Annotated in this window: 56 protein-coding genes and 3 tRNA genes; 33 read left to right on the top strand and 26 right to left on the bottom strand. The window is 40.5% G+C overall.

Features of this window, described 5'->3' with window-relative positions:
• Positions 1-19: 19 nt before the first annotated feature.
• Together D7322_RS03535 and pyrE are read right to left on the bottom strand one after the other, a co-directional pair.
• Positions 20-418 carry an SRPBCC family protein gene (locus D7322_RS03535; RefSeq protein WP_121121385.1) on the bottom strand — a complete coding sequence of 133 codons (399 nt, stop codon included), beginning with the start codon at positions 416-418 and terminating at the stop codon, positions 20-22.
• 19 nt (positions 419-437) lie between these two features.
• Positions 438-1,088: an orotate phosphoribosyltransferase gene (gene pyrE / locus D7322_RS03530; protein WP_121121383.1), complete on the bottom strand. Its 651-nt coding sequence runs from the start codon at positions 1,086-1,088 to the stop codon at positions 438-440.
• Between the two features lie 22 nt (positions 1,089-1,110).
• Between pyrE and D7322_RS03525 the strand changes: the two genes are divergently transcribed.
• The 4 genes from D7322_RS03525 (at position 1,111) to gloA2 (ending at position 4,039) form a co-directional block, all read left to right on the top strand.
• A complete protein-coding gene (locus D7322_RS03525) occupies positions 1,111-1,698 on the top strand; it encodes an NUDIX domain-containing protein (protein ID WP_245971241.1) in 588 nt (195 codons plus the stop codon).
• A 57-nt stretch (positions 1,699-1,755) separates the two neighbouring features.
• Entirely contained in the window at positions 1,756-2,472 is a 717-nt protein-coding gene (locus tag D7322_RS03520; RefSeq protein ID WP_121121379.1) for a 3-ketoacyl-ACP reductase, read from the top strand.
• Between the two features lie 116 nt (positions 2,473-2,588).
• Positions 2,589-3,650: an NADH:flavin oxidoreductase/NADH oxidase gene (locus D7322_RS03515; protein ID WP_121121377.1), complete on the top strand. Its 1,062-nt coding sequence runs from the start codon at positions 2,589-2,591 to the stop codon at positions 3,648-3,650.
• The gene (gene gloA2, locus D7322_RS03510) at positions 3,647-4,039 is read left to right on the top strand and encodes an SMU1112c/YaeR family gloxylase I-like metalloprotein (protein ID WP_121121376.1); all 393 of its coding nucleotides are present in this window, start codon (positions 3,647-3,649) and stop codon (positions 4,037-4,039) included. The genes D7322_RS03515 and gloA2 overlap by 4 nt, the downstream gene beginning before the upstream one ends.
• 146 nt (positions 4,040-4,185) lie before the next feature.
• On the opposite strand, the gene infB is transcribed toward gloA2, so the two are convergent.
• The 4 genes from infB to D7322_RS03490 all read right to left on the bottom strand — a co-directional run bounded on the left by infB (position 4,186) and on the right by D7322_RS03490 (position 10,063).
• A complete protein-coding gene (gene infB, locus D7322_RS03505; protein WP_121121374.1) occupies positions 4,186-7,332 on the bottom strand; it encodes a translation initiation factor IF-2 in 3,147 nt (1,048 codons plus the stop codon).
• Positions 7,333-7,435: 103 nt separating this feature from the next.
• Entirely contained in the window at positions 7,436-8,677 is a 1,242-nt protein-coding gene (gene nusA, locus D7322_RS03500) for a transcription termination factor NusA (RefSeq protein WP_104382659.1), read from the bottom strand.
• A 5-nt stretch (positions 8,678-8,682) separates the two neighbouring features.
• A complete protein-coding gene (gene rimP, locus D7322_RS03495) occupies positions 8,683-9,147 on the bottom strand; it encodes a ribosome assembly cofactor RimP (RefSeq protein WP_121121372.1) in 465 nt (154 codons plus the stop codon).
• Between the two features lie 139 nt (positions 9,148-9,286).
• Positions 9,287-10,063 carry an XRE family transcriptional regulator gene (locus D7322_RS03490; RefSeq protein WP_121121370.1) on the bottom strand — a complete coding sequence of 259 codons (777 nt, stop codon included), beginning with the start codon at positions 10,061-10,063 and terminating at the stop codon, positions 9,287-9,289.
• 101 nt (positions 10,064-10,164) lie between these two features.
• Here D7322_RS03490 and D7322_RS03485 point away from each other — a divergent pair, with 101 nt between their 5' ends.
• Positions 10,165-10,488: a GIY-YIG nuclease family protein gene (locus D7322_RS03485; protein ID WP_121121368.1), complete on the top strand. Its 324-nt coding sequence runs from the start codon at positions 10,165-10,167 to the stop codon at positions 10,486-10,488.
• A gap of 92 nt (positions 10,489-10,580) precedes the next feature.
• Here the strand turns inward: D7322_RS03485 and D7322_RS03480 are convergent, their stop codons facing one another.
• Positions 10,581-12,953: a penicillin-binding protein 1A gene (locus tag D7322_RS03480; RefSeq protein ID WP_121121366.1), complete on the bottom strand. Its 2,373-nt coding sequence runs from the start codon at positions 12,951-12,953 to the stop codon at positions 10,581-10,583.
• Between the two features lie 378 nt (positions 12,954-13,331).
• Here D7322_RS03480 and rpoN point away from each other — a divergent pair, with 378 nt between their 5' ends.
• The 3 genes from rpoN to D7322_RS03465 all read left to right on the top strand — a co-directional run bounded on the left by rpoN (position 13,332) and on the right by D7322_RS03465 (position 16,914).
• A complete protein-coding gene (gene rpoN / locus D7322_RS03475) occupies positions 13,332-14,798 on the top strand; it encodes an RNA polymerase factor sigma-54 (protein ID WP_121121364.1) in 1,467 nt (488 codons plus the stop codon).
• Between the two features lie 83 nt (positions 14,799-14,881).
• Positions 14,882-15,757: a carbon-nitrogen hydrolase gene (locus D7322_RS03470; protein WP_121121362.1), complete on the top strand. Its 876-nt coding sequence runs from the start codon at positions 14,882-14,884 to the stop codon at positions 15,755-15,757.
• Between the two features lie 80 nt (positions 15,758-15,837).
• A complete protein-coding gene (locus tag D7322_RS03465; protein WP_121121360.1) occupies positions 15,838-16,914 on the top strand; it encodes an agmatine deiminase family protein in 1,077 nt (358 codons plus the stop codon).
• Between the two features lie 178 nt (positions 16,915-17,092).
• Here the strand turns inward: D7322_RS03465 and agaR are convergent, their stop codons facing one another.
• The 3 genes from agaR to proS all read right to left on the bottom strand — a co-directional run bounded on the left by agaR (position 17,093) and on the right by proS (position 20,362).
• Positions 17,093-17,854, bottom strand: coding sequence for a transcriptional repressor AgaR (gene agaR, locus D7322_RS03460; protein ID WP_120258429.1), 762 nt, complete (start codon positions 17,852-17,854; stop codon positions 17,093-17,095).
• 234 nt (positions 17,855-18,088) lie between these two features.
• Positions 18,089-18,877, bottom strand: coding sequence for a Rossmann-fold NAD(P)-binding domain-containing protein (locus D7322_RS03455; RefSeq protein WP_121121358.1), 789 nt, complete (start codon positions 18,875-18,877; stop codon positions 18,089-18,091).
• 12 nt (positions 18,878-18,889) lie between these two features.
• Positions 18,890-20,362, bottom strand: coding sequence for a proline--tRNA ligase (proS, locus tag D7322_RS03450; protein ID WP_121121356.1), 1,473 nt, complete (start codon positions 20,360-20,362; stop codon positions 18,890-18,892).
• A 178-nt stretch (positions 20,363-20,540) separates the two neighbouring features.
• On the opposite strand from proS, the gene D7322_RS03445 reads away from it, so the two are divergent.
• The 6 genes from D7322_RS03445 (at position 20,541) to purH (ending at position 27,479) form a co-directional block, all read left to right on the top strand.
• Positions 20,541-21,692, top strand: a complete 1,152-nt coding sequence (locus tag D7322_RS03445) for a hypothetical protein (RefSeq protein ID WP_121121354.1) — start codon at positions 20,541-20,543, stop codon at positions 21,690-21,692.
• A gap of 73 nt (positions 21,693-21,765) precedes the next feature.
• The gene (locus D7322_RS03440) at positions 21,766-23,364 is read left to right on the top strand and encodes an OmpP1/FadL family transporter (RefSeq protein WP_121121352.1); all 1,599 of its coding nucleotides are present in this window, start codon (positions 21,766-21,768) and stop codon (positions 23,362-23,364) included.
• Positions 23,365-23,476: 112 nt separating this feature from the next.
• Positions 23,477-24,232 carry a hypothetical protein gene (locus tag D7322_RS03435; RefSeq protein ID WP_121121350.1) on the top strand — a complete coding sequence of 252 codons (756 nt, stop codon included), beginning with the start codon at positions 23,477-23,479 and terminating at the stop codon, positions 24,230-24,232.
• Positions 24,233-24,243: 11 nt separating this feature from the next.
• Entirely contained in the window at positions 24,244-25,161 is a 918-nt protein-coding gene (locus D7322_RS03430; protein ID WP_121121348.1) for a LysM peptidoglycan-binding domain-containing protein, read from the top strand.
• Between the two features lie 36 nt (positions 25,162-25,197).
• Positions 25,198-25,836, top strand: a complete 639-nt coding sequence (locus D7322_RS03425) for a uridine kinase family protein (RefSeq protein WP_121121346.1) — start codon at positions 25,198-25,200, stop codon at positions 25,834-25,836.
• Positions 25,837-25,952: 116 nt separating this feature from the next.
• The gene (gene purH, locus D7322_RS03420) at positions 25,953-27,479 is read left to right on the top strand and encodes a bifunctional phosphoribosylaminoimidazolecarboxamide formyltransferase/IMP cyclohydrolase (protein WP_121121344.1); all 1,527 of its coding nucleotides are present in this window, start codon (positions 25,953-25,955) and stop codon (positions 27,477-27,479) included.
• A gap of 48 nt (positions 27,480-27,527) precedes the next feature.
• On the opposite strand, the gene D7322_RS03415 is transcribed toward purH, so the two are convergent.
• Positions 27,528-27,899 (bottom strand): YkvA family protein, encoded by a 372-nt coding sequence (locus tag D7322_RS03415; RefSeq protein ID WP_121121342.1) that lies wholly within the window; start codon positions 27,897-27,899, stop codon positions 27,528-27,530.
• 457 nt (positions 27,900-28,356) lie between these two features.
• Here D7322_RS03415 and D7322_RS03405 point away from each other — a divergent pair, with 457 nt between their 5' ends.
• Complete coding sequence (locus D7322_RS03405) at positions 28,357-29,067, top strand: DUF4397 domain-containing protein (RefSeq protein ID WP_121121338.1); 711 nt, start codon at positions 28,357-28,359, stop codon at positions 29,065-29,067.
• A 118-nt stretch (positions 29,068-29,185) separates the two neighbouring features.
• On the opposite strand, the gene D7322_RS03400 is transcribed toward D7322_RS03405, so the two are convergent.
• Complete coding sequence (locus tag D7322_RS03400) at positions 29,186-29,491, bottom strand: FtsB family cell division protein (protein WP_121121336.1); 306 nt, start codon at positions 29,489-29,491, stop codon at positions 29,186-29,188.
• Between the two features lie 279 nt (positions 29,492-29,770).
• Between D7322_RS03400 and lpxB the strand changes: the two genes are divergently transcribed.
• Complete coding sequence (lpxB, locus tag D7322_RS03395) at positions 29,771-30,886, top strand: lipid-A-disaccharide synthase (RefSeq protein ID WP_121121334.1); 1,116 nt, start codon at positions 29,771-29,773, stop codon at positions 30,884-30,886.
• 55 nt (positions 30,887-30,941) lie between these two features.
• Positions 30,942-31,577 (top strand): hypothetical protein, encoded by a 636-nt coding sequence (locus D7322_RS03390; RefSeq protein ID WP_121121332.1) that lies wholly within the window; start codon positions 30,942-30,944, stop codon positions 31,575-31,577.
• Between the two features lie 86 nt (positions 31,578-31,663).
• Here D7322_RS03390 and D7322_RS03385 read toward each other — a convergent pair whose 3' ends face one another.
• From D7322_RS03385 to D7322_RS03375, 3 genes are read right to left on the bottom strand one after another with little or no spacing between them, the layout of a single operon-like run.
• Positions 31,664-32,743: a DUF3810 domain-containing protein gene (locus tag D7322_RS03385; protein WP_121121331.1), complete on the bottom strand. Its 1,080-nt coding sequence runs from the start codon at positions 32,741-32,743 to the stop codon at positions 31,664-31,666.
• 6 nt (positions 32,744-32,749) lie between these two features.
• Positions 32,750-33,808 carry a nucleoid-associated protein gene (locus D7322_RS03380; protein WP_121121329.1) on the bottom strand — a complete coding sequence of 353 codons (1,059 nt, stop codon included), beginning with the start codon at positions 33,806-33,808 and terminating at the stop codon, positions 32,750-32,752.
• Positions 33,809-33,817: 9 nt separating this feature from the next.
• Positions 33,818-34,723 (bottom strand): histone deacetylase family protein, encoded by a 906-nt coding sequence (locus tag D7322_RS03375; protein ID WP_183078592.1) that lies wholly within the window; start codon positions 34,721-34,723, stop codon positions 33,818-33,820.
• A gap of 194 nt (positions 34,724-34,917) precedes the next feature.
• Between D7322_RS03375 and D7322_RS03370 the strand changes: the two genes are divergently transcribed.
• From D7322_RS03370 to D7322_RS03360, 3 genes are read left to right on the top strand one after another with little or no spacing between them, the layout of a single operon-like run.
• Positions 34,918-35,559 (top strand): YceH family protein, encoded by a 642-nt coding sequence (locus tag D7322_RS03370; protein ID WP_121121327.1) that lies wholly within the window; start codon positions 34,918-34,920, stop codon positions 35,557-35,559.
• Positions 35,560-35,562: 3 nt separating this feature from the next.
• A complete protein-coding gene (locus D7322_RS03365) occupies positions 35,563-36,759 on the top strand; it encodes an MFS transporter (RefSeq protein ID WP_121121325.1) in 1,197 nt (398 codons plus the stop codon).
• Positions 36,756-37,643, top strand: a complete 888-nt coding sequence (locus D7322_RS03360) for a DUF72 domain-containing protein (RefSeq protein WP_121121323.1) — start codon at positions 36,756-36,758, stop codon at positions 37,641-37,643. The genes D7322_RS03365 and D7322_RS03360 overlap by 4 nt, the downstream gene beginning before the upstream one ends.
• 95 nt (positions 37,644-37,738) lie before the next feature.
• Here D7322_RS03360 and eno read toward each other — a convergent pair whose 3' ends face one another.
• The 9 genes from eno to D7322_RS03315 form a co-directional block, all read right to left on the bottom strand.
• On the bottom strand, positions 37,739-39,034 hold the full coding sequence (eno, locus tag D7322_RS03355) for a phosphopyruvate hydratase (protein ID WP_077435516.1): 1,296 nt from the start codon (positions 39,032-39,034) through the stop codon (positions 37,739-37,741).
• Between the two features lie 212 nt (positions 39,035-39,246).
• Entirely contained in the window at positions 39,247-40,347 is a 1,101-nt protein-coding gene (carA, locus tag D7322_RS03350) for a glutamine-hydrolyzing carbamoyl-phosphate synthase small subunit (RefSeq protein WP_121121321.1), read from the bottom strand.
• 229 nt (positions 40,348-40,576) lie between these two features.
• Positions 40,577-40,888 (bottom strand): DUF2752 domain-containing protein, encoded by a 312-nt coding sequence (locus tag D7322_RS03345; protein WP_121121319.1) that lies wholly within the window; start codon positions 40,886-40,888, stop codon positions 40,577-40,579.
• Positions 40,888-41,244, bottom strand: a complete 357-nt coding sequence (locus tag D7322_RS03340) for an NINE protein (RefSeq protein WP_121121317.1) — start codon at positions 41,242-41,244, stop codon at positions 40,888-40,890. Before D7322_RS03340 ends, D7322_RS03345 begins: the two co-directional genes overlap by 1 nt.
• A gap of 327 nt (positions 41,245-41,571) precedes the next feature.
• Positions 41,572-42,570: a GTPase ObgE gene (gene obgE / locus D7322_RS03335; protein WP_121121315.1), complete on the bottom strand. Its 999-nt coding sequence runs from the start codon at positions 42,568-42,570 to the stop codon at positions 41,572-41,574.
• A 37-nt stretch (positions 42,571-42,607) separates the two neighbouring features.
• The gene (locus tag D7322_RS03330) at positions 42,608-43,177 is read right to left on the bottom strand and encodes an adenylate kinase (RefSeq protein WP_121121313.1); all 570 of its coding nucleotides are present in this window, start codon (positions 43,175-43,177) and stop codon (positions 42,608-42,610) included.
• 74 nt (positions 43,178-43,251) lie between these two features.
• Positions 43,252-43,325, bottom strand: a tRNA-Arg gene (locus D7322_RS03325).
• A 173-nt stretch (positions 43,326-43,498) separates the two neighbouring features.
• Positions 43,499-43,572, bottom strand: a tRNA-Arg gene (locus D7322_RS03320).
• A gap of 31 nt (positions 43,573-43,603) precedes the next feature.
• Positions 43,604-43,677 (bottom strand) — tRNA-Arg (locus tag D7322_RS03315).
• Between the two features lie 186 nt (positions 43,678-43,863).
• On the opposite strand from D7322_RS03315, the gene D7322_RS03310 reads away from it, so the two are divergent.
• A complete protein-coding gene (locus tag D7322_RS03310) occupies positions 43,864-44,691 on the top strand; it encodes an alpha/beta fold hydrolase (RefSeq protein ID WP_121121311.1) in 828 nt (275 codons plus the stop codon).
• A gap of 116 nt (positions 44,692-44,807) precedes the next feature.
• Here the strand turns inward: D7322_RS03310 and D7322_RS03305 are convergent, their stop codons facing one another.
• Positions 44,808-45,143: a DUF3276 family protein gene (locus tag D7322_RS03305; RefSeq protein WP_077435530.1), complete on the bottom strand. Its 336-nt coding sequence runs from the start codon at positions 45,141-45,143 to the stop codon at positions 44,808-44,810.
• A 264-nt stretch (positions 45,144-45,407) separates the two neighbouring features.
• Between D7322_RS03305 and D7322_RS03300 the strand changes: the two genes are divergently transcribed.
• The 6 genes from D7322_RS03300 to D7322_RS28370 all read left to right on the top strand — a co-directional run bounded on the left by D7322_RS03300 (position 45,408) and on the right by D7322_RS28370 (position 50,853).
• Positions 45,408-46,289: a LiaF transmembrane domain-containing protein gene (locus D7322_RS03300; RefSeq protein WP_121121309.1), complete on the top strand. Its 882-nt coding sequence runs from the start codon at positions 45,408-45,410 to the stop codon at positions 46,287-46,289.
• Positions 46,290-46,292: 3 nt separating this feature from the next.
• Positions 46,293-47,339, top strand: coding sequence for a sensor histidine kinase (locus D7322_RS03295; protein ID WP_121121307.1), 1,047 nt, complete (start codon positions 46,293-46,295; stop codon positions 47,337-47,339).
• Entirely contained in the window at positions 47,332-48,072 is a 741-nt protein-coding gene (locus D7322_RS03290; RefSeq protein WP_121121306.1) for a LytR/AlgR family response regulator transcription factor, read from the top strand. The genes D7322_RS03295 and D7322_RS03290 overlap by 8 nt, the downstream gene beginning before the upstream one ends.
• Positions 48,073-48,103: 31 nt before the next feature.
• Entirely contained in the window at positions 48,104-49,546 is a 1,443-nt protein-coding gene (locus D7322_RS03285) for a serine hydrolase domain-containing protein (protein ID WP_183078591.1), read from the top strand.
• Positions 49,547-49,729: 183 nt separating this feature from the next.
• Positions 49,730-50,704, top strand: a complete 975-nt coding sequence (locus D7322_RS03280) for a 2-hydroxyacid dehydrogenase (RefSeq protein WP_121121302.1) — start codon at positions 49,730-49,732, stop codon at positions 50,702-50,704.
• Positions 50,701-50,853 (top strand): hypothetical protein, encoded by a 153-nt coding sequence (locus D7322_RS28370; protein ID WP_183078590.1) that lies wholly within the window; start codon positions 50,701-50,703, stop codon positions 50,851-50,853. Before D7322_RS03280 ends, D7322_RS28370 begins: the two co-directional genes overlap by 4 nt.
• Here D7322_RS28370 and D7322_RS03275 read toward each other — a convergent pair.
• Positions 50,850-51,716, bottom strand: a complete 867-nt coding sequence (locus D7322_RS03275) for a mechanosensitive ion channel family protein (RefSeq protein ID WP_245971240.1) — start codon at positions 51,714-51,716, stop codon at positions 50,850-50,852. The genes D7322_RS28370 and D7322_RS03275 overlap by 4 nt on opposite strands.
• A gap of 147 nt (positions 51,717-51,863) precedes the next feature.
• Here D7322_RS03275 and D7322_RS03270 point away from each other — a divergent pair, with 147 nt between their 5' ends.
• From D7322_RS03270 to D7322_RS03245, 6 genes are all read left to right on the top strand, one after another.
• Positions 51,864-52,730 carry a helix-turn-helix domain-containing protein gene (locus tag D7322_RS03270; RefSeq protein ID WP_121121298.1) on the top strand — a complete coding sequence of 289 codons (867 nt, stop codon included), beginning with the start codon at positions 51,864-51,866 and terminating at the stop codon, positions 52,728-52,730.
• A gap of 119 nt (positions 52,731-52,849) precedes the next feature.
• Entirely contained in the window at positions 52,850-53,158 is a 309-nt protein-coding gene (locus D7322_RS03265) for a DUF983 domain-containing protein (protein WP_317125719.1), read from the top strand.
• 26 nt (positions 53,159-53,184) lie between these two features.
• A complete protein-coding gene (locus D7322_RS03260; protein WP_121121296.1) occupies positions 53,185-54,363 on the top strand; it encodes a cysteine desulfurase family protein in 1,179 nt (392 codons plus the stop codon).
• 80 nt (positions 54,364-54,443) lie between these two features.
• Positions 54,444-54,770, top strand: a complete 327-nt coding sequence (locus tag D7322_RS03255; RefSeq protein WP_077435550.1) for a HesB/IscA family protein — start codon at positions 54,444-54,446, stop codon at positions 54,768-54,770.
• A gap of 290 nt (positions 54,771-55,060) precedes the next feature.
• A complete protein-coding gene (gene asnA / locus D7322_RS03250; RefSeq protein ID WP_121121433.1) occupies positions 55,061-56,068 on the top strand; it encodes an aspartate--ammonia ligase in 1,008 nt (335 codons plus the stop codon).
• 138 nt (positions 56,069-56,206) lie between these two features.
• Positions 56,207-57,511: a DEAD/DEAH box helicase gene (locus D7322_RS03245; RefSeq protein WP_121121294.1), complete on the top strand. Its 1,305-nt coding sequence runs from the start codon at positions 56,207-56,209 to the stop codon at positions 57,509-57,511.
• Positions 57,512-57,671 lie beyond the last annotated feature (160 nt).

The following is a 57,671-nucleotide window of genomic DNA, read 5'->3' as shown; positions in this document are numbered from 1 at the left end:
TAATCCGTCACAACACCTACTATCCCAGCACTGCTTTCAGTTTGTTTACCTGAAAATCGATCAGCTTTTGAAGCGGACCTGTAGCGATCATTTTCATCATCATATTTAAATCGGCATCAATCACAAAGCTCGCTTTCGTCACCGTATCCGATACGGCCTGTAGTTCCCAGCGTAAGGTAACCTCAAATGGTGCCTTTTCGGATGGAACGAGCTTAATCAATTGATTGACTATCCGCTCTTCAACCTTTAACGCCAATTTCGCCATATTTTGAATGGTAAATCGGGCTTCGTCTGTTGTTGAAGACCAATTATAAATATTTTCAGGCATTAACTGTTCGTGATTGTTGAGATCAGTCAAAAAAGCAAATACTTCGCCTACATTCCTGTTGATTTCTGTGGTATTCTGAATGGTAGTCATAACGGTAAATTATTGATCTTTATTGAAAGTTTTCACCCCATCCCGCAGGATTCAATCGCCACTTTTTCAAAATTTCAACATCCTCTTCCAATACATAGCTATTTTCGGCTGCAACCTGAATTAGCGCGTCGTAGTTACATAGACTGAAATAAGGACATTTTGCATCTGCAAAATTATCTGTCGCCTGTTGCAATCCATACGTAAATATGGAAACCAATCCAACAACATTGCAACCTGCTTCGCGCAATGCTTTAACAGCGATCAGGCTACTTTTACCTGTTGAAATTAAATCTTCAACCACAACGACACGTTGACCACTAACGACCTCGCCTTCAATCATATTTTGACGGCCGTGATCTTTCGCTGAGCTTCTAACATAAGAAAACGGCAGGCCTAAATCCTGCGCTACCAGCACCCCTTGTGGAATACCTGCCGTAGCAACTCCAGAAATCATATCTATTGATCCAAACTCTTCTTGAATAAGCTTAGAAAGCTTCTGACGAATATACGTACGTATTGCTGGATGAGATAAAGTGATACGGTTATCACAGTAAATTGGAGACTTCCAACCCGACGCCCAAGTAAAAGGACTTTTAGGTTGCAATTTTATTGCTTTAATTTGCAATAAGGATTCAGCAACTTTTTGTTCAACCTCATTTAAATTATTCATGGCGCAAATTTATAAAATTTATATGAACGAAACCGTGCTAATTTTAGCAGATTTTGTTCCTTCGAAAACCGAAAACACGCAAACAATTAGTATTCAAGACATTGAACTTCAAAAACTTTTCAAACAATCTGAAATTGATAAAGTTCCAAAGACCTATCTCTACGTCAACAAGGATTTCGAGACCGTATTTCAAAATTTAAAAAGCAAGCTTAAAATCATCAAAGCAGCTGGCGGGCTGGTCAAAAATGGTGATGGAGATTATCTTTTTATTTACCGCTTGGGCAAATGGGATCTCCCCAAAGGTAAGGTTGAAGATAATGAAAAGATGAAAGAAGCCGCCGTACGTGAAGTAGAAGAAGAATGTGGTATTAAAATAAATTATTTAGGCAAGAAGATTACCACATCATACCATACCTACTATTTACGCAACGGCGAGTTTGTATTAAAGGCAACAAACTGGTATGAAATGGGCGTTAATAAGGTTCCGAAATTGATCCCGCAAACAGCCGAAGATATTACAAAAGCAGAATGGCGTCACGTGGACCAATTTGATGAAGTACGGGCAAATACCTATCCCATTATAGAAAACCTCATCAAAAAGCTTAAATAGACTGTCTTTTGAGGTTCATCTGACAGTAATCCGGGAGATCATTCTTATTTTTATCGTATGGAAAATATAACAGGAAAAAGGGCTTTAGTTACAGGTGGGGCCAAAGGATTGGGCAAGGCCATTGCTGTAGCATTGGCTAAAGAAGGCGTCCACGTAGCGATTACGGGCAGAAACGAAACTGCATTGAAACAGACCGCTGCCGAACTGGCTGAATTAGGGACGGAGGTTACCTACGCAGTATTTGACGTGGCTGACAACACTGCCGTGCAACAGGAAATTAAAAATCTCAATGAAACCTTTGGCTATTTTGATATTTTAATTAACAATGCGGGTATATCTTCCTTTTCTTCAGTGATGGACATGGACGTTAATGACTGGACAGCGATTATCAACGTTAACCTGCTGGGGACCTATTTTGTTACAAAGGCTATCCTGCCACAACTTATTGAAAAAAATCAGGGTGACATTGTCATGGTATCTTCTACGGCTGGACTGAATGGCGCGGCTACCACATCGGCCTATAGCGCTTCAAAATTTGGCGTTATCGGATTTGCTGATTCCTTGATGCGTGAAGTACGTAAAAACAACATCCGGGTATGCACCCTGATGCCGAGTACCATCGCTTCAGATATGTCGAAGGATCTTGGCCTCACGGACGGGGACCCTGAAAAGGTATTGCAACCGGAAGATTTCGCGGAACTAATTATCGCAAATTTAAAATTGCCTAGAAGAGCGATGTTAAAATCAGCCTCTTTATGGTCTACAAATCCATAAAACCACTATTGCGGACCTTTAACAACGCTTAAGGCCCGCAATAGAATTATTTATGATCTATCAACACCATTCTCAGACAGGAGCTCACTACACCCGTTTAATATAAACAAGAAATTATGAGTAAACTATTTTCATCGATAAACATCGGTTCCTTAAACCTGAAAAATCGCTTAGTCGTTTCCCCTATGTGCCAATATTCTGCTGAAGATGGTTTTGCAAACAACTGGCATCTTGTCCACCTCGGTCAATTTGCCATTGGAGGTGCAGCAGCAGTCATACAGGAAGCAACAGCCGTCGCACCCGAAGGTAGAATCAGCTATGGAGACCTCGGGATATGGGATGACCGGCATATTGACAAATTGAAAGAAATAACTGCCTTTATCAAAGCAAACGGTGCTCTCCCCGGTATTCAAATCGCGCATGCTGGCCGAAAAGCCAGCAGCAACAAGCCTTGGCTTGGCCGTGGTCAATTTGCCCCCTCAGAAGCCCTAGGATGGCAGACTGTCGCTCCATCGGCACTGGCTTTCCATCCGACAGATTACGCCCCCAAAGAGCTTAAAACAAATGAGATCGAAGAAATCATCGAACAGTTTGGACAAGCTACCAAAAGAGCTATTCAAGCTGGTTACGAAATCATCGAGCTCCACGCAGCACACGGTTACCTCATCCATCAATTTCTCTCTCCTTTGTGCAACTTACGAATAGACCAATTTGGTGGTACATTTGAAAATAGAATCCGTTTCTTGCTGGAGATCATCAAAAGGGTAAAACAAGAAATAACAACACAAAGTTTATGGGTACGTATTTCAGCGACAGACTGGGCCCCGAACGGTTGGGACCTTGATCAATCCATAGCACTGTCAAAGCTCTTGGTAGAACAGGGTATAGATATCATCGACGTATCAAGTGGTGGAGCTGTTTCACATCAAAAAATTGATGTCGGCCCCGCTTATCAACTTCCTTTTGCTGTAGCGATCAAAGAAAAAACCGGAAGCAAAACTGCTACTGTCGGCATTATTAAAACAGCGACTCAGGCCGCCGATATTATTGAGAAAGATCAGGCGGATTTAATTATGATTGCTCGGAGTTTTTTAGATGATCCACATCTTCCTTTACACTTTGCAAAAGAATTATCCGTGGACATCCCCTGGCCAAAACAATACGAAAGAGCAAAATGAAATTAAGCTTAAACAAAATACACCATATTGCGATCATATGTAGCGATTATCAGCGGTCGAAAAAATTCTATACTGAGGTCCTCGGCCTTGAAATCTGGCAGGAACATTATCGGGTAGAGCGGGATTCATACAAATTAGATTTAAAACTCAACGAAACATACATCATTGAACTATTTTCCTTTCCCTCTCCCCCTACTAGACCGAGTTTTCCTGAAGCTGCAGGTTTAAGGCATCTCGCTTTTGAAGTCGATAATCTGGATACGGAAATACATAAATTAGAACAGGCGGGTATCCTACATGAAGGGATAAGGATCGACGAACTAACACAAAAAAGGTTCACTTTTTTCGCCGACCCCGATCAGCTTCCGATAGAGCTATACGAGCGTTAGAAACAAAACCTTCATATTTTTATAAGTACCAAGAGCTATGAAAATCAACTGAAGGCTCTTTCCGACCACCGGAAAAACAGAAACACGTTAAAATAAAAAAGCGTTGATTTTCATCAACGCTTTTTTATTATGTCGTAAATCGAAAATTACAATTTACGTTTTACTTCTACTTGTTCGTAAGCCTCTACGATATCACCCACTTGGATGTCGTTGAAACGGTCAATGTTCAGACCACACTCGTAACCTTGTGCAACCTCTTTCACATCGTCTTTAAAACGTTTCAGGGATGCCAATCGACCTGTATGGATAACGACACCGTCTCTGATTATGCGGATATCATTATTTCTATTGATCTTACCTTCTCTAACCATACATCCGGCAATGGTACCCACTTTAGAGATTTTAAATGTTTCTCTGATTTCAACCTCAGCAACAATTTTCTCTTCAAATTTCGGTGCCAACATACCTTCCATCGCAGATTTGATCTCTTCGATTGCATCATAGATGATAGAGTACAAACGAACGTCGATTTGCTCATTCTCAGCTAATTTACGTGCGTTTTGTGTTGGACGCACTTGGAAACCGATAATGATCGCATCAGAAGCAGATGCCAACAATACGTCTGATTCGGAGATCGCACCCACCGATTTATGGATAATATTTACCTGAATTTCATCCGTTGATAATTTCAATAATGAATCCGATAATGCTTCAATCGAACCGTCCACGTCACCTTTAACAATAATATTAAGTTCCTTAAAGTTACCGATAGCCAAACGACGACCGATCTCATCCAAGGTAATATGTTTCGTTGCACGCATACCTTGCTCACGTTGTAACTGAAGACGTTTGTTTGCTACCGTTCTAGCCTCGGATTCACTTTCAAGAACATAAAGCTTATCCCCAGCTGTAGGCGCTCCGGCCATACCTAATATCTGTACCGGCACTGAAGGACCTGCTTCTTTAACACGTTCACCTCTTTCATTGGTTAAGGCTTTGACCTTACCAGAGTGTGAACCCGCCAAAATCGGATCTCCGACGCGAAGGGTACCTCCTTGGATCAATACTGTAGTCACGATACCACGGCCTTTGTCCAAGGCTGCTTCGATCACCGAACCGACTGCACGTTTTTTCGGATCAGCTTTCAAATCCAACATTTCAGCTTCCAAAAGAACTTTTTCCAAAAGAAGATCAACATTTTCTCCGGTTTTTGCGGAGATCTCTTGCGCTTGGAATTTACCTCCCCAATCTTCAACCAAGATATTCATTGCAGAAAGCTGCTCACGGATACGGTCCGGATTCGCTCCCGGTTTGTCTACTTTTGTAAATGCAAATACAATCGGTACTCCAGCTGCTTGCGCGTGATTGATCGCCTCTTTTGTTTGCGGCATGACTGCGTCGTCCGCCGCAATAACGATAATAACGATATCTGTTACTTTCGCACCACGTGCACGCATTGCCGTAAAAGCTTCGTGACCCGGTGTATCCAAAAATGTGATCTTACGATTATCATCTAACTTCACCGCATAAGCACCGATATGTTGTGTGATACCACCGGCCTCACCTGAAGTCACGTTTGCTTTACGGATATAATCCAGCAAAGAAGTCTTACCGTGGTCAACGTGTCCCATTACCGTTACGATCGGGGCTCTAGGCACCAGATTCGCCTCAGTATCCGGTTCTTCCAATTCCGCAGTTTCCTCATCTTCAGGTTTAATAAATTCAACCTGATAGCCAAATTCATCCGCCACAATAGTCAAAGTCTCTGCATCCAGTCGTTGGTTGATCGACACAAACATGCCTAAACTCATACAAGTAGCAATGATCTGCGTGACCTGAACGTCCATTAAATTCGCCAGCTCATTCGCCGTAACAAATTCGGTAACGCGCAATACCTTCGCCATCAATTCCTGCTCCATTGCAGCTTCTTCTGCATGTTGTGCAACATCATCACGTTTCTGGCGTCTTAATTTCGCACGTTGCGCAAATTTACCAGATTTACCCGCACCGCTTAAACGGGCAAGTGTAGCTTTGATTTGATCTTGGATTTCCTTTTCAGAAGGTTCCTCCTTATTTTCAACAGGTCTTCCTTTTCCTCTATTGTCAAAACGACCATGTTGTGGTCTTGCGCCACCTTGTCCCGGTCTACCTTGGTGCTGGTTGTTCCCACCCTGCCCCGGTCTACCTGGATGCTGATTGTTTTGTCCCGGACGATTGTTCGGATTATTGTTGTTCCCTTGATTACCAGCTCGGTTACCTTGTTGGTCACGATTGTGGTTGTTGTTTCCATCGCGAGGACCACGGTTCTGATTGTTATGCCCCTGACCTTGTCCCGCATTCGGATTTACTGGACCGTTTGGATTCGTGCGCTTACGCTTACGTTTCTCATTGTTGTTTCCAGCATTTGAAGAGGATGCCACAGGCTTGTGGGAAGGTCTAGCAGATGGTAATTCAATCTTACCAATTACTTTTGGACCAGTCAACCTTTCTGCACGCGCAGAAATAATATCATCGCCTTCTTTTTTCACAGGCTCCACTTTTGGAGTTACTGGTACAGCAGCTTTAGGTGCTGTTTCGTCTTTTTTCTTTTCTTCTACCTTCACAGGTTCGGTTTTTGTCTCTACAACCGGAGTTGCTTTTACTTCAGTTTTATCTACTTCAGGTTTGGGAGTTTCTACCTTAGGTGCAACGACTTCGGTTTTTTGCTCAACAACCTTTGGTTCTTCTTTTTTTGCTTCGATAACAGGCTCTTTGACTTCAGCTTCTTTCTGCTCTACGGCTTTCTCCGCAACCTTAGTCTCTGTTGGTGCCTCATTCGTCACTTTAGGTTCCTGTTTGGAAGGTTCTTCTTTTTTTATCTTGTTTCCCCCTCTATTTAGGGCATCAAGATCTATTTTGCCGACCACTTTCATACCCCCTTGATGAACAGGTTCCTCCGGTTTGGCAGGAGCGGCTTCTTTGGCAGATGGGATTTCTATGGTATTCTTAACCAAAATCTCTTTCGGCTCTTCATGTTCTTCAAAATCCTCATTTTTAGATGAATCTTTAGGAGAAGCGGACGGCGACTCCTCACGACGAATTTTGCCAATAACAATTTGTTTAGCTTCATCTTTCAGTGATTTGTCTCCCTGAAACTCTTTTAACAGCACACCATACATCTCTCCGCTCAATTTAGTGTTAGGCTTTGCTTCTACATCATATCCTTTTTTCACTAAACATTCGACGGCAGTATGTATCCCGATGTTGAGTTCCTTTGCTGCTTTAAGCAAGTTTGTTCCTTTTCCTTCAGTCATCTATAATATAAACTATTTTAATATAATTACAAAAATATGTTTTTTTCCATCCATAAACAATTTATTCCGAATGTTAGATGGAAAAAATTTAACAAGCTGAATTTTATTCAAATTCAGCCTGCAATATACGTACGATATCACGAATGGTATCTTCTTCCAGGTCGGTACGTCTAACCAACTCTTCTTCACTAAGTGATAAAACAGATTTTGCAGAGTCTAAACCAACACGTTTCAACTCATCGATAACCCAGCTCTCAATTTCGTCGCTGAATTCCTCGATATCCACATCCTCATCAAATTCATCATTCTCACGGTAAACATCAATCTCGTAACCGGTCAGCTTACCAGCCAGTTTAATGTTGTGTCCACCACGTCCGATTGCCAGGGATACCTGATCCGATTTTAAGTATACAGCAGCAGTTTTATTTTCCTCGTCGATCTTAATCGAGCTGATCCGGGCAGGGCTCAGTGCACGGGCGATATATAAGGAATGGTTTGTCGTGAAATTAATCACATCAATGTTCTCATTACGCAATTCGCGAACGATACCATGAATACGTGATCCTTTCATACCCACACATGCTCCAACTGGATCAATACGATCATCGTAAGACTCTACAGCCACTTTAGCACGTTCCCCCGGTTCACGGACAATTTTCTTGATGGTAATCAGACCATCAAAGATCTCGGGAACCTCGAGTTCAAATAAACGTTGTAGAAACGCAGGTGCCGTACGTGAGATAATGATTTTCGGATTGTTGTTCATCATATCCACTTTATGGACTACTGCACGAATACCATCACCTTTTTTGAAATAATCAGCAGGGATCTGTTCCGACTTCGGTAAGATCAATTCATTACCATCCTCATCCAATACCAAAATCTCTTTTTTCCAGATCTGATAAACCTCACCAATAACCAACTCCCCTTCTCTATCTTTATATTTCTTGAATACTTCATCCTTCTCAAGTTCCAATACTTTAGAAACAAGCGTTTGACGGGCTGCCAAAATAGCACGGCGTCCAAAGCTTTCCAAAGTGATCTGCTCGATAAAATCATCGCCTACTTCCAGATCCTCATCGTGTTTTCTTGCTTCCGCCAACTCGATCTCAAGATCATCATCCTCAGAAAATTCATCTTCAACAACGACACGCGTTCTCCAAATCTCCAAATCTCCGTTATCTGGATTTACGATAACATCCACATTTTCATCCGTACCGAAACGACGACGGATCATGCTACGAAAAACCTCTTCCAATACTGTAATGACCGTAGGTCTGTCGATATTCTTAAACTCTTTAAACTCCTGAAAAGAGTCTATTAGATTGATGTTGCTGTTACTCATTATTTTTAAAATGAAATTACCACTTTTGTTGCTTTTATTTGATCAAAAGGAAGTTCTTTTTCCACCTCTTGCGCTTTTTTACCTTTTTCTTTTACTTTTTGAAGAATGCTGATCTTGGTCTCATCAACAGTCAACAATGTTCCTTCAATTTTGGTGTTATCGTCCAGTTTAATCTGCACGGTACGGCCTATATTTTTTTGGTATTGCCGGTTATTGACAAAATTAGAATCTATGCCCGGTGACGAAACCTCCAGACGATAAGCATTATCGATGACATTTTCTTCCTCTAAATGAAAACCAACATGCCGGCTCACCTGTGCACAGTCATCAATATTAACCCCGTTATCCCCATCCAGGAGAATTTCCAAGATCTTATTTGGGCGCATCTTTACACTAACAATAAACAAATCCTCGCGATCTGCTATTTTTTCTTCTATGAGTTCAATGACTCTTTTTTCTACATCTTGCATTGTTCTACTGCCTAGAATGCTAAATTAATTGTATTAAAAAAAGGGGGCAATACGAGCCCCCTTCCTTTCAGATATGCAAATATAGTATTTTATAAAATAAAAAACAAATCCCCAAACAACTGCGAAAGTATTTTTTCTATTATTTCGAATTGTCAACAACTGCATTAATTGTTTTTTGCATCTGCGCCATCATACTGGTCAATGTTTCCATCGTCGGCTCAGGTGTTGGCTCCGGCAGTTGTGTGCTAATAAAAGCCTTCGCTTTCCATACTTCAAGAATATCAGGAGTCTCCACCCAGTAAGGTTCATATGTTTTATTATCGGAAACAAGCTTTAAGCCTTTATCCTCCTTAAATTTAAAAGCAATACGCTTATAAACGACCCCCTCCTCACGCGATACGACCACATAGGTATGACCGGGCTTTATATCATGCCAATTTTCGACATATTCAGCGACAATAATGGATCCCGATGGCAAAGGCAGCATCGAATCTCCTTTGATCTCAAATGCCCGAAAAGTCCCCTGTCCGAACATCGGAAGCGAAAACTTCGGAAGCTCAGCCACATACTCAGGATCGCCATACCCATTTAAATAGCCCGCGCTCGCCTTAACCGGCACAAGCTCAATGTTTTCGCGATCACTACCATCAACAGTTACACTCAATACCCTGAGATTAGAAGCATTGCTTTTGGGCACCGGCTTCCACTTCTCATCAATCACATCATTCGCCAATTCATCCATGGTTAACCCATAAAACTCGGCAATTTTTTTTAGCAATTCATATTTGGGCTCTGCCCGATCTTCTTCATAAGCACCGACAGAAGCTCTTTTAATCTCCATGATATCAGCAAATTGCTGCTGCGTAATTTTCTTTCCTTTTCGAAGGAATTTCAAGTTGGATGAAATATTTGACATATTATTTTTTCAAAAAATATTTTGCAAAAACTAAATTTATTAGTAATATTGTGCCAATAAAATTAGTAAATAAAATTTAAACATCCAAATAATTTAGCATTATGAGCAATTTTATTGTATATATATTAACTGACAACAACAGAAGATACTTTGAAATCGACTTTACTTCCAATATGCTCAGCACTGTCGTAGAGCTCCAGCAAGCTAATAGTTTCACTTTTCAACAGGGGAGCAGCTTAAACAGAATCATCTATTCCGAAGCTTTTTCAAAACTGGCATGCGCTAAAAAGAGAATGAACGAGTTGCAAAATTTCACACACCTACAAATCGAGAGAATTATTCGCAAGAATAACCCAAACTGGAACAACCTCTTCCCACAGCAACAGCAGGCTTACACCAAGAGAAACAGTAATTACGCCGCCTGATAAAATGCAATAAAAAAGCCACCTAATTTTTATCAGGCAGCTATTTATCATAGGTCCGAAACAGGATAAACCATTAACGAATTTTACTAGAACTACAGATTCTCCGATACACCCGTATTTTCGCTAACACCCCCTTCATTGTGATTGCGCTCAGCGGATCCTTCTGTCGATTCTTCTTCCGGCCCAATAAATCCTTCATCTGTCTGCTCGTCAACACTTGTTGAATCACTTTGCTCAGGCTCCGGATCACTATAACGCGGTGTCTCACATTTATACGACTTTGTGATTTCGACCGTAGGTTCAGGGAATTTCCCTTGTGTATACCCCAATTGCTTATCTTTATAGACGGATTCCAAAAACACACCGAATATCGGCAAAGCCGTTCGGGAACCTTCTCCGGTATGCGAATTCTTGAAGTGTATGCTTCTTTCATCACATCCAACCCAGATTCCGGTAACCAGATCCTTCGTCACCCCCATATACCAGCCGTCAACATATTCGGAAGATGTTCCGGTCTTACCACCAATTTGATTCTCTTTATCAAAAAGATCCCACTCCCACAATCCCTGCGACGTACCTCTGGGCTCTTCCATCCCCCCACGCAACATATAAGTCATCAACCAGGCATCTTGCTTATCGACAACTTGTTTGCGTTCTGCCTGAAAGGTAGCGATAACATTCCCGTCATGGTCTTCAATTTTAGAAACCAGTACCGGTGTGACACGCTCGCCATGATTCATCATCGTCGAGTAACCGTTAACCATTTCAAAGACCGATACATCATTAGGCCCCAGTCCAACAGATGCTACCGGATTGAGCTTGCTCACGATACCACAACGCTGCGCCGCATCCACAACTTTCGCCGGAGTAACCATATCGGTCAGCTGAACTGTAACCGAGTTAATAGACCGGGCCATCGCATGACGCAACGACATTTCACGATATGAAAAATTCCAATCTGCATTTTTCGGTTCCCACACTTCTATAGAATCCCCCTTGTCAATCTTTATGGTAACAGGCTTATCGGTAATCTTGTCACAAGGTGACATCCCAGACTCCAGGGCAGCCAGATAAACAAAAGGTTTAAATGTGGAACCTGCTTGTCGTTTCGCCTGCATCACATGATCATATTTAAAATATTGATGGTCTATACCACCTACCCAGGCCTTAATTTCACCCGAATAGGGATCCATTGACATCATCCCGGCATTCAACATCATGGCATAATATTTTAAAGAATCCATCGTGGACATCTCTTTTTCAATCTTACCATTATCCCTCCAGTTATAAACTTCCATTTTTTTCTTTTTATTCAGAAAGTAATTAATGCTGTCCGGACTATTGGCATATTTCTTACTCAGAAATGCATAATAAGGAGTCTTCTTTGCCAAATTCTCCAAAAAGTTCGGGATTACTTTCCCAGAAAGATCACGCCAGGGCTCCTGACCATCCCAGGTATTATTTAAGCGCTGCTGCAACTCAGCCATCTGTTTAGCCACAGCTTCCTCAGCATGTTTCTGAAGTTTTGAATTGATCGTTGTATATATTTTTAAACCATCCGTATAGATATCGTAATTATTTTCCTCGGACCATTTTTCCAGCCATTTGGCCACAGCGGTACGCAAATAAGAATCCCCACCAGCATTCACGTCCTTATTATTCGCATTCAAAACAATCTTCTCTTTAACTAATGCATCATAAGCTGCTTTCGTCAGAAAGCCACTCTTATGCATTTGACTCAATACGGTATTTTTTCGATCAAATGCCTTCTCAGGATTTCTGATCGGATTATACAGGGTTGTCCCCTTCAGCATACCGATCAACACCGCTGCTTCATTTTGATTCAGCTGATTGGCTCCTTTTGAAAAATAACGTTTTGCGGCCGTTTCTATACCATAGGCATTATTACTAAAAGAAACAGTATTCAGATACATTTCCAATATCTGGTTTTTACTATACCGCTGCTCAAGCTTATAAGCCGTCATCCACTCCTTAAATTTGGTAATGACCAGTCCGGCAACAGGCAAACGTGTCAACAGCCCTCCGGCTTTATTGTAACGCGTGCGGTAAAGATTCTTGGCCAGCTGCTGTGTAATCGTACTTGCACCGCGCTTATCTCCTTTTAAAGTAGAGACAATACCTGAACCGAGCCCCAAAAAGTCAACACCATTGTGCGAATAAAAACGTACATCCTCTGTTGCGATCAATGCATTAATAACAGTTTTAGGAATACTGTCAAAAGGAACCGGATTTCTATCTTCATCAAAATACCGACCGATCAATACGCTATCAGCGGTGTACAGCTCAGTAGAAATATTGAGGCTGGGCATAATGATATCTTTTTTTGTGGGGGAATAGCCAAACAGCCACAAAAAATTAAGTTGTATGGCACAGACCAAAACAATAACGAAATATATTGCAATAACGAGATAACGAAGAACCCGATTCTTTATACGTCTAAACATAAATGGAAATTTATCTTATATTCAACATATTGAATCAGCAAAAGGTTTTACCCTTGCTCAATATGCGCCTATACGTGTTTCAGGGGCTAAATATACAACTAAATACATCTCCCTAATTAACTATTTACATTTTTTAACAATAAAAAATAAGCATTTATTCAAACAAGGTCAATAGGCAAAAATACATTTCACCAGCCTTGTTTTGCTCATTATGGAGAATTAAAAATGTAAAAAAAGTTGAGGAAGGACTTTGTTGAGATCAATAAGTTAGCTGACATGTCCGCAAATATTATACCTACTTTTAACATATTATCTATTTTATTTTAAAATAATAATGATATTTGCTTAAATTTAGATGTAAACTAGTCAACTATTAGCATGTTAAAACAGACATTACAACAAAAGCTATTACAAAAACTGTCGCCACAACAAATTCAATTCATTAAATTGTTGCAGGTACCAACAGTTTCATTAGATGCCAGAATAAAAGAAGAATTAGAAGAAAATCCTGCATTAGAAGATGGTAGCTTGACTAACATGACCGATCCAATCGAAGAATATCCGGATAAAGATCCTGATGACAGTTTTGATAACGAAGAAGGTTTCGATTCAGATGATTTCAGTTTGGAGGACTATATACAAGAGGATGATTACAAAGATTATGGAAATGGGTATGACTACGGTGATGACGACGAAGACAGAAAAGAAATGCCAGTTGCCATCCAGCACTCTTTCTACGAACAACTGCAACAACAGCTAGACCTTCTGGCTTTGGACGATAAGCATTTTCTAATCGGCCAACAAATTATCGGAAGTCTGGACGACGATGGTTACCTACGACGTCCGATCATAAATTTAGTAGATGACCTGGCTTTTGGTCAAAATGTAATGACCGAAGAGCATGAGGTATTGGATATGCTAAAAGTAATCCAGGATTTTGAACCTGCAGGGATTGGTGCCAGAGATCTCCAGGAATGTCTTTTGATTCAGCTGCAAAAAAAAGACATCAGCAACCCTACAATAAAACTGGCAATTAAAGTCGTTGCCAATTATTTGGATGAATTCACAAAAAAACATTATGATAAGCTCGAAAAGTCACTGGGAGTCTCGTCTGAAGACTTGAAAAATGTGGTGAATGAAATTCTAAAGCTTAACCCGAAACCGGGTGATTCAGGAGCAGTGGCAGGCAAACAACTTCATATCATTCCCGATTTTCATATCAGCAACAACGATGGCATCCTTCATTTGACTCTGAATGGACGTAATGCACCCGAACTCCGCATAAGCCGTGACTATCAGCACATGTTTGAGCATTACGAAAAATCCGATCAAAAAGACAAAAAAATGAAGGAAGCGGTACAGTTTGTCAAACAAAAACTTGATTCGGCCAAATGGTTCATTGATGCAATCAAACAACGCCAACAAACCTTGCTAAAAACCATGAATGCCATCATGGAATATCAATACGACTATTTTCTTAGCGGTGATGACCGCAAATTGAAACCGATGATACTAAAGGATATCGCCGATAAAATCGACATGGATATCTCTACCGTCTCCCGTGTAGCAAATTCAAAATATGTACAAACTGAATTTGGAACATTCTTGTTAAAATCGTTTTTCTCGGAGGCAATCCAAACTGATTCCGGTGAGGAAGTTTCGAATAAAGAAGTCAAAAAAATACTGGAAGAGTGTATTGCCAAAGAGAATAAGCGCAAACCATTGGCCGATGAGAAATTAACCGAAATTCTTAAAGAGAAGGGTTACAATATCGCACGCCGGACCGTGGCAAAATATCGGGAAGCATTAAACATACCTGTCGCAAGATTACGAAAAGAGCTCTAAGAGCTCTTTTTTGTTTTTCGGGTGACAATCAAATCTAAATTAAGAATAGTATCTTTGTGCTCGAATTAAATAAGCATGAAGGAATGAGCAAAGTAAAAGTTGGAGTTGTACAGATGAGCTGTACCGCAAGCAAACAAGAGAATCTCGAAAAAGCTATCGCTAAAGTAAAAGAAGCCGCTGCAAAAGGTGCGCAAATTGTGTGTCTGCAAGAACTCTTTACCTCTTTATATTTCTGCGATGTAGAAGATTATGACAATTTCGCACTGGCCGAATCTATCCCAGGCCCATCTACAGATGCCCTGTCTGCTGTTGCGAAAGAAGCAGGGGTCGTTATTATCGCATCATTATTTGAAAAAAGAGCGGAAGGTCTTTATCATAATACCACTGCCGTATTAGATGCTGATGGCTCCTATTTAGGCAAATACCGTAAAATGCATATCCCGGATGATCCTGCATTTTATGAAAAATTCTATTTCACACCCGGTGATCTAGGTTATAAAGTATTCAAAACAAAATTTGGTAAAATAGGTATATTAATCTGTTGGGACCAATGGTATCCAGAAGCATCAAGGATCACCGCATTAATGGGTGCCGAAATTTTATTTTACCCAACGGCAATCGGCTGGGCTACAGATCAGGACGAAGAAACCAACAAAGATCAATACAATGCTTGGCAAACCATTCAACGCTCTCATGCAGTAGCAAATGGTGTACCAGTGGTATCTGTCAACCGTGTCGGATTTGAGCAGGATGGCGCCATGAAATTCTGGGGCGGTAGCTTTGTGGCAAATGGACAAGGTAAACTGTTATACCTCGCTTCTCACGATAAAGAAGAAATTGAAGTCGTTGAACTGGACCTGAGTGAATCTGATTATTTTAGAAAACACTGGCCTTTTCTACGTGACCGCAGAATAGAAACCTACTCCCCGATCACCAAACGTTTTATTGACGAAGACTAATAGCAAATCATATTGGCCATTTTAATTTTGTAATTCATAAAAAGAAGAGCAGATTAAAATGGCTTTTTACATTTTAAAGCATGGAACAAGAAAGCACTTTCGCACAGGCATATTTTGATAATTCCCCAAAAAAACAAGGTTTTTCGTTTCCCGCAGAATGGGCAAAACAAGAAGCTTTGTGGTTGAGCTGGCCTCATAAAGAGGAATCTTGGCCCGGAAAAATTGATACCATATACCAGCCCTATTGCGAGTTTATTAAAGCTGTTGCTGCTGGACAGAAAGTTAGAATCAATGTTGCTGACGAAGATATGAAGGCATTCGCCATCGCAGAATTGAAAAAAGTAACGTCCGATTTTAGCAATATTGAATTTTATTTCAACCCGACCAATGACGCTTGGTGTAGAGATCATGGTCCCGCTTTCCTGATCAATCAAAATTCAGGCACAAAAGCAGTTGTTGACTGGGGATATAACGCCTGGGGTGGCAAGTATCCACCTTTCGATCTGGATGATGTCGTTCCTACACGGATAGCTAAAGAGTTTGGCCTTCCTTTATTCACACCGAATATCGTCATGGAGGGTGGTTCTGTCGAATTCAACGGAGCCGGAACAGTGATGACAACAACAGCATGTCTGCTCAATGAAAACAGAAACCCTGATTATACGAAAGAGCAGATTGAGACTTACCTCAAAGAATTCTATGGACAAGATCAGGTATTATGGCTAGGCGACGGAATCATTGGAGATGATACAGATGGCCATATTGACGACATTACACGTTTTGTGAATGAAAACACTGTTTTAACTGTTGTGGAAGAAAATCCGGAAGATGAAAATTATGCCATCCTCCAGGAAAATCTAGAAACACTTCGTTCCTTCAGATTATTAAACGGAGAATCACTTAATATTGTTGAACTACCGATGCCAGCAGCCGTGATTTATGAGGACACCAGACTTCCGGCATCATACGCAAATTTTTATATTGCAAATGATGTTGTCGTTGTTCCAATTTTCAACGATCCTAATGACCAAAGAGCATTGGATATTATTCAGGAGTGCTTTCCGACACGGAAAGTTATCGGAATTAATTCAGTAGACATTATCTGGGGACTGGGTAGTTTTCATTGCTTGAGTCAGCAAGAACCCGCGCTCTGCTAAAGGTAAATTATACTATAAACAGAAAGGCTTCTTAATCGGTTAAGAAGCCTTTCTGTTTATAGTATCTGCTCACAAGCACTATCAAATTAGATATTTCTATAACAAGGTTGGCTGTTTACTCGCGACAACCGCTCCACATTAACTTATCGCAACGACCCGAAGCGACCAAAACAGGAAACTAAACAACCACGACATGCACACCAGACTTCTCTAACGATTCCACAAATCCGGCACTCACTTTATCATCTGTAATCAAAATATCGATTTTTTCGAAGCCACAAATTCGCCCAAAACTACGTCTTCCAAATTTGGACGAATCAGCGAGCACAACGACCTTTTGAGCTGTATCGATCATGATACGGTTCAATTGAGCTTCTTGCGCACTGGATGTTGACACACCATACTCCAGGTCTATTCCGTCCACCCCTAAAAACAATTTACTACAATAAAAATCATGCAGTAAATTTTCAGCATATTTTCCAGTGACTGAAGTAGAAGTTTTGCGTAATGTACCTCCCATCTGCATAATTTCTACTGATGGGTATTTAATTAGCTCCATGGCAACATTCAGCGCTGAAGTGACCACGGTGATGTTTCCCTTAGGCACAATCTGCCTGGCCAACGATTGCATGGTTGTTCCGGACGCAATAATAATCGAATCATTTTCCTCAATCATCTCAGCAGCCTTCTTACCGATTCTGCTTTTGTCATCCGAGCGAAGTTTCTCTTTTTCAAATACTGTCCGGTCCGTTGTATAAGGATTGTATTGTGTTGCTCCGCCATGGGTCCGAAAAAGCAGACCACTTTCCTCCAAAAGTGTAAGATCCTTTCGGATGGTAACAGAAGATACGCCCAGTTCCTCACAAAGGTCAATCACCTGGACAATACCTACCTCTTTTAATTGTTTTAAAATATATTGATGTCGCTCTACGTTTGTCATGGTTCTTTTATATGCGCTAAAATATTAAATCTACCAGTTGTTTATCCATACAGATACATTAGAAAATACAACATATCAACTAAAACCAATGCTTGATTTTAGCGGTCAGATATGCTATACAAATTTCCCTAGCAGAACTGACGTTAAAATAATGAAATTATTTAATTATTTATACTCTCTATAAAGCAAATTATACTTTATTCTAAAAAGATAAAGTTTTTGATTTCGACAAATTCAAAATTCCAAGGGATTGGGCCAAATAAAATGGTAATCCAGTTCCTTTTGAAGCAGGCTTCCACAGACTATTTTTTGAAAATGATCCCCTTGGTCAAATTGCAATGGCAGATCGAAACCATACTTTTGTGCAGAGGCTAGGATCACATCTTTTTTCTTGGGGTGCATCGGTGCAACAACATTGTAAACACGATGATTTAGGTCCTTAATAGAAGCCAACATAATCAACTGCACAACATCATCGAGATGAACAAAATTGGCCGGCTGTTCACCTGTTGTGCAGATACGATTGGCAAAGTATTTAGCAAAAATGCGATTTTTACCAAATAGACCTCCAAGTCGATATACATAAGTGTTAGGCAGTTGTAACATCAGCTGTTCAGCCAAAAGAAGTTTTTCGGAAAATTCTATTCCAGCTGAATCCAATTCACTATAGACAACATCTTTATCCGGATAAATTCCAACGGAACTTAAAAACACCTGTTTGGTCCATTGGATATTTTCAAGAAATCCTTTAACATTCGAAAAACGAGTTCCTAAACCAGAAAGACTATTTTTTTGGCTGGCGGGAATACTATTTAAAACAAAGTCGAACTGGTCCGGAAGAAATTCATCAGGCAACACACTACCCTTATCAAAGTCAGCAATAAACGAAAAAATACCATCAGTTTTAAGCCGATGGTATTTTTCATATTGTGTGGTACTTGCCCAGACCTCATGTCCTTGATGTTTCATATCCATGGCAAACGATTCTGCCAGCCAGCCGCATCCTAAAATAAGTATCCGCATATGATCAAAAGATTAATAAGCTTTTGCAAATAAAACGCGTCTGCTAGAAGGCTTGCCCGTAAAGATACAAACACCTTGCTCCTCTTTGGCATCCAAAGGAATACAACGGATTGTCGCCTTTGTTTCCTCTTTCACACGTTTTTCTGTTTCTATGGTTCCATCCCAATGACAAGAGATAAATCCACCTTTACCTTCCAGCACTTCTTTAAACTCATCATAAGAATTTACCTCGGTAAAATGGGACGCTCTAAAATCCAATGCTTTTTGGTAAATATTTTCCTGTATTGCCTGCAACAGCTGTTCGATATTTCCCGCCAATCCTTCTTGCGCTACCGTTTCTTTTGTTTGCGTGTCACGACGGGCCAGTTCTACAGTTCCATTTTGCATATCTCTTGCGCCAACGGCAACACGCACCGGCACACCTTTCAATTCCCATTCCGCAAATTTAAAGCCCGGGCGCTGCGTATCGCGATCATCGTATTTCACGGAGATATCCTTTACCTTCAACTCATTTGTTAACTGATTCACGAATGCGTCAATCTGTGCCTTTTCTTCATCAGTTTTAAAAATCGGAACAATAACAACCTGGATTGGTGCCAATTTTGGAGGCAACACCAATCCTTGGTCATCCGAGTGTGCCATAATCAAGGCGCCCATCAACCGGGTAGAAACCCCCCAAGAGGTCGCCCAGACATGCTCCAGCTTCCCTTCTTTAGAAGTAAACTTCACATCAAAAGCTTTCGCAAAGTTTTGTCCAAGAAAATGTGATGTACCAGCTTGCAACGCCTTGCCATCCTGCATGAGCGCTTCGATACAATAGGTATCCAAAGCGCCGGCAAAACGTTCGTTTTCGGTTTTGCGGCCACGTACAACCGGTACAGCAAGAATATTTTCAGCAAATTCTGCATAGACATCGAGCATACGTTCTGTCTCGGCAATAGCCTCTTCGCTGGTTGCATGCGCAGTATGCCCTTCTTGCCATAAAAACTCGGCTGTACGCAAGAACAGACGCGTACGCATTTCCCAACGGACCACGTTTGCCCATTGGTTAACCAAAATTGGCAGATCCCTATACGATTCGATCCAGCCACGGTAGGTATTCCATATAATCGTTTCAGAAGTCGGACGTACAATCAGCTCTTCTTCCAGCTTTGCATCCTCATCAACCACAATCTTACCTGTACCATCGTTTTTTAATCTATAGTGAGTGACCACAGCACATTCAGTGGCAAAACCTTCCACATGGGCAGCTTCCTTAGAAAAAAACGACTTGGGAATGAATAAAGGGAAGTAAGCATTGCTATGGCCTGTTTCTTTAAATCTCTTGTCTAAGATTGCTTGCATTCTTTCCCAGATAGCATACCCGTATGGTTTAATCACCATACAGCCTCGTACAGCTGAATTTTCAGCCAGATCAGCTTTGATTACAAGTTCATTGTACCATTGCGAATAATCTTCTGCACGACTTGTTATTCCTTTACTCATATGAAATTGATAAATTATTGTAACATTATTACGTTAAATCTCGTCTGTATTTCCAATACAAAAAGCGTTCAATAAAAAATATTTGTATTTTTGATTACTTCGATTAAACCCCGTCGAGAAATTTGCGTCTAAGATAGTAAATAAGGCTGTATAATCGAAAATAACGATTTAGGATATTATGAAAAAAAATAGATTATTTATCGGAGCACTTGCCATGACAGGAGCATTTATGTTAGGTTCCTGCGGTACGAGTAGGCAAATCTATAGCGACGATGTCTATGGCAATAATGGACAGGCTAGACAAAAAGTCTATCAAAGTCCGGATTACTATTACACAGATGCAGATCAGGTTCAACAAGGAGGACAAGCTCAGGGCGGTTATTATGATGACGAATATTCAGACCAGGATTACAACAATGACTCCTATGAAGATCTTGAATATGCCAATCGGATAAACAGGTTCTATTATGCCTCTCCAGGGATGACCTATTTTGATCCATTCTTCGATCCATGGTATGGTTATGGATTCGGCGGGATGTATGGATATGGTCCTTCCTTCGGTTTAGGTTGGGGCTGGGGTTCCGGCTGGGGTTCTTCGTGGTCTATCGGTTTAGGCTGGGGCTGGGGTTCTGGCTGGGGCTGGGGATCTCCTTGGTATGGCGGCTATTACCCTTGGGGTGGCTGGTATGGCGGCGGATACTGGGGTTCTGGCTGGTATGGCAATGGTTATTGGGGCGGTGGCTATTGGGGTAACTCAAGACCACGTTATGCTTCTTCGCGATCATCCTATAGAGACAATTACAATGTGCGTACTTCATCTTCCCGTACCAGAACTTCAGGAACTTATGATCGTACTGGCGTAGCTCGGGATTCTAGGGGACGTATTACGGCAGTTTCTAATGGCCGAACAAGCGGCGGTAGGACAAGGAACTCTGACGGTTCTATCTCACGTAGTTCTTCTTATGATAGAACAGGCGGCAGAACAAGAACTTCAGATGGTATCTCTACGAGAAGTGGCTATCCCGATGGAGGCAGAACACGGAGCTCAGACAGAACAAATGGAACATACCCAAGCATGCGAAGTTCCAGTGGAACTTCCAGAACACGTACAAACTCAGGTGAAGTTTCCCGTCCAATGAGCCGTTCGATGGAAACACGCTCAAGCAATCCGAGTTCAACTTCCAGACCATCCTATACTCCACCAACAAGAAGTTATGATAGCGGTTCATCACGCTCAAGTGGCGGCTTCTCCGGAGGAAGTTCAAGATCCGGCGGCGGCTTCTCTGGTGGTGGCGGAAGCTCAAGATCCAGCGGTGGACGTACACGCTAACAATAAAAAAACAAATTACAGTAGCATACATAATCATGTGTGCTACTGCTTATTATAGACGATATTTTAGCTTATGACAATCAAAAAATTACTTTTTGGAACTGCATTTTTACTAGGTGCAGCGGGAACTGCCCAAGCACAATATACGAAAGATGTACTTTTGTTTTCCCAAGGGGACAATGGCGGTACTGCTCGCTTCAAAGCAATGGGAAACGCATCTACCGCATTAGGTGGTGATATTAGCTCAATTACCGGAAACCCGGCTGGCTTAGGTTACTTCAATCAATCCGATATCTCCGTAACAGGCAGATACCTTAACAATAAAAATAAAACAGATTATTTCGGACAAAACTCCAATAGCAGCAAAAATAATTTCAACTTGGACAATGCCGGTATCGTCTTTCATTTACCTACTTACCGAAATGGCGGAAACCTTGAGCAAGGCTGGCTGAATTTCAATGTTGGTATAGCCTATAACCGAAATTATGTCTATAACAACCTGTTAGAGTATAGAGGGATCAATAATACAAGTTCAATTACTGATGCCTATTCGGATAGATTATCGTCGCCTGGCGGAATGAAAGGCTGGGGACAGGAGGTCTATAATAACTCCTTACTATTTGACGTTGACCCCAAGAACGCCGGAGCATACATACCCCTTACCGTTGGCGGAAACTATGATGGAAAAGGTGGTTTTAATCAAATCAATTCCATCTTAGAAAAGGGAAGTAAATCAGAATCTGTATTATCTTTTGGTGCCAACTATAGCAACAAATTATACTTGGGAGCTGCATTAGGTTTTACTGCTTTTAGTTACGACAACTCAAGCTGGTTTACGGAATACGGCCAAACGATGACTGCTGACCAACTGACAAAAATCAATAAAGACTCTGAATATTTAAAACCAGAGGCAGCATATGCTAAAAAACGTGAGATGCTGGACAAGGACTATGAATTGTATGATGATTATGCACAAGTGACAGATGGTACAGGAGTGGATTTCAAGTTAGGTGTAATCTATAAATTCACACCGACCTTTAGTATGGGCTTTACAGCGAAGTCTCCGACATTCATGAGCATTCGAGATGAGTCTTATAGCAATTCCGAATTCCGTTATTTTAAACCGAATGAAGATAAGTCCTTTAAAGAATACCGTACCAGTGATGATGCAGGGCATAGCTATCTAGAGTACAATATGAACACACCGTACAAGCTCTCCTTAGGTGCCAGTCAGGTATTCTCCAGAGGATTAATTACTGCGGATGTAGAATGGGTTGATTTTGGTGCCATCCGATTTAAAGATCCCGGCGCATATAATAAAGCTTTGGAACAGGAAATGAACCAAAACATCAAAAACAACTATCAAGGAGCTTTTAATGCGCGCATCGGTGGTGAAGTTTTATTTGATAATGTTTTTAGTGGTAGAGCTGGTTTCAATTATAGTGGCAATCCGTACAAAAATGCAGATTATACAAATTATACTGCATCTTTGGGTATCGGCGCAAAACTCGGCCGCGGTATGTATATTGATCTGACCGGAGCCTATAATGCCGTTAATTATAAAGAAAGCCCTTACCTTATTGATGAACAGTACTTTGGAAACACAAGTCCAGTAGCCGATATAAAAAACCAACGGACCAATGTCGTTTTGACGATCGGTTCCAAATTCTAGGAGATTCTTCTCTAAAAACGTCCAGCTAGCCTGGACGTTTTTTATTTATTACAATCCCGGCAACCATAATTTAAAAGCTTTTAGTAAATTTGTCCTCTTGGTTGAAAATCACATGACAGATCAGACAATATCAAAAGCATTCAATGCCGTATTTACCTATCCCATCTGGCGGATCGAAATCGATGCTGAAAGTAGGTTGATCGCTGTGGAGACCAGGAATCCATCAGACACACTTCCCTATTTCAATGTCGTTACTTTCGAAGGAAACTATGTACTTCAAGACTTCCAGGCGATAAGCAAAGAATGGGTGCTTACAGGAATTCAATGTCAGAAGCTTATTTTAAAAAAGATTTCCAGTAATTCACCCATTGATGCAGGTGTACAGATCATTGACTGTTATCAGCCAAATCAACAAGAAACCTGGTTTAATTATCTTTTTGTTGAAATGGTCAATGGAGGAATACTGCTTCGTCCCAAAATGATCGAACAAGGAATGCAGTTGTTTTTAGATTTAAAAACAATTTCCATTGAAAACAAAAAAGAGAAATCATTTAAACCTTTTAACAGCCAAATAGTCTACCCAGTAATTTACAATGGTCAAATTCCCCAATTTTTGACAGATTTCACCGTCGATGGCGAAATTTGGATAAGTGCATTGGATGACTATTTTATTTGGGCTTTCTATGAAAAAAACACAGCTAATCACTATCAAATCCGGATAGTGCGATCAACGAAAGAGCGGTTAATTGACACTGTAATTGCAGTCGATCAGTTACCATTAAAGTTTTTCAACATCTATTTTCTTGTTAACAAACAAATATTCCTTTTGACAGACAATAAACGGGAGTTTGTTTCGTATTTAGTATAATTGCAAAATATATGAAACTATTATTCGAATTAAATACATATAAAAAGGTAGTCATCTTATCGATTTCAATGCTATCTATCCAACAAGTTGAAGCGAGAAACCTCACTTCATTACATGTAAAAGCGGTTCCTGACTCCGTAGGTACCGAGATAATCAATGGCGAAGAATTTGTCCTTTTCAAGATCGAAAAAGGAGACAATTATTATCAGCTCAGCAAGAAGTACAAAACAACGGTAGGTCAGCTCACGCAGATAAATGGTAATGGCACATTAAGCCTCGGACAGATTGTTAAAGTACCCACTGGACGAAAACCTGCTCCTCTGGTAAATAAACCCTCAGGTAACACTGCACAGCAGAATCCGCGTAATCCACAACAGGGTTTCACAGAATATATTGTTGGTGAAAAAGAAACGTTATATGCTATATCCAAGAGGTTTAGTATTACTGTTGAGGATATCAAAAAAGCCAATAATCTCAAAAACAACATCATAAGCGGTGGAATGAAATTAATGATTCCGAATCAGCCACTGCCGCCAGAAAGACCAAAATTGGTTGAACCTAAAGGAATCGAAATTATTGCACCCGATTCCACAAACGATGACAATAAAGAAGAAAATCAAATTTCAACAAACCGTTACGGGATACGCGAAAAATCCGAGCGGGGGATTGGCGTATGGATTGATGGTTTGTCTACCCAAGGAACAAGTAACCTCGCACTTCACAAGAGTGCGCCCGTCGGAACGATCTTGAAAATCACCAACCCCATGACAAAAAGCGTCACCTATGCGAAAGTCGTTGGAAAATTTAATGATAATGCTGAAAACCAAAATGCCATTGTCGTGTTATCAAAGTCCGCAGCGGCAAGTATCGGTGCGCTGGATAAACGTTTTCAGGTAGAAATCGCCTACGGATTACCTTTAGAAAATTAATTAAAATAAAAATAGCTCCTGCAGCGCGAAACAAGAATGAATAACAAACCGTATGTCATAGGGATTGCCGGAAGTAGTGGTTCTGGAAAAACATTTTTTTTGAATAGTTTTTTGAAACATTTTAAAACCGATGAAGCCACCTTGATTTCTCAAGATGACTATTATATCCCTGCCAATACAAAGACACAAGAGGAAAATAGACTCTATAATTTTGATATCCCGACGTCCATAGACAGAGAAGCTTTCTATACCGATATCAAAGCACTCTTTAATGGGGAAACGATTTATAAAGAGGAGTATACTTTTAATAATCCTTCACTAACTCCAAAAATATTAGAGATCAAGCCAGCCCCCATACTGATTATCGAAGGGTTATTCATTTTCTATTATACAGAAATCAACGCGCTTATTAACCACAAGATCTTCCTGAGTGCAGATCAGGATATCGCACTCCGTAGAAGGCTACATCGTGATTTAGTCGAACGTGGCTATTTTGAAGACGACGTCATGTACAAATGGGTAAACCATGTTCTTCCTTCATACAATGAGTATTTATTACCATTTCAGGATTCTTGTGATCAGGTTATATTTAACAATACTGACGAACCTGAACCGATTTGGGAAATTACCAATCAGATTTCTGAAGAATTGAAGGCCAAACTCAATTTAGTATAATATACAATAAAGACGGGCTTATGAGGACGTACGCCCGTCTTTATTTAAAAGTGCTTGATTTATTGACATCAAGACTTTAAATTCTTATCTTTGCGCCACGAAACAAATCCATCATAATGAACCATCCTGTAAAGATTAAAAATGCTTTGGTTTCAGTCTATTATAAAGACGGCCTAGCTCCTTTAGTTGAATTATTAAACAAATACGGTGTTACATTCTATTCCACTGGAGGGACAGAAACATTTATCAAAGATTTAGGTATAGCTGTCGTTCCCGTTGAAGACTTGACAAGTTATCCCTCGATTTTAGGAGGCCGTGTTAAGACCTTGCACCCAAAAGTTTTCGGAGGAATCTTGGCGCGCCGTCCGCTTGAATCAGACCAACAGCAACTTGCTCAGTATGAAATACCGGAGATCGATTTAGTTATCGTGGATTTGTATCCATTTGAAGAAACTGTTGCTTCTGGAGCTTCCGAGCAAGATATCATCGAAAAAATCGATATCGGTGGAATCTCATTGATTCGTGCAGCAGCGAAAAATTTTAATGATGTTGTCATCATTTCTTCTAAAAATGATTATAAAGAACTTGAAGAAATTCTAGCGAACCAAGAAGGCAATACTTCTTTGGAACAACGAAAAGAATTTGCAAAACGTGCCTTCAACACATCATCTCATTATGACACCGCAATCTTCAATTATTTCAACCAAGAAAACCCAATTGAAGTATTTAAACAATCTGAGCAAAAAGCTCAGGTATTGCGATATGGTGAAAACCCGCATCAAAAAGGTGTTTTCTTTGGCGATTTGGATAATATGTTCGACAAATTAAATGGAAAAGAGCTTTCCTACAACAATCTTGTTGATGTGGATGCTGCTGTTGCTTTAATTGACGAGTTTAAGGAACCTACATTTGCCATCCTAAAACATACAAACGCTTGTGGTGTGGCCTCTCGCCCAACAATCAAGCAAGCATGGATCGATGCTTTGGCTTGTGATCCTGTTTCAGCCTTTGGCGGGGTTTTGATTACCAACGGTGAAGTAGATGGCGCAACAGCAACAGAGATCAATAACCTGTTCTTCGAGGTCTTAATCGCACCTGCTTATTCTGAAGAAGCAATTGCCATCCTTACGGCGAAGAAAAATAGAATTATCTTAGCCCGTAAAGATGTAAAATTACCTGCTCAACAATTCAAAACTTTATTGAATGGTGTCATTCTTCAAGATAAGGACAATACTATTGAAGGACCTGAACAAATGGTCACTGTAACAACAGTGAAACCTACTGCTCAGCAATTGGAAGATTTATATTTTGCCAATAAAATTGTAAAACATACAAAATCAAATACCATTGTTTTTGCCAAAAATGACACCTTGTTCGCATCAGGTGTTGGACAAACATCACGTGTTGATGCCTTAAAGCAAGCAATTGAAAAAGCAGCTTCATTTGGTTTTGACTTAAACGGCTGTGCAATGGCATCAGATGCTTTCTTCCCTTTCCCGGACTGTGTAGAGATCGCATCAAACGCAGGTATTGCTGCCGTATTGCAACCAGGTGGTTCTATCAAAGATCAGTTGTCCATTGATATGGCCAATGAAAAAGGCATTGCAATGGTCACTACTGGTGTAAGACATTTCAAGCATTAATAACGATCTAACCGTTTCATAAAAAAGCTACTTTTAAAAGTAGCTTTTTTATTTGTTAACCTGCCAGCCCAACCGCTCTATTTTATACCGTTCTATTTCTTCTGAAAGTTTTCGGATGGCATAGGCAACAATAGCAACATCATCCAACCAGCCACCTACAGCAATAAAATCCGGAATAGCATCTACTGGGGAAACTACATAAATAATCGTCCCGATAATAATGGATAGATTCCAGCTGTTCATTTTAAATTTACCTACAATTGCATCCTTGCACATCGCGATCAGTAATTTAAAATCGCCAACATAGCTTCCTAAATTTTTTGCCTTAGATTCCGCCTGAGACAACTCTGCTTCCGTAATTTTACGATGTCTAAAGCGCTCAAACATACCTGTTGCAATCTTTTTGATTCTACTGTTCATAACCCAAAATTATCAATATTTTTTATTTAACAAAGCCTGTGCCTTTTTTACAAGAAAAGAACTAAACGCGGGTCAAAGTCCTCTCAAGCACAAACAATGTTCGACAGCGCTTCGGGAATGGTTCACCTATTTTTCGCCATAGCTCCGACAACGAAACAAATAACAGCCCTGTAACAATCAGCGCCAAGTCAAATCAGTCCCGAAGAACCTCCGAAAGATTGCCAAAGAATTTCCGAATGTGTTAAACAGACTGCAAAGACAATATCCAACTTTTCCAGCCTTACTCTCTCCTCCTGGAGAAGAAAAGTATTGCCTGAGATCGCCATGCTATTAATAATAAACCACAATTTTATTATTTTTACAGCCAACTGTAGCAAAGTGTATGTCATCACCGTATAATAGACAACACAAGCGCAATGTGTTATATACAAAAAATAGATTTTAATATTACACGGTTATGAAAAACTATAGATTATTTAATTTTATTGCCATCGCAGTAGCGACATTGTTACTATCCAGTTGCCTGAAAGATAACGACGACCAACGAATTCCCGGTGCGCTCTTTACCATGGTTAATGGGTACACTGATGCTAATGCGGTTGTATATTATGCTGACGGGGGCTCATTACAAAGTCCATATTATCCTTTGGAATTTAAAAGCTATAGCCAAGTTGGCCTATTCACTGGAGCTAGAAAAATAGCCGTTTCAGCAGAATATAACAATGTCCTTGTTGATACAACAGTTACGATCAAAGACAGCACCATATACACCTCATTTGTTTATGGCAACAAAGAGAAGCCAGTCCAGGTGATTACAACGGACAAAATCAACAAAGAAATCAAAAACACGGAATCCGGTTTACGTTTCTTTAATCTTGCGGAGGGAACAGATCAGGTAACCCTGCAAATCGGCAGTGAGACCTCTCCAACAGAATGGACGAATCGGGCAAAAGAAACCCAAAATTCAGCGACTGCCCATCAAGGTTTTATCGCACAAAAAAGTGGCACCTATACTGTTATTGCTAAAGATAAAGCCGGGAAAACCATTGCAACCCGTAAGGATATCAAATTAGCTGAAAATTATTACTATTCTTTGATATTGATCGGTAAAGCCAATGACGAGAAAAAACCACTATACCTTGGTCTAGTAGCCCAAGCGGCAAATTAAAAATACCCCATTTCTATATACTGAAAAAAGACCATCGTATTTCTATGATGGTCTTTCTTTATTTTGTAAAAAGATGGATGACTAAACTTGGTTAATTTTCTCAACCAAAAAATAACTCTTATGGGTTTTCCTTGGGCGTAATTTTAGAGACGACATAGATATCTTCATTCTCCTTCTTCATTTTATACTTCTCCCGGGCGATACGCTGTACCTCCTGTGGATTGGACCGGATATCGTTAATCGTCTTTATAATGGCTGCGTTCTCTTTCAGGTAAAAGGAGCGTTCAGTTTCCAAATTAGCCTTTTGTTTTTGATAGCTATATTGCGTAGCAAAATCATTTCTATCGAAAAACAACATCCACACCAAAAAAGCCAAAGTGGCTAATAAATACTTATTTCTTATTAAAGACCATAATCGTTGCATAGGACAAAAATACTATTTAGCTTTCAGACTACCGATATTTTCTTCCGAAGTTAAACTTCGTTAATTAAAGATATGGAATAATGCCCTCAAATTCATCATATCTTTAGAATAATATTATCTTTAACAAGTCAAAACGACATGCTATTAAATAGCCCAAATGGAAGGCGAAATACAGATAAAAGATAGACTGTTTCCTCCGTATGAGCATTAAATAACAAACTGGGCGCAATGGATTCATTTTTACCGATGAAAACGGTGCCAATACATAATCACTTTTCTATGAAATACTATCTTATTGCTGGTGAAACATCAGGCGACCTACATGGTGCCAATCTGATCAAAGCGCTTAAAAATGAAGATCCCGACGCGACCTTCAACATTATAGGCGGAGATTTAATGCAGGAAGCGGCGGGAGAAAAAGCATTGATACATACCTCGGCAATGGCTTTTATGGGTTTTGTGGAAGTTTTGAAAAATCTGGGCAAGATATCCAAAAATTTGAAAGCCGTCAAAAGTGACCTTCTGGAGAAAAAGCCTGATACCGTCATCCTCATCGATTTCCCAGGCTTCAATCTAAAAATCGCTGAATTTGCAAAAAAACATGGGATCAAAACATGTTACTATATTTCACCAAAAGTATGGGCATGGAATCAGGGCCGCGTCAAAAAGATCAAAAAAATTGTTGATCACATGTTCTGTATTCTTCCTTTTGAAGTGGATTTCTATAAAAAATGGCGTATGCCGGTCGATTACGTAGGTAATCCCTTGTTAGATGCAATTTCAACCTACCCATTTAATCCGAGATTCAGGGAAGAAAATGGCTTTACGGACAAACCGCTTATTGCCTTATTACCGGGCAGCCGCGAGATGGAGATCATCAAACTTTTGCCCATTATGGCCGAACTCCCCTATTTTTTTCCTGTTCATCAGTTTGTCATTGCTGGTGCTCCAAATTTTAACGAAGCTTACTACAAACAATTTTTAAAGGGTATTGATATACCGGTTATTTTCAATCAAACTTATGATATTCTCAATAATGCGGAAGCTGCCGTAGTCACTAGTGGCACAGCAACCCTGGAAACAGGTATATTGAAAGTTCCGCAGGTTGTGGTTTACAAAGCTAATCCGATATCTGTCTGGATAGCGAAGCTTGTGGTAAAAGTAAAGTTCATCTCCCTGGTCAATCTGATCAATAATTTTCTGTCCGTACGCGAACTTATCCAGGATGATTGTACAGCCTATGATATCTCTTATGAAGTTGGCGAACTCATAAACAACAAAGCGCATCGGGCTAGCGTGATGGAAAATTACGAGATCTTGGCCGAGAAACTTGGTTCACCCGGCGCCTCCGAGAAAACAGCTAAATTAATTGTAAAATATCTCGGTAAAAATTAAACTCTTTTGGCTTTCAATTGTCAAACTATTAATTAGTTATACATAATTAAAGCGTATGAAATCGAAACTTATTTTGGGCTTTCTTTTTTGCTTCGCATTGACCTTTATTGGTAAAGCGCAGGAAACACAGCATTTCTCCAAACTTGAAATTGGAAAAAAAGCCAAGAAAAATATTGACAGCAAAGATTCCACCGCAGTTATCCATATTGATACATTGGTCATGAAAGATAATTCCACTCTCTCTTTTTACGGAAAGAAAAATGTCAAAATCACCATTGGTTATGCGGAGATCGGAAACAAAGCAACTTTCTATGGGACCGATGGTAAGAATAACGGCGCTAATTTTGATATTCATGTCAATTTTCAAAAATTGGGTTCACTGTATATTATTGCCAAAGGCGATGATGCATTTAATGGAACCAAAACATTCCCCAATGGTAATGGAGGCAAAGTGAAAGTCACCTTGGCAACAGGAAGTATAAAACCACAGGCAACAGATAAAAAGTCGCCAAATTATATCTATGCCGATGTGGTAGCGGGGGGTAGGGCTGTCAATGCAAACACAGACTTGAGAAACATTTATGACCGGATCAAAACGGCACCTACTGGTCTCAGAGGATTGCCACAGGGACAAATTTATTCCGGTAGTGCAGGCACGGAAGGTTCCTTTGAACTGATTTCGACTCAATAGGACAGGCGAAAGGGACTATATAAAAACAGCATCAACCTTAAGATTGATGCTGTTTTTTTTATAACTATTCATTTTTTTGGTAAACTTCAATGACAACCTCTCTTTTTTAGTTCATAGGCTAACACCAACCTTGTCATGCGATCATATCTTGCAATTCCCTCTTTTTGATTGTTATGTGTCAGGTATTGATTGTAAAACAAACCCATCAGGTCGTTAATCCAGCCCGTATAATCACTCCAAAATAGGCGCTCCGCTGCCACATCCGCCAACACCAGCTTACTCAGTCTTGTTTGATATTCCTTCGAAAGATCTGGATACATGCCCCGTAATTCTCCGAGCATATAAAGGCTTGTCTGCAAATAGGCTGAATAACGATAAAAAGACTGTGGATGATGCTGCAGTCGAACAAAAGCAATAAAATTTGCTTCATCTTCAAAACCTACCCCCTGTTGGTGGGCGAGCTCATGTACATAAGTAAACGGAAAAGATAAGGCTGGCATGGCATAGTTGACCTGTGCTTCGTGTGTAAACGGATTGAAATAACCTGAAACACCAAAATATGAAACAACCACACTATTTAAGGGAGATTTGGCGTTGATCTGACTACTTGACAAAAAAGAAGAAAATGTGGTATCTTTTTTCACCCAGGTCGCCAGATCTTCCCGCATATGATCTTTTCTTTGGCCCCACTGTGCTGGATCTACCTGTTCCCGCAAAGCATTTGTACTATCCAGGTATTCATCAAGTACCATCAGATAATCCGCGAGCCTCAGGCTGTCAACTTGCAGTTTTGCATTCACACTGATTGGCTTCCGATAATAATTCAACCCCCAGGAGATATAAAAGAAAATATAGAGCCCAAGAAATAGATTTACGATAAATAAAAAGGCACGGCAAGTATCCGACCATTTTTTACACCATAGCTTGCGTATAAGTTTAACCAGCCAATAGAGCAGAACAATAACCGTGAAGGCATAAAAAATATCCCCTATGCTAAAGGGAATATAGCCAAAAATAAACTTTGGGATATGACCATAAAACCGATAAAATCCCCGTGCATAAAATTCCTCGATCCATAAACTACGGCTTTCGATCAACGATAAAACGCATAGCAGACTGATGAATGATCCAAAAATAAAAACAGCTATTTTATCACGCTTCATCATGGGGTATTAGCTTTCGTTTTCGAAATAGACCTTATAATAGTTCATCCCTTTATCTTCATCAAATCCTTTTTCAAGGTATTCCCGTTTTCCGTGCACATAAATATGAAAGTTCTTATCTAATTTGAGCACCGATTTGTAAGAAGATTCCATCTTTTTAACCGCCTTGTCCGCTATTTCAAAACTCGACTGGAAGGGTGAATCGAACTCATCTTCAAAACCAGCTTTATAATCCTGAAACAGGGCTATCGCCTGGGGATTTCCCAATACTTCCTCTTCAAATTCCTCCTGAACAAAAGTCTCCTTTTCCTTAAAGTAGTTCATTGATTTATTCATCAGATCAATCTTATCGGCCTTCTCCAGTTCAAACGTTTCATCGAGTTTCTCCTGAACAAAATTCTTATAGACTTTTAGGTAGTTACCTGTCTGATTAAAATTGTCATTACGCACACGCAATTTCAGGAATTCGTCCTTCCAATATACCGCTTCCTGCTGTCTGTTGGTTTGATCCAATACAAGAACTTTATAACCTTCCTCTTCCTCAACATTGATGATAATGCATCCTTTGTCCAACTTATTGATGTTGATTGCCTCCTGCTCATATTCCAAGGTAAAAGCCCCTTGTTCGGGATATACCTTTAGGTAAGTCTCTTTGTTTTCCGATTTAAATATACCAATAGCATTGTGTTCCTCGCCTTCAATCTGTACATTTTTTAACGCTACCACATACACCTCCCCTGCTTTAATCTTGGGGTGGTTGGACACCTCATACAGGTGTTTCGAAATCTGCTGCGAAAAATCGTGAAAGGGTAACTGCTCTTTAAAGTACTGGCGAACAAAATAGAACACCTCGTTCAGATCCAGTTCTTCATTGGGATGATAAAGACGATATACTTCGTTCACTTTAGCAAAGGGACTCATAAAATACTGCATCAAAAGTCCGGGCAATACTTCATCGCCTTCAAGGGACACTGGTTCGTCTGACAGGATATAAGATTCGTCTTGTGCTTTGTTTCCCACACGGTGTATGGATAGTGCTTCAAAAGTTGCGTCTTGATGAAAAAACATATTCTTATTTTATAAATGATATAAATCTATTGCTATTTTAAATGTTTGGCAATGTGCATTGACAATATCTTTGATCTGGGGCGAATATCCCCCGCCCATACTTACCTGAACAGGGATATGCAACTGATGACATAAGCCCAGTACGAGTTCATCCCTTCGTGCACAGGTCGCTGGACTTAAATTCAATTTTCCTAGTTTATCGGTCCCCAGTATATCTACACCTGCCTGATAAAAAACAAAATCAGGCCGGATACGCTCAAATAAATCCCCCAGATGCTCATTCAGGATCTCCAAATATTCTCTATCTGTTATATTTTCAGCGAGTCCGATATCCAAGTGAGAAGGCTGCTTGATAAAGGGATAGTTCTTCTCGCCATGCATTGAAAAGGTAAACACCTGTTGATGCCCCTCAAAGATATGCGCTGTCCCATTCCCCTGATGCACATCCAGATCAATAATAAGGATTCGATTTGCCCGCTTATATTTTAGTAGATAACCTGCGGCGGTGGCTTGATCGTTCATCAGGCAAAAGCCTTCACCAAAATCATAGCCAGCATGGTGGGTTCCACCTGCAATGGTAAAAGCCACCCCATATTTCAAGGCATATCCTGCAGCCTGAACTGTTCCGTCCAGAATATAGCGTTCGCGGTCTACCAAACGCTTACTTAAGGGGAATCCAATCCTGCGCACCATTTTTGGGTCCAGGCTCAAATCAAACAGTTTTGCCACATAGGCTGGATCATGTACCAGACAACAAGTCTCAAAACTTGCCAGCTCAGGTCTGAAAAAATTAGTTTCATTGACCAATCCTTCATGCTTTAACTGCAGCGGGATCAACTCGTACTTTAACATCGGAAAACGATGTCCTTCTTTGACCGGATGGATAAATTCGGGATGAAAAGCTATCTTAAGCACTTTAAATCTTATTTTATTGATGCGAAGATAAGAAAAACTAAAGCAATCCCATTTTCTCCAACAATATCAATCGGATATTTTGGAGTTCTATGGGAAAAAGGGCATCTTTGGATAAGAACAAATCTTCAAGTTGATGTCGGGCGCCGTTTGACATTTAACTTATATTCGATTATAATAGATACATTAAAAATAAAATGGAAACGACTAATTTGCCTCAATTGTCTGCAATGGAACAGCGTGTCCTAGGCTCCTTGATTGAAAAATCAAAGGTGACCCCTGAATATTATCCCATGACGATCAACAGCTTACAGGCTGCTTGCAATCAAAAAACTTCTCGCAAGCCTGTCGTGCAATATAGCGAAGAAGACATCGTCAATACACTGGACATCCTGAAAAAGAGAGGATTGATTTCAACCGTTATCGGTGGTGGGTCCAGGGTAACCAAGTATAAACACAACTTTGCCATACAATTTCCGCTAGTACCATCCGAACTGGCTATTATTTGCCTATTGCTGCTCCGCGGACCACTAACTGCAGGTGAAATTAATTCAAGTGCCGGCAGGCTCTACGAATTCGAATCATTGCGTGAAATTACTGAACAATTGGAAAAGCTGTCGCAAGAAGGCTACCTAAAATCACTGCCAAAACAAGCTGGTCATAAAGAGGTACGGTATATTCACCTACTTGGCGAGGTAAATGTGGAAGCTTTTGAACATGCCAGCAGCTCACATACCGCTGTCGCAGATCAGGCGCTTTTGGAACGTATAGGACAACTCGAACAGGAAGTCGCTGCCTTAAAGCAAAAATTTCAGGATTTGTGGGACGAATTACATTAACTGATGACCCCAAGTACTGACTCCAAAACAGCATTATCCCAGGCCACCTTATGGCTGATGACAATCGCCACTGGCCTGGTTGTTGCCAATAACTATTACAATCAGCCCTTATTGGGACTGATTGCAAAGGATCTGGGTGTTGGTGAAGCTACCGTAAGTAATTCGGCCATGCTGACACAAATCGGCTATGCCTGCGGCCTATTGCTGATTGTCCCGTTGGGGGATATGTTCAAAAGAAAGAAAATGATCTTGATTGATTTTATTTTTATTATTCTTTCTTTGGCCGGAATGGCCCTCTCCCATTCCATTGTTTCTATCCTAATCTTCAGCTTTTTGATCGGTTTCACATCGGTAATACCACAAGTTTTTGTACCTATGGCAGCAGAGCTTGCCTCCAAAGAGAAACAGGGAGCTGCGATCGGCATGGTGATGTCCGGACTGTTGATCGGCATTTTATTATCGCGTGTGGTCAGTGGCTTTGTCGGTTCTTACTTTGGGTGGCGCGAAATGTACTGGATCGCTACGGTGGTCATGGTAGTCACGGCATTGGCTATCGCCATAAAGCTACCTGAGGTAGCTCCGAACTTTAGGGGTACCTATAAAGAATTGATGGTTTCCGTATGGAACTTCGCCAGAAATCAACCGGTACTACAACTGGCGGCATTTCGCGGTGCCATGGGATTTGGCGCATTTTCAGCCTTCTTTACGACTTTGGTTTTCCACATCGAAGGTCCCCCTTTTTTTGACGGACCGGCTACTGCTGGAGCATTTGGCCTCGTCGGCGCCTGTGGCGCTCTTGCTGCAGCTTTTGTCAATCGGGCGACCGTATTCATAGGTACCGCTAAAATTATCCTATATGCCATCTTATTAATGGTATTTAGCTGGCTGCTCTTTGCGTTATTCGGAAATTACTATTGGGGGTTAATCATTGGGGTTATTCTTATTGATCTTGGACTGCAATCCATGCATATCCTAAACCAGAGTGATTTTTACGCCCTGAATCTCGGCGCCAACAACCGCCTTAACACTGTATATATGGTCAGCTATTTTATTGGCGGTTCAACAGGCACCTTTTTTGCAGCACAGGCATGGCAACATTTCCAATGGCCCGGTGTAATAACCGTCGGAACCCTGTATACGCTATCGGCTTTGCTAGCACATGTATTATTTGATCACAAATTAAGAAAAAAACCAATATGAAATTTGGCCAAGTAGATCATCCCGAAGAGGTAGATTTCACCCTACCACCTACTCCAAAAGAGACCTTAACCCTTTTGCAGCATTTCAAAAACGACGAACCATTTGAAGTGTATGTTGGCTGCGCAAAATGGAACAAACAAGATTTAAAGGGCTTTTATCCAAAGGGGACAAAAGACGAACTTGTCTACTATGCAAATCAGTTTAACAGTATCGAACTGAACGCGACATTTTACAACTCACCCAGCCGAGAACAGGTGGAAACCTGGAAACAGAAAACACCTGCAGACTTTAAGTTCTTCCCAAAAGTCCCACAGTCCATCAGTCATTTCAGCCGATTGCTGAATGCGACGGATAAGGTAAAACTATTTACGGATGCCGTTGTCCAATTTGACGAAAAGTTAGGCATGGTATTTCTGCAGATGCATGACAACTACAATCCAAAAGACATGGCCCGCTTAAAACTATTCTTACATGACTGGCCGAAGGATGTCCCATTAGCATTGGAAGTCCGAAATAAAGACTGGTTTTCTAAACCTGAAGTAACAAAAGAACTCTATACGTTATTGGAGGAGACCGGAGTGACCAATGTATTGGTCGATACGGCCGGCAGAAGAGATATGTTGCATATGCGCCTGACTACGCCTGTCGCCTTTATCCGTTATGTCGGTGCTAACCATGCTTCGGATTATGCGCGTCTGGACAAGTGGATAGAAATAATAAAATGCTGGCGGGATAATGGATTGCAGAAACTGTATTTCTTTATCCATCAGAATGTTGAAATTGAGTCACCCCTGCTGGCCACCCACTTTATTAAGAAAATGAACGAAACATTTGATTTGAATCTTAAGTATCCAAATAAAGCAACTGGTAATACCTTATTTTAACGGGTATCCTCCTTCTTTCTAGAATAAAACTATTCCAAAAAAATAAGGCCTAATCTACAGATTAGGCCTTATTTGATTAGCAGGATAGGGTAAACCTATTTTTTTGCATATTTAAAGTTTTTGCCGATGAAGCGAGCATTACCACCCAATTCTTCTTCGATACGCAACAACTGATTGTATTTAGCCATACGGTCAGAACGAGAAGCTGAACCAGTTTTGATTTGACCACAGTTCAACGCAACTGCCAAGTCGGCAATCGTTGCATCCTCAGTTTCACCTGAGCGGTGAGACATTACTGAAGTGTAACCAGAATTCTGCGCTAAAGTCACCGCGTTGATCGTTTCAGTCAATGAACCGATTTGGTTTACTTTGACCAAAATAGAGTTTGCAGTATGGGTATCGATACCTTGTTGAAGACGTTTTGTATTTGTTACAAAAAGATCATCACCTACCAATTGAACGTGATCGCCAATTTTGTCAGTCAATGTTTTCCAACCAGCCCAGTCATCTTCAGCCATACCATCTTCGATAGAGATAATTGGGTATTTCGCTGTTAATTCCGCTAAATAGCTTGCTTGTTCTTCGCTAGAGCGTACCGCACCTTTATCACCTTCAAATTTAGCATAGTCATATTTACCATCTTTGTAGAATTCAGAAGAAGCACAATCCAATGCCAAACAGATGTCTTGACCTGGTTTGTAACCTGCGATTTCAATCGCTTTCAATACGGTTTCGATTGCATCTTCTGTTCCCTCAAATGTTGGTGCAAATCCACCTTCATCTCCTACTGCTGTAGAAAGACCTCTATCGTGTAAGATTTTCTTTAATGTATGGAATACTTCTGTGCCCCAACGCAATGCTTCAGAAAAAGAAGGAGCACCTACTGGCATAATCATGAACTCCTGGAATGCGATAGGCGCATCGGAGTGAGATCCGCCATTGATGATGTTCATCATTGGAATAGGCAACGTATTCGCATTAACACCGCCAATATAACGGTACAAAGGTTGACGTGACTCCTGTGCAGCTGCTTTTGCTACCGCCAAAGAAACACCAAGGATAGCGTTTGCACCTAAATTACCTTTGTTTTCACTACCGTCTAAATCAATCATGATTTTATCGATGGCATTTTGCTCGAAAACATCTACGCCTTCCAAAGCTTTCGCTATTTTGGTATTTACATTTTCAACAGCTTTCAAAACACCTTTACCCAAGTATTTTGACTTGTCGCCATCACGCAATTCTACTGCTTCGTGAACACCTGTTGAAGCACCTGAAGGAACAGCTGCACGACCAACAAAACCATTTTGTGTAGTAACATCTACTTCAATTGTAGGGTTACCGCGCGAATCCAAAATTTGACGCGCATGAACATCGATAATTAAACTCATCTCTTTATTAGACTATAATTTATTTTCATTACTTAGTGTAAATAAGACACACTCTTATCTACAGACATTTTTCACAACCAAATATAACAAAAAATGTATTTAATCCGTCATTAATTGTGAATAAAATATGACCAATCTGAATAATTGGTGCCACAATATAGCATAAAAAACCCTCCGCGATAGGGAGGGTTTTTATGCTATACTATATTTGCTTAGTTTTTGATCATTGCAACGAAATCATCAAACAGGTAACGTGAATCGTGTGGACCTGGGGATGATTCAGGGTGATATTGAACCGAGAACGCTTTTTGCCCTTTGATGCGAATACCTTCTATAGATTGGTCGTTCAAATTAACGTGCGTGATCTCAACATTTTCCGAATTTTCAATGTCTTCAGCGACAACACCAAAACCATGGTTTTGCGAAGTAATTTCGCAACGGTTGGCGATAATATTTTTGACCGGGTGATTGATACCACGGTGTCCGTTATGCAATTTGCTTGTGCGGATACCATTAGCTAAGGCTAAAATCTGATGACCTAAACAGATCCCAAACATTGGCTTGTTTGCATTCAAAATAGATTTTACGGTTTCAATAGCATAATCCATCGGTGCAGGATCACCGGGACCATTTGAAATAAAGTAACCGTCAGGATTCCATTTTTCCATTTCCTCAAATGTTGTCTTAGCTGGGAAAACTTTTGTATAAACGTCACGTGCCTCAAAATTGCGCAGGATATTTTTCTTGATACCCAAATCCAATACTGCAACACGTAAAGATGCATTTTCATTTCCAAAGAAATAAGGTTCAGTAGTCGTTACCTTCGAAGACAGCTCAAGACCATCCATCGAAGGAACTTTTGCCAACTGGCTCTTTAATTCTTCAACGTCTAGCGTTTCCGAAGAAATGATTGCATTCATGGCGCCTTTATCACGGATATGTCTTACCAATGAACGTGTATCCACATCGGAAATACCCACCAAATTTCCTTCTTCAAAATAGCTTTGAATAGACTCATCAGCCATTTTACGGCTATAGTTGATGTTGTAGTTTTTACAAACCAAGCCCGCAATCTGAATTTGATTTGATTCGGTATCATCCTCATCAATACCATAGTTACCAATATGTGCATTGGTTGTTACCATGATTTGTCCAAAATAAGATGGATCTGTAAAAATCTCTTGATAACCGGTTGTTCCTGTATTAAAACAGATTTCACCAGTAGTCGTACCAATTTTACCAGCGGCTTTACCGTGATAAACTGTACCATCTTCTAAAACTAAAATTGCAGGCAATTTGCTGTAGTTGGTCATTATCGATGTAATATTATAAAATGTGTATCTCTTCTGTTCTGAATCCTAAAGCCGTCCCTATTGGATATAAAAAAAGCCCTCAAATGGGCTAAAATATGAATTAACAATGCATTACCACGATTGACAAACCGTTTCCTAAGGCACCTACCAATAAAGACTCTACTTTAATTTTCACGGGAGACAAAGTTACGACATATCAGTTAAAAGTGAAAAACATTTTTCAATTATTTTATCTGAGATCTGTTTGTACATTTTTAAATCGCCAAAAGTCTTTTAAAATCAACGATATGAATGCAGGAACGAGTACAAAAATCATCGGATTTGCAGACCAGGCGTAGGCCCATTGCATTCGCAACAGTGCTATAAATGCGGTTGTCAGTCCGCAACCGGGACATTCATATCCGGTAATTGCCCTCCAGAGACAAGGAATGAGGATATGAATATCCGACAGCATGTACAATGCGATAGCGGTGCCAAAATACCCTATGACAATGGTGTAAATCCAATGCAATCGCAGGTATTTCAGCACAAGCCAAGCCATTAATTATTGTTTACCGGACTTTTAATGTAATTACCATCCGCATCTTTATATTTACCGACAATAATCATAATCAAATCGATCAGATACCAGATTCCGCATCCTCCCAAAGTAAGCAACTGAATCACTGCGGTACCTATTTGCCCTAAGTAGAACCGATGTGCACCAAATGGCCCAAGGAAAAAGCAAAACAACAGCGCCGGCAGCCATCTGTCATCCTGAAACGTGTTATTCTGTTGCTGAAAGGGTTGGTTGGCATAAAATATAGGTTGTCTTACGCCACAATAGGGACAAACCTCGGCCTTAATATTGATCAACTTGCCGCATTCTACGCAATACTTTTCGTCTTCTGCTTTCATTTTAGATTAATTTGTCAATGAAATTAATAAAAATCTCTGAAAAAACGCACTTTTTGTCGCGATATAACCATTCGTACTGAAACCATTTTACAGCTTCGTGAACCTAACCTGAGCAAGAATAACCGATATTTCCATCTTCCTAAAAAATAGGACGTGGATCCCATCGTGAGTACAACGACCGTCACTGGGCATTTTATTTCCTTCAGAAACGTCTGATTGTTTTAAACCAGATAGCGATCCTACGACCAAAAACGGGAGCAATAAAAAAGCGATTTCAAAAAAAAACGCTTCATTTATGAAGCGTTTTTTTTAACTATTTCTTTACGATCAGGAATTGATTGCTTTCCAGATCATATCTTTCAATGGCAAAATATTTTTACCGGCAACAGACGAAATGAAAATATGGGGAAGCCCTTCAGGGAGTTCCCTTTCCATTTCACTTTCAAGCTCATCATCAAGCATATCCGATTTTGTGATTGCCAACAACTTGGGTTTATCCGCCAATTCGGGATTATAAGCTGTCAGCTCATTCAGCAAAATACCATACTCCTCGGCTATTGTCCGATCGGTATCAGCTGGCACCATAAATAATAACACTGAATTCCGCTCAATATGTCTTAAGAAACGATAGCCGAGTCCTTTGCCTTCCGAAGCCCCCTCGATGATCCCCGGAATATCTGCCATCACAAACGAGCGGTTATCGCGGTAACTCACCATACCGAGATTGGGTACCAAAGTGGTAAATGGGTAATTGGCAATTTCAGGTTTTGCAGCCGAAACGACAGACAATAAGGTTGATTTGCCAGCATTCGGAAAACCTACCAAACCGACATCTGCCAGTACTTTTAGTTCGAGAATCATCCATTGCTCTTTGCCCGGCATTCCGGGTTGTGCAAATCGGGGTGTTTGTTGTGTAGGCGACTTAAAATGCCAGTTGCCTAAACCACCTTTTCCCCCTGGGACCAAGATCTTCGTCTCCCCATCTTCGGTAATGTCAAACAACACCTCTCCGGTCTCCGCATCCTTGGCAATGGTACCCAATGGTACTTCCAATACTTCATCCCGACCGGTAGCGCCTGTTCGCAAAGAACTGCCACCGGACTCCCCATTAGAAGCAATGATGTGTTTGCGGTACTTCAGATGGAGCAATGTCCAAATATTCGTCGTTCCTTTTAGTATGATATGTCCTCCTCGGCCACCGTCACCACCATCCGGCCCTCCTGTAGCGGTATGCTTGTCACGATGCAAATGAGCCGAACCTGCCCCACCATGTCCCGAACGACAACACACTTTCACATAATCAACAAAATTCGATCCTTGCGCCATTACAATGTATTACAGTCTAAAAAAGTATTTATTTCAATTAATAATTATCGATAATATCCGTTAGGCTTTTGAAGATTGTATCAATCTCTCCAATACCATCCACTTTGGATAATTTACCTTGCGCTTCATAATATGGCAACACATGAACAGTTTTTGTAAAATACTCATCGATGCGTTTCACCAATTTATCAGCATCATCATCCGAACGGCCAGAAATCTCTTTACGTTTTGCAATGCGCGCTTTCAATTCTTCTTCGTTTACATCCAGTGCGATTACAACTGATATTGAAGTATTGATACCTTCCAAAAAAGCATCCAATGCCTCTGCTTGAGCAACAGTACGTGGGAATCCGTCAAAGATAAATCCTTTTGCATCAGGATTTTTTTTCACTTCTTCTTCCAGCATTGCTATCGTAATCGAATCTGGCACTAAATTTCCCTCAGCAATAATCTGGCTTACTTGTTGACCAAGTGGCGTTTGACCTTTAATATGTGCTCTAAAAATATCACCAGTTGAAATATGAATCAATTGATATTTTTCAATAAGCTTTGCAGATTGAGTTCCCTTACCTGCACCCGGAGGGCCAAATATTACAAGGTTTAGCATAGTTTTATTTAAGAAATTAAAACGAGTTAAAAAATAAAAGCCTAATCACAGATGATGACTAGGCTTTTCAGTCGTGCGCTCCAAGGGAGTCGAACCCCTAACCTTCTGATCCGTAGTCAGATGCTCTATCCAATTGAGCTAGGAGCGCAGTAAACCATTACGTTTAGAACTCTGTCCCATTTGTTTTGGTGACGCAAATATAGTCAGAATTCATTTTTTTACAAACTTTTTTTTCAAAAAGAAGTTTCCATACCCCCAACTATCAATACGCACAGTAACTTCTTTGTAGTAAAAAAGCCAACCCGAAAGGTTGGCTTTTTGTGCACTCCAAGGGAGTCGAACCCCTAACCTTCTGATCCGTAGTCAGACGCTCTATCCAATTGAGCTAGGAATGCCTCTTTTTTAGTATACAGAACCTGTATATAGTGCGCGCCAAGGGAGTCGAACCCCTAACCTTCTGATCCGTAGTCAGATGCTCTATCCAATTGAGCTAGGAGCGCTAGGCAACCAAAACAAATCTGTATTCTTTTTCGTTTTGGTGATGCAAATATCGACATATTTATGGATTTAACAAACATTTTCTCGCTTTTTTTAACTTTATGAAACAACATTTCGTTTATCTCGTTGATAATATTATATTTAAAATATCAACTTTTTTTTTCTGACACTGACAAATGTTATTATTCATGAGCAAAAGAGAATTAAAACTCAGCAAAGTCCGCATTGGAGACATCAGCATCTCGTATTATATCCGCCCCAGCAAATCATACCCTGCCCCTAAAACAGTTCTATTTATCCATGGCTTCCCTTTCAACAAGAACACCTGGAAACAGCAATTGCTGGATCTTGACGAAGAATACACCGGAATTGCCATCGATGTCAGGGGGCACGGCCTCAGCACAAATGGACATGGTTTCTTTTCGGTTGATGTGTTTGCCAAAGATCTTGTTGAATTTATTCGCAAACTCGACCTCAACTATGTTGTGCTCTGCGGTATCTCCATGGGGGGCTATATTGCCCTGCGCACCTATGAGCTGATCGGCCAGCAATTAGCCGGATTGATTTTATGTGACACCAACTCCCTTGCGGACGACAATAAGGCCAAACAAAAAAGATTTGATTCCATACAGGCATTACTTAAATATGGGCGGAGACCATTTGCGATCGGTTTTACGGAAAATGTATTTTACGAAAAAACTATTCGGGGGAATCCGGAGGCTGTCGAACTTATCAAAAGTTGCATTCGTAGAAATGAACTTGCCAGTATCTGTGCAACTCAACTCGCACTTGCTTCCCGTACAGATACAACACATTCCCTGAAAACAATTATTATCCCGACCCTAGTGGTCAAAGGTAAACATGATAAATTGATGAGTGAGGAGCAGACAAATATTCTTATTGAAAACATTCCCGATGTTAGATTCGTGGAATTTGAAGAATCAGGACATTTACCAAATCTCGAAGAGCCCGAAAAATTCAACAGGGTGTTGAACGATTTTTTAGCCATCATTTAACATACATTCGGACCAATAGAATATATCCAAGTCAAGCGCACACTGCCTTGGCCCATAAAAAAAGCCACGCGAGTGGCTTTATTTCTTTTTTCATTGAGATTTCATTCTATAACACGTTAGAATGAAAAATCATCTTTTGAACGACCATCAGCTTCCTCGGCATATGCATCGTCAAAGTTAGGCTCATATCGTTTTTCGATTACTTCCTGATTAGACTTAATGTAATTTACAACATCCGTCAAACCTTCCGCAAATTTTTCAAAATCTTCTTTGTATAAGAAAATCTTATGCTTAATAAACTGGCCATCCTCAAAGCGCTTCTTGCTTTCTGTGATAGTAATGTAGTAATCGTTCGATCGAGTTGCTTTTACATCAAAAAAATAAGTTCGCTTACCTGCTCTCACCTTTTTTGAAAAAACCTCTTCACGCTCTTTGTTTTCAAAATCTCCCATTGGTTGTTATTTAAGTTTAAAGTAATCTTAATCTTTGATAAATATATAATAATTCATTTTAATACACCAAATAATATTAAAAAAAAAGACAATAACCCGCAAAAATGATATATTCGTTCAACCGACATGTGATAAAAATCAAACAACAATATTTTTTACCGACGAAATCAGTACATTTACCGAAAATATAAGTTGTATTACCTAAAGCGAATATGTATAGTTTATTTGTGCCTCTATCTTTGAGTCATAAATAGTAAAAACATTATGGAAAAAGAACCTATCATACCAAACAGCAATAACAGCCGCAATATCGTGGGGGCCATTGTGATCATTGTAGGTATATTCTTATTATTGAATAACCTCAATCTAGGAAACTGGTTTCCGAGCTGGTTATTTAGCTGGCCAACGATATTGATCATCATCGGCCTTGTTATCGGCGTCAATTCCCAATTTCAGAAAAAATCGGCAATCATCCTATTAATTATCGGCGGAGCCAGCCTTATTTCAAGGATGATGCGTACTGACTTTGGTTCCGTCACCGTCCCTATCATCATCATTTCGCTTGGGATTTATTTTATTATGAGTAAACGGAAACCTCCGATGGTGCCGCCTACCTTCCCCAATCCGCCACAAAATCCATATGATTGGGATAAACGGGTCAATATACCGACGGATAATCCCGCTGACACAACGGCCCCGGATGCTGAAGCAAAACCTTTTAACGAACAATACGGATCAAGCCAACAAGCCTCGCCCAACGCGCAGGCTTTTGGCGACAAAGAGAACAGTTCATTTCATCAGTCTTTCGAAGACAGCCTTAATCTGAACACGATTTTTGCAGGCCAAAAGAAAGTCATCTATTCCAAACATTTTAGAGGTGGCAATTTGACCAATGTCTTTGGCAGTATTGAACTGGATTTGACAAAAGCAGACATCCAGCAGGCGATCGTCATTGACACCTTTCAATTATTTGGAAGTGCGCGTATTATTATCCCCCCACATTGGACCGTATTCAGCAATGTGGCTTCTATCTTAGGATCTGTCGATGACCGAAGGTTCCAGACGATCTACAACCCGGATACGGATAAAAAAATCTACATCACCGGCACTTGTATTTTGGGAAACTTAACCATAAAAAATGCTTAATCGATGAAAAATAAGCTGACGCTCAGTATCAAAAGTCGTTTAATAGGCATTATTTGTATATCCGTATTTATCGGATATCTTGCATTACAATATTTACTGATGCTACGCTCAGGATTTGATTCTCAACTGGCGTTTAAAGATTCATTGATCAATAGTGCCGTGATGATGTTTTGCTGCTACGGCATGTCCTCTGCGCTAAACTTCTACACACCACAACCGCGGGAGATATGGAAGGTATTGATCATAGGCTTAATTATGGCCGCCATTAGTACTGGATTGAGTCGCTTTTTAATGAATTATTTTATCCAGCCAAATTTTATCACACTTTTGGATTTGACGCTACCTTTTCGCGGTATAGTTAACTTCCTTATCCTCACTTCGGTCGCTATTATTAATATCGTCTGGAATATTCAGGAAGATAATATTAATAATATCAAACGGAAACAAGAATCCGAAAACCTGCTTCGCGAAGCAGAACTTTATAATTTGCGGCAACAGCTGCAGCCACACTTTTTATTTAACAGCTTGAATTCGATCATTGCCCTTATTGGTGCCAATCCGGATGAAGCCCGTAATATGACATTTCAACTGTCCGATTTTTTACGGGGTACGATGAGAAAGGAAAACAATCAGATTATTACACTGGAAGAAGAGCTAGACCATCTGCAACTCTACCTTGACATTGAAAAAGTACGCTTTGGTCATCGTCTGAACACTTCCATTTCCTCCTCTGAGGAAATATTTACGAATAAATTGCCCGCAATGATCATCCAGCCCTTAGTAGAAAATGCCATAAAGCATGGATTATACAATATTACCGATCAAGTCGACATACAAATAAAATGCACCTCACAAGAGGGCCAGCTTCGCATCCAAATTACCAACCCTTTTGATGCAGAAGAACAATCAAAACCGAAAAAAGGAACCGGATTTGGGCTTTCCAGTATTCAACGTAGATTGTATCTGCTATATGGCAGAAATGATCTTCTGGAAACTCAGATTCAGGACAATATATTTACTAGCACCCTAAAAATACCTCAATATGATTAAAGTCGTTATCATTGATGATGAACCCCTAGCACGCTCCATTATTGCGGGCTACTTAAAAAATGAAGCTGATGTGAGCGTTTTGGCTGAGTGTGGAGATGGTTTTGAAGGCGTTAAAGCGATCCAGACACATGAACCGGACCTGGTTTTTTTGGATGTACAGATGCCAAAATTGACCGGTTTTGAAATGCTCGAACTAGTCGACAACCCTCCAGCCATTATTTTTACAACTGCATTTGATGAGTACGCGTTAAAAGCTTTTGAAAAGAATGCCCTGGATTATCTGCTAAAACCAGTGTCCCCTATGCGTTTCAAAAAAGCGTTGGAAAAATTTAGGTCCAGCTATTCCGCTCCTGAGAAAAAGGTTCAACCCAACTACGAGGTTCTCGCTGCACAAGACGAAACAAAGATCGACCGTATTGTTGTCAAAACAGGCACACAGATCAAAATAATCCCTATTGATACAGTCAAATACTTGGAGTCTTACGATGACTACGTTAAGATTCACACCAAAGATGGCATGTACCTCAAGAATAAAACCATGGCATTTTTTGAAAAATCCCTCGACCCAAATCAGTTTGTACGTATCCATCGTTCGTTTATCATTAAGGTCGATCAGCTGGCTAAATTGGAGCCTTACGAAAAGGACTCTTATATCGCTGCATTGATCTCCGGTGAGAAGCTCAATATCAGTAAATCAGGCTATGCCCGATTAAAACAATTGATTGGAATTTAAACATTCCGTAGATTTGTGCCTAACAATGGTTATGAAACATTTTTATACAGCAATATTGTTGGGCATCACTTCTTACTCCTTTGCCCAGACAAATCAAGCGGAACAGGTCAACAAAGGAGTTTATAACAAATTGGAATTTTTTATCAATTCCCAGATGACAGACTCTGCCTATAATCTAGCGAGCGACTCCTATAAACAGCAATACAGTCTTCCGAAATTCACACAGATGCTGCGGCAGATCTACCCTTTGGGTAGGGTAAAAAGTTCTGAAATCACTAGTTTTGAAAAAGGAGCGGCAACCTACCGTCTGGATTTTGACAGGCAGTCTTACGAGTTATTATTTGCCACAGATTCAACACTTAAGTTTAACACCTTACACTTTCGCCAGCTGAATCAACCTGCTTCAGATAAAAACAGCCCGGAAAAAACGTTAGAGACAGTCACTCCCCCAAAAATCGTGGACAAAGATGACTTTTTCATCGACTCGGTTGCAAATTCTTATCTAAAGCAACAAAATGCGCAGTCGCTTGCCATAGGCATTATTAGAAACGGGCAGTCTAAAACCTATTTCTACGGCGAGACAGCAAAAGGCAATCAAACATTACCGACAACAACCTCACTTTACGAAATCGGCTCGCTCAGTAAAGTCTTTACAGCCATCTTATTATCCAATCTCGTTGAAGAGGGCACAATAACATTAGATCAACCCATATCCTTATTCCTTCCTGATACCCTCCAAAAGAACGAAGATCTGACTAAAATAACGTTTCAGATGCTAGCCAATCACACATCTGGATTTCCGAGGCTGCCAGACAACTTTGAAAAAGTAAAAGGATACAGCGGAAATGACCCTTACAAGGCATACGATAGAAAAGCACTCTATAACTATTTATCCGGTTTCAAAAATCAAAAGACACCGGGGCAGGAATACGAATACAGCAATCTGGGCTACGCTGTACTTGGGGATATCATCTCTAGCATCTACAAAAAATCGTATGATCAAATTGTCCGAGAAATAATCTGTAAACCATTAGAAATGAATAATACCTTTCAGGTATTAGATCCAAAAAGAAAAGATACTTTTAAAGTATACGATAAGAATGGGCAGGAAGTAACAGCCTGGTCGTTCGATGCTTTCAGTGCTGCCGGCGGATTAAAATCCACCCTGGAAGATTTACTTAAATTTGCGAACGCACAGTTTAGGATGCCGCAGAGCCCGCTGGAAAACGCAATGGCCAACACCAGATTGTTTACCTTCTTTCTTCCGCCCGATACTGATTTGGGGTTAGCATGGCACATGAACCTGCTTGATGATCTTACCTTTTATTGGCATAACGGAGGGACAGCCGGAAGTAGTTCTTATCTGGCTTTGTCTCCGGATAAAAAAAGTGCAGTAGTCGTCTTGTCCAATGCTGCACTTTCCGTCGATGACCAAGGAAAAAGCATTTTGGATTATTTGCTTCATACAAAATAAAAAAGCAAAATATTATTAGCAGGGCTATATCGAAACAACGGTATAGCTTTTTTTGTTATAATAAAAACGGTTAATTTTTATTGTTACACAAACTGTTAAGCATTAACTTTGATCAACAGTCCGAATAAATCGGCTGCTCATCATTTTATTATACAACAGGCTCCACGATAGCATAACATTTACATGAAGATATTTATCACGAAACGAATCCCACAAAAAGGTATTGATCTGTTAACGGCTGCCGGACATGAGGTAGCGATACATGACTCTTCCACCCCACTATCTCCTACCGATCTTATCCAAGCGGGACAACAGGCCGATTATATACTGAACGGTGGCATGCAAAAGTTTGACGAAGAATTTTTCGAAAACTGCCCCAATCTTAAAGCGCTCTCCCTGATGAGCGTTGGTCATGATAATGTTGACATCCCTGCTGCGACGAAATATGGTATCCCAGTGAGCAATACACCGGGTGTACTTTCCGGCGCAACGGCTGATGTTGCTTTCCTATTGATGCTGGCCGTTTCCAGGAAAGCTTTCTTCAATCACAAGCAGATTTTACAGGGGCAATGGAAAGGCTTCGACCCTACAGCACATCTGGGCATAGAGCTCAACAATAAAACATTAGGTATTTATGGCCTCGGAAGGATTGGTTTCGAATTTGCCCGAAAAGCAAGAGCTGCATATAACATGGAAATCATCTATTATAACCGTGGGCGGAACCTGGAAGCCGAACGAATCCTAGGGGCGAGATATGTCAACTTTGATGACCTACTAACCCAAAGTGATGTACTTTCCATTCATGCGGCACTCACTTCAGAGACGTCCAATCGGTTTAATCTGGATACATTTAAGCGCATGAAAAACTCGGCGATTCTGATCAACACAGCTCGTGGCGGATTAGTACAAGAGGACGATCTTGCCAGCGCTTTACGCCTAGGGGAATTATGGGGAGCCGGGCTCGATGTGACAAACCCCGAACCCATGGCAGCGGACAACCCACTGCTAAATCTTGAAAATGTCTGCATTTTACCGCATATCGGATCCGCAACTGTGGAAACCAGAGACAATATGGCGCTAATGGCAGCAAGCAATTTATTGGCAGCAATCAAAGGTGAAAAGATGCCACAAATTATCAATCCAGAAGTCTATACATGAAACGACATCTCTTTCAGTTCCTGAACAAACTAAATAAAGCAATTCTTCCCAAATATGGGAAGAAGGATCCGCTTAAACTAAAAAAGTACCAGCAGGCCATAATAGCCTACCGGTACTTTATTCTTATCCGAGCCCTGGCAGATGATTAACCATCTGTGTTGACTTGTTTGCCCTGGTCGCTCGCATTGGAAATAATGCTAATCTGTGTTGGATTAGGCGCTACACTCAAGTCGTTGCGCTCCAGTTCCAACATAATTTTTTCCTGCATTGAATTGCGTGCCGGCCAATAATCTTCGCGCCTAGTCCATGCTCTTACGGTCAACACTATTGAACTGGTTCCCAATTCCTTCACAAATACTGTGGGTTCGGGGCTAGTCAAAACAGTCTCATTTGAGCGAAGCACTCTAAGGATAATATCCTTTGCATCTTTTATATTCTTGTCGTAGGATATACTCACCGTATATTCAAACATCCGTTGAACAATTTTCGTATAGTTTTTGATCACCGAATTGGCCAATGGACCATTGGGGCTAAAAATCCGGACACCATCGTCACCGATTAATGTAGAATATAAAATATCAATTCGCTCCACTGTTCCCGCGGTACCATTGGCACTCGAGATGTAATCCCCCACTTCGAAAGGCCTAAACATCAGGATCAGTACACCACCGGCAAAGTTACTTAGACTTCCCTGTAGTGCCATACCTACAGCCAAACCAAAAGCAGACAATGCCGCAATGAAAGAGGTGGTCTGTATACCAACCTGACTCGCAACGGTCAATAGCAACATCACCCACATCACAATCTTGACGATACTGGAGATAAATGCTCGGATTGAAGGGTCGACGTTTCTTTTCTCGAAACGCTTGTGCAATAATCGGTTGACCAAAGCTATAACATATTTACCAATAATCAATAAAATAATACCACCTATAATACCCGGTATTGAATCAATGACGATATCGGTCAATCGTCCAAATCTAGTCCCTAGACTATTTAAATTACTTTCCATGTTTATTAAATATATTTCCATGCTCCTTGAAACAAGGATTGTTCCAACATACAAACTTACCATTCAAAATATAAAAATCATTGAAAAATACCACAAAACATAATATTAACACCACTAGAAAAAGAAATTAAAGGCTAAATTTGTAATATGAATAGAAAAAACACCATTCCCATCATAGATAGTTGTAGCATCGACCTCAACAATAAAACAACTATCCACATCGATGACTTAAGTGATTACGTTATCAAGCATGCTGATATGGTGTTTCCCCACAAACACAATTTTTATCATTTTGTATTATTTACCAAAGGTTCGGGTGATCATATCATTGATTTTAATCATTATAAAATTACTCCCTTTCAGATCTACTTCATGGCCCCCGGTCAGGTGCATACCTGGAATTTTGCTGGTGATGAGGAAGGCTATGTGGTTAATTTCTCAGTGGACTATTTCCAGTCCTTTTTATTACGCACGGACTATCTGGAACGTTTCAGTTTTTTACAGGGTAAAATTGAGCACTTGATTTTTGAACTGAAAGAAAATTGCCGTTCGCAGGCCACGGATATCCTGGACAAAATCTTGTCCGCGAAATCCGAGGGTTTATCCGAAGATTATATCCGCACATTACTATTGCAATTTTTACTATATGTTTCCATCTCTTCAGAGAAAGAACAAAAAGATGGAAGCAACCCCTATAATCATAAAATATTCAATAGTTTTCAGCAATTGGTGGAACAACAGTTTAAATCCACCAAATTACCAAGTGTATATGCGGATCAACTATTTATCACGCCAAATCATCTGAACGCGATCTGTAAATCCTATATCGGTCAGTCTGCGGGTGAGATCATCCGCAACCGAATTGTCCTGGAAGCAAAACGGCTATTAATCAATCGAAATTTAAATATTACTGAAATTGCAAATGAATTGCAGTTTAAGGACAACTCTTATTTCACCAAATTTTTTAAAAAATCCACTGATCTCACACCCGAGGAGTTCAGAAAACAACTATAACTATGGAAGAAGTTAAATACGAATTATCCGAATTCAAAGCCGCATGGCAGGCAAAATGCCCAAGATGCAGAGTCGGTCATGTCTATCAAGGTCCTGCCTATGGCCTGAAGGTCCAAAAGATGAACAGTCATTGTGAATACTGTGGTCTGCGTTACGAGCGCGAACCTGGATATTTTTATGGCGCCATGTATGTCACCTATGCTTTTGCCATCGCAGAAATGGTCACAGCCTGTATGGCAACTTACATCCTCACGGGTAATGACTCATCCTTCATTCTTTATGCGACTGTCGCTATATTAAGTGTTGTGTTGATGTCTCCCTTCAACTACCGATATTCACGCATCATTTTGATGTACTGGCTCACACCGGGGCTACGCTATGATCCCAATGTCAAAAAGAAGGAAGTTGATGTGAAAGCTTCGGCATAAACGCCATTATCCTTATCTTTATGCTGATGAAGGATACCATATATTTGGACAATAATGCAACCACCCGGATTTTGGATGAAGTATGGCAGGAGATGACCCCTTATTTCATCCAAAATTATGCTAATGCGTCCAGTGTTTACCACCAGATGGGTAGAGCCGCCAATGCAGCTGTTCAACTGAGTAGAAAACAGGTTGCCGAGGCTTTAAATTGTACGCCAAAGGAAGTTTTTTTCAATTCCGGAGCTACAGAAAGCATTAATACCGTATTGCAGGGTGTATTTGACAAATACCGATCACAAGGTAACCATATCATTACCGCTGCTACGGAACATAAAGCAGTATTAAGCTGCTGTGAACAGCTGACTAAACAGGGCGCACAAATCACTTATCTTCCTGTTGACAGCCAGGGGCGTATCGCCTTGGATGATCTTAAAAATGCTATTACCACTAAAACCATATTAATTTGCCTGATGGCAGCGAATAATGAGACTGGCGTACTGACTGAAATGGAAGAGGTGGCAGCTATCTGTCAAGAAGAAGACATTCTATTTTTTTGTGACGCCACACAAGCCATCGGAAAAGTTACGATCGACCTGCAAGAGCTTCCTATCGATCTTTTATGTCTGAGTGCACATAAAATTCACGGTCCAAAGGGAGTTGGTGCACTTTATATCCGACGCAAATCAAAGCCCATTCAGCTTACTCCACTAATTTTAGGTGGTGGCCAGGAGAATGGCTTTCGGGGCGGCACCTACAATGTTCCGGCCATCGTCGGCTTTGGAAAGGCGATCTCGATGCTAAACCCTCAAGCCTATACAAACGTTCAAGCCTATCGGGATCTATTGGAAGCTGAACTGGCTGATATTCCCGAAATTAGTATACATGGGCAAAATACTTCCCGTCTACCGACGACAAGCTACATCAGTTTCAAACATGTTCTTGCCAGCGAGATCATGACCGCATGTCCTACTTTAGCCTTATCCTCCGGCTCCGCCTGCGTCACCGGATCAAGGGAACCTTCACATGTACTGCTGGCTATGGGCATATCCAAAGAAGATGCACTTGCTGCGATCAGATTTAGCCTAAGCATATTGACTACGCGTGAAGAAATCCTACAATGCGCGCAACTGATCAAAGAGGCTGTACAAAAAATAAGGGATCAATCGCCGATATGGCAACTTTTTAAGGCTGGTTTGATCAGCTAATTTATGACATTCTAAAAACTTAAGAACAGACGAAATATAGCGAGATTGTATGTATCTTTGTTGTAGACAAAGATACAACTATGATTACAGTTACTGATAAAGCAAAAACTCGTATCGAGGAAATCATGAAGGATGAGCAATATGACAGCAATTACTTTGTGCGTGTTGCTGTAGAAAGTGGTGGTTGCTCAGGCTTAAGCTATAAACTGAATTTCGATAATGAGGAAAAAAAGGGAGATCAGTTTTTCGAAGATAAGGGGGTAAAAATCTGTTTGGATATCAAATCATTTCTCTATTTAGCAGGAACCGAACTTGATTATTCCGATGGGCTGAACGGAAAAGGATTTGAATTTCATAATCCTAATGCAAGCCGTACTTGCGCCTGCGGTGAGAGTTTCTCGGTATAAACGCATCCCATTCAATAGAACAAAAAAGCCCTGAGAATTATTTCAGGGCTTTTTTTATGAGGTCGGGCGAGTTTAGTTGCACCGACAAATTAATAGTTTTATAATTACATATTGACCTATTCACTTTTTCTTGTAATATTTATATTTTTTCAACATTTTAATGGATAAATATCAAAAATAACAACAAAACATATTACCAAATGATATTTTCATATTTTTGTAGCAAATAACTGAATAAGAAAAATGATGCGATGTACAACGATCCGTACATGGCTTTTCAATTGACTCATATGGAGGGAAGAAAACTTTTAAATACCGAAGTTGCTATCAGCTTCGTTAAAGATACATTTGTCCAAGAATTAAAAAACAAGTTAAATCTGATTCCAATTTCATCGCCATTGGTAGTTCTGGATGGCACAGGATTAAACGATGATTTGAACGGCATCGAGCGCCCTGTTTCCTTCCCGATCAAATCTTTAAATGAAAAACGGGCAGTCGTGGTTCATTCATTGGCAAAATGGAAAAGAGTACGCTTAAAAGAGCTTGAAATGTTACCGGGTGAGGGTATTGTCACCGATATGAAAGCCCTTCGTCCAGACGAGGATTACACCCCTATACATTCCATTTATGTGGATCAATGGGACTGGGAAAAAGTCATTGGAAAAGATCAGCGTAATTTGATTCTTCTGAAGGATACTGTACTCCAAATATATGAATCACTTCGATTAACAGAATTACAGGTGGAGCGTAAATACCCAAAGATCAAAGCGATTCTTCCGGAGACTATTACATTTATCTCTTCGGAGGAATTATTGCAAAAATACCCAGATTTAAGTACCAAAGAACGAGAAAACGCCATCACAAAAGAATACGGTGCAGTATTTCTGTACGGTATTGGTGGTGCCCTGAGCAATGGAGTAGCACATGATGGCCGGGCGGCAGACTACGACGACTGGAGTACCACCAACGAGGCAGGATACAAGGGTTTAAATGGCGATATCCTTGTTTGGAACCCCATTCTAAATTCTGCATTCGAGCTTTCATCCATGGGTATCCGTGTCGATAAAAAAGCATTAGCTCATCAGATGGAAATCAGAAATTGCAGCGAAAAGTCTAAGCTAACGTTTCATAGCATGCTGCTTAACGATGAATTACCCGAATCTATTGGCGGTGGTATCGGCCAGTCACGTGTCTGTATGTTTATGCTTAAAAAGCAACACATCGGCGAAGTACAGGTCAGTATCTGGGAAGAGGATAAAAAACAGGCTTTACGCGAAGAAGGTATTGATATACTTTAAAACAATACCAATAAAGTATAATACATTGGATCATTAAAAAGCTTCTTTTTGCCATAAAGTCCAATATAAAAATTCGACAAAGGTAATCCCTCTGAAAGAGATGGGTTACCTTTTCGTTTTAATTAGTACTTTTGTGCCATGCAGCTAGAAGCTATTTTAAACAAATTCGGTATTTCATCCCTGAATGAAATGCAACAAAAGGTATTGGCCAGCTACCAACACGACAAAGATTTCATTTTGCTCTCCCCTACAGGATCAGGAAAAACCTTAGCCTTTTCATTACTAATACTACAACAGCTAAAAGATATCGCCCGTGAAGTACAGGTGCTGGTTTTAGTCCCGACCCGTGAACTCGCCTTACAGATCGAACAAGTCATCCGCAAACTGACCACGGGATACAAAGTAACCTGCGCTTATGGTGGACATAGCACCCGTATCGAAAAAAATGCCTTCAAAGATGCGCCATCTGTTCTTATCGGCACCCCTGGTCGAATAAAACAACATCTTGAAGAGGGGAATTTCGATCCGACCCAAATCCATACCTTAATACTGGATGAATTTGACAAGTCCCTGGAGCTTGGCTTTCAACAGCAAATGGATTTTATCATTCGGCACATGCCCAAAATTAAGTCGCGTATATTGACCTCTGCGACAACAATGGAGACCATTCCGGCTTTTACGCAGATTCAGGAGCCCATTACGGTAGATTTCCTAAAAGATGCAAACAACATCCCGCGGATCACGATAAAAAAAGTAGTTTCCAGCAGTCAAAAGAAACTGGAAGCGCTTTTAAAACTTATCTGCAAGATCGGCACAAAAAAAATGATTATATTTTGCAACCATCGTGATGCTGTCGACCATATCAGCGACCTGTTGGATAATCGTAATATCATTCATGATACCTTTCATGGTGGCCTGGAGCAGCAGGACAGAGAGTTGGCGCTGCTAAAATTCAGAAACCACTCCAACAATGTTCTGATTACGACGGACCTTGCCGCCCGGGGATTGGATATTCCGGAAGTGGATGCAATCATTCACTATCAGCTTCCACATAAAGAAGATGATTTTACACACCGCAATGGACGCACAGCGCGTATGCAGGCAAAAGGCGACGTGTATGTCATCTTAAAACCTGAAGAGAATTATCCCTACATTTTGGAAGATACGCCAGAGGAGGAATTCCCCGACTTTTATGAACTTCCCGAAAACTCGCCTTTCGCTACACTCTATGTCAGCGCCGGAAGGAAGGATAAAGTCAACAAAATTGACATCGTTGGCTTTCTGTTGAATCTGGATGGCATTGAAAAAGACGATATCGGAATTATCGAAGTCAAAGACAAAATTGCTTATGTTGCTGTCAAACGTAAACTGGCTTTAGCGATCATCAATGCGGCAAACGGACAGAAAGTCAAGGGCCGAAAAGTGAAAGTCGGGAGAACATAGAAACTACGCAACAGCATATTTTTTATAGAAGCCCATAAAAATGCCCCAAATAGTGTCTAACTTGGGATATTCAGTAAATGTTATAAAAAATGGTGGTCAGAATAATTTCGGTCACCATTTTTTGTTCTGTTATCCCGATCTTTGTAAGATTTTTCCGCTG

Origin of the sequence: Sphingobacterium puteale, assembly GCF_003627955.1 — a bacterium.
In the GTDB taxonomy this organism is placed as follows: Bacteria; Bacteroidota; Bacteroidia; order Sphingobacteriales; family Sphingobacteriaceae; genus Sphingobacterium; species Sphingobacterium puteale.
Note: the sequence above shows the minus strand (reverse complement) of the source record. Positions and strands in the feature narration are given on the sequence as shown.

Excerpts from the sequence above, each read along its gene's own strand:
- D7322_RS03255 (WP_077435550.1), top strand. The coding sequence starts at position 54,444 with ATGATTACAGTTACTGATAAAGCAAAAACTCGTATCGAGGAAATCATG.
- D7322_RS03275 (WP_245971240.1), bottom strand. The coding sequence starts at position 51,716 with ATGGAAAGTAATTTAAATAGTCTAGGGACTAGATTTGGACGATTGACC.
- D7322_RS03300 (WP_121121309.1), top strand. The coding sequence starts at position 45,408 with ATGGAAAAAGAACCTATCATACCAAACAGCAATAACAGCCGCAATATC.
- D7322_RS03305 (WP_077435530.1), bottom strand. The coding sequence starts at position 45,143 with ATGGGAGATTTTGAAAACAAAGAGCGTGAAGAGGTTTTTTCAAAAAAG.
- D7322_RS03435 (WP_121121350.1), top strand. The coding sequence starts at position 23,477 with ATGACAGATCAGACAATATCAAAAGCATTCAATGCCGTATTTACCTAT.
- D7322_RS03425 (WP_121121346.1), top strand. The coding sequence starts at position 25,198 with ATGAATAACAAACCGTATGTCATAGGGATTGCCGGAAGTAGTGGTTCT.
- D7322_RS03535 (WP_121121385.1), bottom strand. The coding sequence starts at position 418 with ATGACTACCATTCAGAATACCACAGAAATCAACAGGAATGTAGGCGAA.
- obgE (WP_121121315.1), bottom strand. The coding sequence starts at position 42,570 with ATGGCGCAAGGATCGAATTTTGTTGATTATGTGAAAGTGTGTTGTCGT.
- D7322_RS03480 (WP_121121366.1), bottom strand. The coding sequence starts at position 12,953 with ATGTTTAGACGTATAAAGAATCGGGTTCTTCGTTATCTCGTTATTGCA.
- D7322_RS03310 (WP_121121311.1), top strand. The coding sequence starts at position 43,864 with ATGAGCAAAAGAGAATTAAAACTCAGCAAAGTCCGCATTGGAGACATC.
- D7322_RS03440 (WP_121121352.1), top strand. The coding sequence starts at position 21,766 with ATGACAATCAAAAAATTACTTTTTGGAACTGCATTTTTACTAGGTGCA.
- D7322_RS03245 (WP_121121294.1), top strand. The coding sequence starts at position 56,207 with ATGCAGCTAGAAGCTATTTTAAACAAATTCGGTATTTCATCCCTGAAT.
- asnA (WP_121121433.1), top strand. The coding sequence starts at position 55,061 with ATGGAGGGAAGAAAACTTTTAAATACCGAAGTTGCTATCAGCTTCGTT.
- D7322_RS03285 (WP_183078591.1), top strand. The coding sequence starts at position 48,104 with ATGAAACATTTTTATACAGCAATATTGTTGGGCATCACTTCTTACTCC.
- rimP (WP_121121372.1), bottom strand. The coding sequence starts at position 9,147 with ATGCAAGATGTAGAAAAAAGAGTCATTGAACTCATAGAAGAAAAAATA.
- pyrE (WP_121121383.1), bottom strand. The coding sequence starts at position 1,088 with ATGAATAATTTAAATGAGGTTGAACAAAAAGTTGCTGAATCCTTATTG.
- D7322_RS03390 (WP_121121332.1), top strand. The coding sequence starts at position 30,942 with ATGAAATCGAAACTTATTTTGGGCTTTCTTTTTTGCTTCGCATTGACC.
- D7322_RS03360 (WP_121121323.1), top strand. The coding sequence starts at position 36,756 with ATGAAATTTGGCCAAGTAGATCATCCCGAAGAGGTAGATTTCACCCTA.
- eno (WP_077435516.1), bottom strand. The coding sequence starts at position 39,034 with ATGAGTTTAATTATCGATGTTCATGCGCGTCAAATTTTGGATTCGCGC.
- D7322_RS03400 (WP_121121336.1), bottom strand. The coding sequence starts at position 29,491 with ATGCAACGATTATGGTCTTTAATAAGAAATAAGTATTTATTAGCCACT.
- proS (WP_121121356.1), bottom strand. The coding sequence starts at position 20,362 with ATGAGTAAAGGAATAACAAGTCGTGCAGAAGATTATTCGCAATGGTAC.
- D7322_RS03520 (WP_121121379.1), top strand. The coding sequence starts at position 1,756 with ATGGAAAATATAACAGGAAAAAGGGCTTTAGTTACAGGTGGGGCCAAA.
- D7322_RS03415 (WP_121121342.1), bottom strand. The coding sequence starts at position 27,899 with ATGAACAGTAGAATCAAAAAGATTGCAACAGGTATGTTTGAGCGCTTT.
- D7322_RS03265 (WP_317125719.1), top strand. The coding sequence starts at position 52,850 with ATGAACAGTCATTGTGAATACTGTGGTCTGCGTTACGAGCGCGAACCT.
- D7322_RS03465 (WP_121121360.1), top strand. The coding sequence starts at position 15,838 with ATGGAACAAGAAAGCACTTTCGCACAGGCATATTTTGATAATTCCCCA.
- D7322_RS03430 (WP_121121348.1), top strand. The coding sequence starts at position 24,244 with ATGAAACTATTATTCGAATTAAATACATATAAAAAGGTAGTCATCTTA.
- D7322_RS03515 (WP_121121377.1), top strand. The coding sequence starts at position 2,589 with ATGAGTAAACTATTTTCATCGATAAACATCGGTTCCTTAAACCTGAAA.
- D7322_RS28370 (WP_183078590.1), top strand. The coding sequence starts at position 50,701 with ATGAAACGACATCTCTTTCAGTTCCTGAACAAACTAAATAAAGCAATT.
- D7322_RS03280 (WP_121121302.1), top strand. The coding sequence starts at position 49,730 with ATGAAGATATTTATCACGAAACGAATCCCACAAAAAGGTATTGATCTG.
- D7322_RS03385 (WP_121121331.1), bottom strand. The coding sequence starts at position 32,743 with ATGATGAAGCGTGATAAAATAGCTGTTTTTATTTTTGGATCATTCATC.
- D7322_RS03340 (WP_121121317.1), bottom strand. The coding sequence starts at position 41,244 with ATGAAAGCAGAAGACGAAAAGTATTGCGTAGAATGCGGCAAGTTGATC.
- D7322_RS03260 (WP_121121296.1), top strand. The coding sequence starts at position 53,185 with ATGAAGGATACCATATATTTGGACAATAATGCAACCACCCGGATTTTG.
- infB (WP_121121374.1), bottom strand. The coding sequence starts at position 7,332 with ATGACTGAAGGAAAAGGAACAAACTTGCTTAAAGCAGCAAAGGAACTC.
- rpoN (WP_121121364.1), top strand. The coding sequence starts at position 13,332 with ATGTTAAAACAGACATTACAACAAAAGCTATTACAAAAACTGTCGCCA.
- D7322_RS03405 (WP_121121338.1), top strand. The coding sequence starts at position 28,357 with ATGAAAAACTATAGATTATTTAATTTTATTGCCATCGCAGTAGCGACA.
- D7322_RS03490 (WP_121121370.1), bottom strand. The coding sequence starts at position 10,063 with ATGTCAAATATTTCATCCAACTTGAAATTCCTTCGAAAAGGAAAGAAA.
- D7322_RS03330 (WP_121121313.1), bottom strand. The coding sequence starts at position 43,177 with ATGCTAAACCTTGTAATATTTGGCCCTCCGGGTGCAGGTAAGGGAACT.
- D7322_RS03455 (WP_121121358.1), bottom strand. The coding sequence starts at position 18,877 with ATGCGGATACTTATTTTAGGATGCGGCTGGCTGGCAGAATCGTTTGCC.
- agaR (WP_120258429.1), bottom strand. The coding sequence starts at position 17,854 with ATGACAAACGTAGAGCGACATCAATATATTTTAAAACAATTAAAAGAG.
- D7322_RS03270 (WP_121121298.1), top strand. The coding sequence starts at position 51,864 with ATGAATAGAAAAAACACCATTCCCATCATAGATAGTTGTAGCATCGAC.
- purH (WP_121121344.1), top strand. The coding sequence starts at position 25,953 with ATGAACCATCCTGTAAAGATTAAAAATGCTTTGGTTTCAGTCTATTAT.
- D7322_RS03470 (WP_121121362.1), top strand. The coding sequence starts at position 14,882 with ATGAGCAAAGTAAAAGTTGGAGTTGTACAGATGAGCTGTACCGCAAGC.
- D7322_RS03365 (WP_121121325.1), top strand. The coding sequence starts at position 35,563 with ATGACCCCAAGTACTGACTCCAAAACAGCATTATCCCAGGCCACCTTA.
- D7322_RS03370 (WP_121121327.1), top strand. The coding sequence starts at position 34,918 with ATGGAAACGACTAATTTGCCTCAATTGTCTGCAATGGAACAGCGTGTC.
- D7322_RS03295 (WP_121121307.1), top strand. The coding sequence starts at position 46,293 with ATGAAAAATAAGCTGACGCTCAGTATCAAAAGTCGTTTAATAGGCATT.
- gloA2 (WP_121121376.1), top strand. The coding sequence starts at position 3,647 with ATGAAATTAAGCTTAAACAAAATACACCATATTGCGATCATATGTAGC.
- carA (WP_121121321.1), bottom strand. The coding sequence starts at position 40,347 with ATGACCAACTACAGCAAATTGCCTGCAATTTTAGTTTTAGAAGATGGT.
- D7322_RS03345 (WP_121121319.1), bottom strand. The coding sequence starts at position 40,888 with ATGGCTTGGCTTGTGCTGAAATACCTGCGATTGCATTGGATTTACACC.
- D7322_RS03485 (WP_121121368.1), top strand. The coding sequence starts at position 10,165 with ATGAGCAATTTTATTGTATATATATTAACTGACAACAACAGAAGATAC.
- nusA (WP_104382659.1), bottom strand. The coding sequence starts at position 8,677 with ATGAGTAACAGCAACATCAATCTAATAGACTCTTTTCAGGAGTTTAAA.
- D7322_RS03290 (WP_121121306.1), top strand. The coding sequence starts at position 47,332 with ATGATTAAAGTCGTTATCATTGATGATGAACCCCTAGCACGCTCCATT.
- D7322_RS03525 (WP_245971241.1), top strand. The coding sequence starts at position 1,111 with ATGAACGAAACCGTGCTAATTTTAGCAGATTTTGTTCCTTCGAAAACC.
- D7322_RS03445 (WP_121121354.1), top strand. The coding sequence starts at position 20,541 with ATGAAAAAAAATAGATTATTTATCGGAGCACTTGCCATGACAGGAGCA.
- D7322_RS03380 (WP_121121329.1), bottom strand. The coding sequence starts at position 33,808 with ATGTTTTTTCATCAAGACGCAACTTTTGAAGCACTATCCATACACCGT.
- lpxB (WP_121121334.1), top strand. The coding sequence starts at position 29,771 with ATGAAATACTATCTTATTGCTGGTGAAACATCAGGCGACCTACATGGT.